Origin of the sequence: Pedobacter sp. UYP30 (genome assembly GCF_040547165.1) — a bacterium.
Taxonomy (GTDB): domain Bacteria; phylum Bacteroidota; class Bacteroidia; order Sphingobacteriales; family Sphingobacteriaceae; genus Pedobacter.
The window spans coordinates 1-57,671 of record NZ_JBEPPD010000012.1; the positions used below are offsets into that span (position 1 = coordinate 1).

The 57,671-nt window shown below is 37.1% G+C and carries 57 protein-coding genes, 2 tRNA genes and 2 pseudogenes (1 of these 61 running past the window's edge); 27 read left to right on the top strand and 34 right to left on the bottom strand.

Annotated elements, in window-relative coordinates; genetic code table 11:
* The 3 genes and pseudogenes from ABIB40_RS13495 to ABIB40_RS13505 form a co-directional block, all read left to right on the top strand.
* Positions 1-135 (top strand): annotated as a pseudogene (locus tag ABIB40_RS13495) (IS1595 family transposase); the annotation flags it as partial.
* Positions 136-341: 206 nt separating this feature from the next.
* On the top strand, positions 342-830 hold the full coding sequence (locus ABIB40_RS13500; protein ID WP_354359909.1) for a hypothetical protein: 489 nt from the start codon (positions 342-344) through the stop codon (positions 828-830).
* A gap of 157 nt (positions 831-987) precedes the next feature.
* Complete coding sequence (locus tag ABIB40_RS13505; RefSeq protein ID WP_354359910.1) at positions 988-1,188, top strand: helix-turn-helix domain-containing protein; 201 nt, start codon at positions 988-990, stop codon at positions 1,186-1,188.
* Between the two features lie 66 nt (positions 1,189-1,254).
* Here ABIB40_RS13505 and ABIB40_RS13510 read toward each other — a convergent pair.
* From ABIB40_RS13510 to ABIB40_RS13525, 4 genes are all read right to left on the bottom strand, one after another.
* A tRNA-Lys gene (locus ABIB40_RS13510) sits at positions 1,255-1,327 on the bottom strand.
* Between the two features lie 64 nt (positions 1,328-1,391).
* Entirely contained in the window at positions 1,392-2,114 is a 723-nt protein-coding gene (gene bshB1, locus ABIB40_RS13515) for a bacillithiol biosynthesis deacetylase BshB1 (RefSeq protein ID WP_354359911.1), read from the bottom strand.
* Entirely contained in the window at positions 2,114-2,632 is a 519-nt protein-coding gene (locus ABIB40_RS13520) for a glutathione peroxidase (RefSeq protein ID WP_354359912.1), read from the bottom strand. Before ABIB40_RS13520 ends, bshB1 begins: the two co-directional genes overlap by 1 nt.
* Before the next feature lie 9 nt (positions 2,633-2,641).
* Positions 2,642-3,256: a DUF4294 domain-containing protein gene (locus ABIB40_RS13525; RefSeq protein WP_354359913.1), complete on the bottom strand. Its 615-nt coding sequence runs from the start codon at positions 3,254-3,256 to the stop codon at positions 2,642-2,644.
* Positions 3,257-3,365: 109 nt separating this feature from the next.
* Here ABIB40_RS13525 and ABIB40_RS13530 point away from each other — a divergent pair, with 109 nt between their 5' ends.
* The 7 genes from ABIB40_RS13530 to nhaA all read left to right on the top strand — a co-directional run bounded on the left by ABIB40_RS13530 (position 3,366) and on the right by nhaA (position 11,493).
* Positions 3,366-5,573 (top strand): RelA/SpoT family protein, encoded by a 2,208-nt coding sequence (locus ABIB40_RS13530; protein WP_354359914.1) that lies wholly within the window; start codon positions 3,366-3,368, stop codon positions 5,571-5,573.
* Between the two features lie 253 nt (positions 5,574-5,826).
* Positions 5,827-6,117, top strand: a complete 291-nt coding sequence (locus ABIB40_RS13535; RefSeq protein ID WP_354360027.1) for a PH domain-containing protein — start codon at positions 5,827-5,829, stop codon at positions 6,115-6,117.
* Between the two features lie 75 nt (positions 6,118-6,192).
* A complete protein-coding gene (locus tag ABIB40_RS13540; RefSeq protein ID WP_354359915.1) occupies positions 6,193-6,678 on the top strand; it encodes a Fur family transcriptional regulator in 486 nt (161 codons plus the stop codon).
* A gap of 35 nt (positions 6,679-6,713) precedes the next feature.
* Positions 6,714-7,991, top strand: a complete 1,278-nt coding sequence (locus tag ABIB40_RS13545) for an adenylosuccinate synthase (protein WP_354359916.1) — start codon at positions 6,714-6,716, stop codon at positions 7,989-7,991.
* A gap of 194 nt (positions 7,992-8,185) precedes the next feature.
* Positions 8,186-9,439 carry an anthranilate synthase component I family protein gene (locus ABIB40_RS13550; RefSeq protein WP_354359917.1) on the top strand — a complete coding sequence of 418 codons (1,254 nt, stop codon included), beginning with the start codon at positions 8,186-8,188 and terminating at the stop codon, positions 9,437-9,439.
* Positions 9,440-9,519: 80 nt separating this feature from the next.
* Positions 9,520-10,140 (top strand): L-threonylcarbamoyladenylate synthase, encoded by a 621-nt coding sequence (locus ABIB40_RS13555; RefSeq protein ID WP_354359918.1) that lies wholly within the window; start codon positions 9,520-9,522, stop codon positions 10,138-10,140.
* Between the two features lie 174 nt (positions 10,141-10,314).
* The gene (gene nhaA, locus ABIB40_RS13560) at positions 10,315-11,493 is read left to right on the top strand and encodes a Na+/H+ antiporter NhaA (RefSeq protein WP_354359919.1); all 1,179 of its coding nucleotides are present in this window, start codon (positions 10,315-10,317) and stop codon (positions 11,491-11,493) included.
* Positions 11,494-11,564: 71 nt separating this feature from the next.
* On the opposite strand, the gene trpA is transcribed toward nhaA, so the two are convergent.
* From trpA to trpD, 4 genes are all read right to left on the bottom strand, one after another.
* Entirely contained in the window at positions 11,565-12,332 is a 768-nt protein-coding gene (gene trpA, locus ABIB40_RS13565) for a tryptophan synthase subunit alpha (protein WP_354359920.1), read from the bottom strand.
* 61 nt (positions 12,333-12,393) lie between these two features.
* Positions 12,394-13,575, bottom strand: a complete 1,182-nt coding sequence (gene trpB / locus ABIB40_RS13570; protein WP_354359921.1) for a tryptophan synthase subunit beta — start codon at positions 13,573-13,575, stop codon at positions 12,394-12,396.
* A gap of 67 nt (positions 13,576-13,642) precedes the next feature.
* Positions 13,643-14,284 (bottom strand): phosphoribosylanthranilate isomerase, encoded by a 642-nt coding sequence (locus tag ABIB40_RS13575; RefSeq protein ID WP_354359922.1) that lies wholly within the window; start codon positions 14,282-14,284, stop codon positions 13,643-13,645.
* The gene (gene trpD / locus ABIB40_RS13580; RefSeq protein WP_354359923.1) at positions 14,284-15,270 is read right to left on the bottom strand and encodes an anthranilate phosphoribosyltransferase; all 987 of its coding nucleotides are present in this window, start codon (positions 15,268-15,270) and stop codon (positions 14,284-14,286) included. The genes ABIB40_RS13575 and trpD overlap by 1 nt, the downstream gene beginning before the upstream one ends.
* Before the next feature lie 280 nt (positions 15,271-15,550).
* On the opposite strand from trpD, the gene ABIB40_RS13585 reads away from it, so the two are divergent.
* The gene (locus ABIB40_RS13585; protein WP_354359924.1) at positions 15,551-16,492 is read left to right on the top strand and encodes an ion channel; all 942 of its coding nucleotides are present in this window, start codon (positions 15,551-15,553) and stop codon (positions 16,490-16,492) included.
* A 274-nt stretch (positions 16,493-16,766) separates the two neighbouring features.
* Here the strand turns inward: ABIB40_RS13585 and ABIB40_RS13590 are convergent, their stop codons facing one another.
* The 15 genes from ABIB40_RS13590 to ABIB40_RS13660 all read right to left on the bottom strand — a co-directional run bounded on the left by ABIB40_RS13590 (position 16,767) and on the right by ABIB40_RS13660 (position 30,495).
* Positions 16,767-17,609 (bottom strand): alpha/beta hydrolase, encoded by an 843-nt coding sequence (locus ABIB40_RS13590; RefSeq protein WP_354359925.1) that lies wholly within the window; start codon positions 17,607-17,609, stop codon positions 16,767-16,769.
* 60 nt (positions 17,610-17,669) lie between these two features.
* Positions 17,670-18,488, bottom strand: coding sequence for an SDR family oxidoreductase (locus ABIB40_RS13595; RefSeq protein WP_354359926.1), 819 nt, complete (start codon positions 18,486-18,488; stop codon positions 17,670-17,672).
* 54 nt (positions 18,489-18,542) lie between these two features.
* Positions 18,543-19,280: a PI-PLC domain-containing protein gene (locus tag ABIB40_RS13600; protein WP_354359927.1), complete on the bottom strand. Its 738-nt coding sequence runs from the start codon at positions 19,278-19,280 to the stop codon at positions 18,543-18,545.
* Entirely contained in the window at positions 19,281-19,898 is a 618-nt protein-coding gene (gene recR, locus ABIB40_RS13605) for a recombination mediator RecR (protein WP_354359928.1), read from the bottom strand. It abuts the gene before it with no gap.
* Positions 19,899-20,037: 139 nt separating this feature from the next.
* Complete coding sequence (locus ABIB40_RS13610) at positions 20,038-20,919, bottom strand: alkaline phosphatase family protein (RefSeq protein WP_354359929.1); 882 nt, start codon at positions 20,917-20,919, stop codon at positions 20,038-20,040.
* Positions 20,920-21,153: 234 nt separating this feature from the next.
* Positions 21,154-22,440 carry a citrate synthase gene (locus ABIB40_RS13615; RefSeq protein ID WP_354359930.1) on the bottom strand — a complete coding sequence of 429 codons (1,287 nt, stop codon included), beginning with the start codon at positions 22,438-22,440 and terminating at the stop codon, positions 21,154-21,156.
* A gap of 122 nt (positions 22,441-22,562) precedes the next feature.
* Positions 22,563-23,096, bottom strand: coding sequence for a DUF3347 domain-containing protein (locus ABIB40_RS13620; RefSeq protein WP_354359931.1), 534 nt, complete (start codon positions 23,094-23,096; stop codon positions 22,563-22,565).
* A gap of 94 nt (positions 23,097-23,190) precedes the next feature.
* Entirely contained in the window at positions 23,191-23,733 is a 543-nt protein-coding gene (locus tag ABIB40_RS13625) for a hypothetical protein (RefSeq protein ID WP_354359932.1), read from the bottom strand.
* Positions 23,734-23,861: 128 nt separating this feature from the next.
* Positions 23,862-24,365, bottom strand: coding sequence for an outer membrane beta-barrel protein (locus tag ABIB40_RS13630; RefSeq protein ID WP_354359933.1), 504 nt, complete (start codon positions 24,363-24,365; stop codon positions 23,862-23,864).
* A 71-nt stretch (positions 24,366-24,436) separates the two neighbouring features.
* Complete coding sequence (miaA, locus tag ABIB40_RS13635) at positions 24,437-25,384, bottom strand: tRNA (adenosine(37)-N6)-dimethylallyltransferase MiaA (RefSeq protein WP_354359934.1); 948 nt, start codon at positions 25,382-25,384, stop codon at positions 24,437-24,439.
* A complete protein-coding gene (locus ABIB40_RS13640; protein ID WP_354359935.1) occupies positions 25,371-26,147 on the bottom strand; it encodes a hypothetical protein in 777 nt (258 codons plus the stop codon). Before ABIB40_RS13640 ends, miaA begins: the two co-directional genes overlap by 14 nt.
* Positions 26,148-26,165: 18 nt before the next feature.
* On the bottom strand, positions 26,166-26,528 hold the full coding sequence (locus ABIB40_RS13645; RefSeq protein ID WP_354359936.1) for a hypothetical protein: 363 nt from the start codon (positions 26,526-26,528) through the stop codon (positions 26,166-26,168).
* 43 nt (positions 26,529-26,571) lie between these two features.
* Positions 26,572-27,621: an MBL fold metallo-hydrolase gene (locus tag ABIB40_RS13650; RefSeq protein WP_354359937.1), complete on the bottom strand. Its 1,050-nt coding sequence runs from the start codon at positions 27,619-27,621 to the stop codon at positions 26,572-26,574.
* 216 nt (positions 27,622-27,837) lie between these two features.
* The gene (locus ABIB40_RS13655; RefSeq protein ID WP_354359938.1) at positions 27,838-28,017 is read right to left on the bottom strand and encodes a BF3379 family histone-like protein; all 180 of its coding nucleotides are present in this window, start codon (positions 28,015-28,017) and stop codon (positions 27,838-27,840) included.
* A gap of 198 nt (positions 28,018-28,215) precedes the next feature.
* Positions 28,216-30,495, bottom strand: a complete 2,280-nt coding sequence (locus tag ABIB40_RS13660) for a glycosyltransferase (protein ID WP_354359939.1) — start codon at positions 30,493-30,495, stop codon at positions 28,216-28,218.
* Positions 30,496-30,625: 130 nt separating this feature from the next.
* Between ABIB40_RS13660 and ku the strand changes: the two genes are divergently transcribed.
* From ku to ABIB40_RS13675, 3 genes are all read left to right on the top strand, one after another.
* Entirely contained in the window at positions 30,626-31,396 is a 771-nt protein-coding gene (gene ku / locus ABIB40_RS13665) for a non-homologous end joining protein Ku (protein ID WP_354359940.1), read from the top strand.
* A gap of 3 nt (positions 31,397-31,399) precedes the next feature.
* Entirely contained in the window at positions 31,400-33,943 is a 2,544-nt protein-coding gene (gene ligD, locus ABIB40_RS13670; RefSeq protein ID WP_354359941.1) for a DNA ligase D, read from the top strand.
* A gap of 75 nt (positions 33,944-34,018) precedes the next feature.
* On the top strand, positions 34,019-34,174 hold the full coding sequence (locus tag ABIB40_RS13675) for a hypothetical protein (protein WP_354359942.1): 156 nt from the start codon (positions 34,019-34,021) through the stop codon (positions 34,172-34,174).
* Positions 34,175-34,227: 53 nt separating this feature from the next.
* Here ABIB40_RS13675 and ABIB40_RS13680 read toward each other — a convergent pair whose 3' ends face one another.
* On the bottom strand, positions 34,228-36,522 hold the full coding sequence (locus ABIB40_RS13680) for a GH92 family glycosyl hydrolase (protein WP_502931063.1): 2,295 nt from the start codon (positions 36,520-36,522) through the stop codon (positions 34,228-34,230).
* A 191-nt stretch (positions 36,523-36,713) separates the two neighbouring features.
* On the opposite strand from ABIB40_RS13680, the gene mnmA reads away from it, so the two are divergent.
* The 4 genes from mnmA to ABIB40_RS13700 all read left to right on the top strand — a co-directional run bounded on the left by mnmA (position 36,714) and on the right by ABIB40_RS13700 (position 39,939).
* Complete coding sequence (gene mnmA / locus ABIB40_RS13685; RefSeq protein ID WP_354359943.1) at positions 36,714-37,805, top strand: tRNA 2-thiouridine(34) synthase MnmA; 1,092 nt, start codon at positions 36,714-36,716, stop codon at positions 37,803-37,805.
* Positions 37,806-37,879: 74 nt separating this feature from the next.
* On the top strand, positions 37,880-38,437 hold the full coding sequence (gene fic, locus ABIB40_RS13690) for a protein adenylyltransferase Fic (RefSeq protein WP_354359944.1): 558 nt from the start codon (positions 37,880-37,882) through the stop codon (positions 38,435-38,437).
* Between the two features lie 167 nt (positions 38,438-38,604).
* Positions 38,605-38,677, top strand: a tRNA-Lys gene (locus ABIB40_RS13695).
* 461 nt (positions 38,678-39,138) lie between these two features.
* Complete coding sequence (locus ABIB40_RS13700) at positions 39,139-39,939, top strand: lysophospholipid acyltransferase family protein (protein WP_354359945.1); 801 nt, start codon at positions 39,139-39,141, stop codon at positions 39,937-39,939.
* Between the two features lie 251 nt (positions 39,940-40,190).
* On the opposite strand, the gene ABIB40_RS13705 is transcribed toward ABIB40_RS13700, so the two are convergent.
* Positions 40,191-40,514, bottom strand: a complete 324-nt coding sequence (locus tag ABIB40_RS13705) for a phosphoribosylpyrophosphate synthetase (protein WP_354359946.1) — start codon at positions 40,512-40,514, stop codon at positions 40,191-40,193.
* A 274-nt stretch (positions 40,515-40,788) separates the two neighbouring features.
* Between ABIB40_RS13705 and ABIB40_RS13710 the strand changes: the two genes are divergently transcribed.
* The 9 genes and pseudogenes from ABIB40_RS13710 to ABIB40_RS13750 all read left to right on the top strand — a co-directional run bounded on the left by ABIB40_RS13710 (position 40,789) and on the right by ABIB40_RS13750 (position 48,925).
* Complete coding sequence (locus ABIB40_RS13710) at positions 40,789-42,468, top strand: MutS-related protein (protein WP_354359947.1); 1,680 nt, start codon at positions 40,789-40,791, stop codon at positions 42,466-42,468.
* A gap of 61 nt (positions 42,469-42,529) precedes the next feature.
* Entirely contained in the window at positions 42,530-43,147 is a 618-nt protein-coding gene (locus ABIB40_RS13715) for a hypothetical protein (RefSeq protein ID WP_354359948.1), read from the top strand.
* A gap of 386 nt (positions 43,148-43,533) precedes the next feature.
* Positions 43,534-44,343 (top strand): hypothetical protein, encoded by an 810-nt coding sequence (locus tag ABIB40_RS13720; protein ID WP_354359949.1) that lies wholly within the window; start codon positions 43,534-43,536, stop codon positions 44,341-44,343.
* Positions 44,344-44,479: 136 nt separating this feature from the next.
* Positions 44,480-45,037 (top strand): hypothetical protein, encoded by a 558-nt coding sequence (locus ABIB40_RS13725; protein WP_354359950.1) that lies wholly within the window; start codon positions 44,480-44,482, stop codon positions 45,035-45,037.
* Positions 45,038-45,272: 235 nt separating this feature from the next.
* A complete protein-coding gene (locus tag ABIB40_RS13730) occupies positions 45,273-45,755 on the top strand; it encodes an SH3 domain-containing protein (RefSeq protein ID WP_354359951.1) in 483 nt (160 codons plus the stop codon).
* A gap of 15 nt (positions 45,756-45,770) precedes the next feature.
* Positions 45,771-46,055: pseudogene (locus tag ABIB40_RS13735) on the top strand (nuclease-related domain-containing protein); the annotation flags it as partial.
* A gap of 622 nt (positions 46,056-46,677) precedes the next feature.
* Positions 46,678-47,025 carry a hypothetical protein gene (locus ABIB40_RS13740; protein WP_354359952.1) on the top strand — a complete coding sequence of 116 codons (348 nt, stop codon included), beginning with the start codon at positions 46,678-46,680 and terminating at the stop codon, positions 47,023-47,025.
* Positions 47,026-47,031: 6 nt separating this feature from the next.
* Positions 47,032-48,036: a type II TA system antitoxin MqsA family protein gene (locus ABIB40_RS13745; RefSeq protein ID WP_354359953.1), complete on the top strand. Its 1,005-nt coding sequence runs from the start codon at positions 47,032-47,034 to the stop codon at positions 48,034-48,036.
* Positions 48,037-48,394: 358 nt separating this feature from the next.
* Positions 48,395-48,925, top strand: coding sequence for a YfiT family bacillithiol transferase (locus ABIB40_RS13750; protein ID WP_354359954.1), 531 nt, complete (start codon positions 48,395-48,397; stop codon positions 48,923-48,925).
* Positions 48,926-49,215: 290 nt separating this feature from the next.
* Here ABIB40_RS13750 and gnd read toward each other — a convergent pair whose 3' ends face one another.
* The 9 genes from gnd to ABIB40_RS13795 all read right to left on the bottom strand — a co-directional run.
* The gene (gene gnd, locus ABIB40_RS13755) at positions 49,216-50,670 is read right to left on the bottom strand and encodes a decarboxylating NADP(+)-dependent phosphogluconate dehydrogenase (RefSeq protein WP_354359955.1); all 1,455 of its coding nucleotides are present in this window, start codon (positions 50,668-50,670) and stop codon (positions 49,216-49,218) included.
* A 758-nt stretch (positions 50,671-51,428) separates the two neighbouring features.
* Positions 51,429-52,130: a sulfite exporter TauE/SafE family protein gene (locus ABIB40_RS13760; RefSeq protein WP_354359956.1), complete on the bottom strand. Its 702-nt coding sequence runs from the start codon at positions 52,128-52,130 to the stop codon at positions 51,429-51,431.
* Positions 52,127-52,555, bottom strand: a complete 429-nt coding sequence (locus ABIB40_RS13765; protein ID WP_354359957.1) for a FixH family protein — start codon at positions 52,553-52,555, stop codon at positions 52,127-52,129. The genes ABIB40_RS13760 and ABIB40_RS13765 overlap by 4 nt, the downstream gene beginning before the upstream one ends.
* A gap of 68 nt (positions 52,556-52,623) precedes the next feature.
* Positions 52,624-53,970, bottom strand: coding sequence for a cytochrome c oxidase accessory protein CcoG (ccoG, locus tag ABIB40_RS13770; protein WP_354359958.1), 1,347 nt, complete (start codon positions 53,968-53,970; stop codon positions 52,624-52,626).
* A 21-nt stretch (positions 53,971-53,991) separates the two neighbouring features.
* Positions 53,992-54,948: a cbb3-type cytochrome c oxidase N-terminal domain-containing protein gene (locus ABIB40_RS13775; RefSeq protein ID WP_354359959.1), complete on the bottom strand. Its 957-nt coding sequence runs from the start codon at positions 54,946-54,948 to the stop codon at positions 53,992-53,994.
* A complete protein-coding gene (locus ABIB40_RS13780; RefSeq protein ID WP_354359960.1) occupies positions 54,935-55,117 on the bottom strand; it encodes a hypothetical protein in 183 nt (60 codons plus the stop codon). Before ABIB40_RS13780 ends, ABIB40_RS13775 begins: the two co-directional genes overlap by 14 nt.
* 1 nt (position 55,118) lies before the next feature.
* Complete coding sequence (gene ccoN / locus ABIB40_RS13785) at positions 55,119-57,257, bottom strand: cytochrome-c oxidase, cbb3-type subunit I (protein ID WP_354360029.1); 2,139 nt, start codon at positions 57,255-57,257, stop codon at positions 55,119-55,121.
* Between the two features lie 69 nt (positions 57,258-57,326).
* Positions 57,327-57,506 (bottom strand): cbb3-type cytochrome oxidase assembly protein CcoS, encoded by a 180-nt coding sequence (ccoS, locus tag ABIB40_RS13790; RefSeq protein WP_354359961.1) that lies wholly within the window; start codon positions 57,504-57,506, stop codon positions 57,327-57,329.
* Positions 57,503-57,671 carry the 3' portion of a heavy metal translocating P-type ATPase gene (locus tag ABIB40_RS13795; RefSeq protein WP_354359962.1) on the bottom strand. 2,216 nt of this gene lie beyond the right edge of the window, so only the last 169 of its 2,385 coding nucleotides appear in the window; the start codon falls outside the window, past its right edge; the stop codon is at positions 57,503-57,505. The genes ccoS and ABIB40_RS13795 overlap by 4 nt, the downstream gene beginning before the upstream one ends.

The window sequence follows — 57,671 nt, forward strand, 5'->3', positions numbered from 1 at the left end:
CTTCAAAAGTATTTAGACGAATATTTTTATCGCCTAAATAGGTCTATTTTTAAAGAGACAATCTTTGATAATCTATTTAAAAGAATGATAAAACACCAACATATTGGTTGGAAATCTATTGTAGTGCCTAAGTAAGTAACTCGATAATTAAATTAGAAACTCGTATTTTATGATAGGCCGAATCGAAAGATACGGCATATTCTTTTGTTTCTATCTAAAATCAACATAGCGAAAAAAATTTTAATATTTATTGTTTTATTATAATAATTTAAAATAAAAAGATAAATATATTTTGATTTTATGAATATTTAGAGGAGATTTGTTGTCTAAACTTTTCTACTATGAAACTATCTGACAACAAAGTAATAGCTGTGCTAAACAACCTTTCTACTGTTTTTCTATTTCTTTTTATAATTGTTTCAATATTTAGACTTTTCGGCTCTGGTGCTCCTAAGAACAGTAAATCTGTAGCAGGGTTTCAAATTAATAACCTAATTGCTGCCCCGAGAAACCCTGAAGTACAAACGTTAAACGATTGGTTTAGCAAAACCATTATTGTCTCACAAACAAACTTAGCTGCAATAGATTTGAGAATAAAAAAACGTACACAGCTGTATTCCTGGCCATCTGCAATCTATCAAATTGCGCAACTATTCTATTGGCTGCTTATTGCGTACCTTGTACTAGCGCTCAAATTAGTTTTTTCTGCATTAAAAAAAGACAAGGTATTTACGCCTAAAAATACATATATTATATTATCTGCTGGAGTTGTCTTAATTTTCTACCGATGTTTAGATGGCTTAGACAGGAGCTTTTTCTCAACTTCATAGACGATTTTAATCTAAACAACTCAAATTATATTCTAAAAAATGGCGCGTCTATGCTTGGCACAGAATTTTGGGTTGGATTGGCGTTAGTCGCATTCGGGCTAGTATTTAAAGCTGGTGTTGACATGAAAAAAGAAAACGAGTCTTTCATTTAGTTCCTATGGCAATTGTAATTAATTTGGATGTAATGTTATCCAAACGGAAAATGTCTTTAACAGAACTATCTGAAAGGGTTGGGCTGACAATTGTTAACCTTTCCATACTTAAAACAGGAAAAGCAAAAGGCGTTAGGTTTAATACGCTAGAAGCGATATGCAAAGTATTGGATTGTAAACCGGGTGATATCCTGGATATAGAATAAGTAGCCAATCGTACAAACAAAAAAGAAGCCCTGTAAATCGCAAGTTACAAGGCTTTTTTAATGGTGTGACCCCTCAGGGGTTCGAACCCTGGACCCACAGATTAAGAGTCTGTTGCTCTACCAGCTGAGCTAAGAAGTCATCGCTGCAAATATAAAAATTTGTAGGCTACAAGATAATTATTACCTGTTTTTTTTTGAATATCCTATTTAAGGTTGAAGAGATTATCTACCCCCAGTAATTTACGTGAGGTAAACCCTTCCCCGTAACCAGCACCTATACTCTTCCCGAATTCTCTAGCTCTACCCAAAATGCTATCAAAGAACTCGGGCGAAGAAATGTAGGTTTCCAGACCATCAACCTTTGCGCCCGGAACGTAGAATTGTGTTTTAAAAGCTTTGATACTTTCAACCTTTTTATCAATATGCTCTGATATATCGACAATGATATCTGGTTTGATGTAGGTATCTTGGATAAATTGCAGAAACAACCTTGGTCTATGAGAAGCCTGTTTCTCCCCATCTACAATAGTCTCTATCTTTTGCAATCCAGAAAGAAAAACTGCATCGTTAACCAAGTCTCCTGCCCTGCCGTGATCTGGGTGCCTATCTGTTAGCGCATTAGCAATTATAATTTCTGGCTTATATTTTCTTACCATCTTTAATACTTCCATTCGATGGTGTTCGTCGTTAGTGAAAAATCCGTCTCTAAAACCAAGGTTTTCACGAATCTGGAGGCCTAAAATTTTCGCAGAAGTCTCTGCTTCTTCGGCCCTGGTTTCTTCCGTGCCTCTTGTTCCAAGCTCGCCTCGGGTAAGATCTACAATCCCAACTTTTTTGCCTAAAGCCACATGCTTCAAAATAGTTCCAGAGCAGGCCAACTCAGCGTCGTCTGGATGCACAGCTATCACTAAAATATCTAATTTCATTAAATTTTATCGGTATTTATTGCCAGCAGTCGTGTTATTTTCTTTTTTAACTTACCGTTTTGTGGTTTAGTAAAAGGATAAAAGAAATCTTCTAATTCTCCTTGCTTATTGATGAGGTATTTATGAAAATTCCACCTTGGCTTTATGTTAAATCTATTGTTTTGTTTTTTGTCTGCCAAAAATTGGTAAAGTGGATGGGCATCGGCACCACGCACAAAAATCTTTTCGAAAACAGGAAAAGAGACACCGTAACTCCGCTCACAAAACTGTAAAATTTCTATGCCGTTTAAAGGTTCTTGCTTTCCAAAATCATTGCTTGGAAATGCCAATATCTCAAAATCATCGTTATTCATTTCTTCCTTTAATTGTTGAAGATCTTTAAACTGATTGGTAAACCCACATTCTGAAGCTGTATTTACAATAAGCAGTACCTTATTTCGATAGGCAGAAAGCAGTTTTTCCTGTCCGTCGATTTGTTTTACTTTAAAGGAATAAATATTTGAGAACGTTCGATTCATTTTTTGCTTTTATTGATAATATCCAGAAGATTGAATGATTGCTTCAATATCTCTATCTTCGTTTACATTGTAAGTTGCCTTTAAATTATGCCCCACTACCCTTGCAATTAGCTGGTACGAAAACGCAGCAAAGCCTCCTTTTGTTTGCTTAACAATATCGAATGTTGTTCTGCCGACCTCTCTATCTATCAATTTGGTTAAAATTTTACCCTGGGTAATGGTCAAATCTTTTATTTCTCGGTTAAACATGTCTTTAATTTCCTGATCGCAGGCTTTTACCAATACCTTCTGTTGGCGCTTTTCGGGCGCATGCTCCAAGTCGCTCTCCAATTTCTCGTAACGCCTTTTGGCATATAAAGCATAAGGCATCACTTTTAAAACATTATAACGCAGCCTATCAAAAGCCAATTTTTCTTCAGGGCTTTTAAAAACTCTATTAGCGTTAATGTCTACATCGTGAAGCAAAATCCACGGAACCATAGTTCCATTGTCATTTGTGGAAGCAACCCGAATGGTATCATTTTTGCCCATTTTTGGATATACGGGATCAGCAGCCTGCTGCGCATGTGCGGCCGAAACGAAAATGATTACAATAAACAGAAAATTTAATTTTTTTAAATTCATAAATTTATCCTATAGCAAAACTAGGGCTTATTTCATACATTCGCTTAACGATGTATCCAATATAAATATTATTAGAATATTTTCTGCATTTTTTACGTAAAAAAAACAAATGAAAACGGAGTTACTGATTGATTTAGAAGCAGAGAAGAAAGAAATTTTAAAACGATATAGAACCTTGTTGAGGGCGTGTAAGCCTACCATGCAGCGTGGAGACAAAAAAGAGCTACGAAAAGCATTTGATATAGCGCTCGAAAGTCATAAAGACATGAGGCGCAAATCGGGAGAACCATACATTTATCATCCTATTGCAGTTGCACAAATTGCGGCAGAAGAAATTGGTTTGGGTACCACCTCTATTGTTTGTGCGTTGTTGCACGATGTGGTAGAAGACACCCAACTAACGCTAGATGACATTGAGAGAGAGTTTGGTAAAAAAACCGCCAAAATTATAGATGGCCTTACTAAAATAGCTGGCGTTTTTGATACCAACAGCTCGTTACAGGCAGAAAACTTTAGAAAAATGCTATTAACCTTGGCAGATGATGTTAGGGTAATTCTAATAAAACTTGCCGATAGGCTGCACAACATGCGTACAATGGATTTTATGCCACAGCATAAGCAGCTAAAAATAGCCTCAGAAACCATTTATTTATATGCTCCATTGGCTCATCGGCTTGGTTTATACGCCATTAAATCAGAATTAGAAGATCTTTCCATGAAATATTTGGAACCTGATACGTATAAATTTGTTGCTAGAAAATTAAATGAGAAAAAAGCTGAGCGTGCGCTGTTTATAAAAAGATTCGTGGAGCCGATTGCCGAAATTATGAATGAACAAGGCTTGACAGCCGATATGTATGGCAGGCCAAAGTCTATTCACTCCATTTGGAACAAAATGAAAAAGAAGAATATACCTTTTGAAGAGGTGTATGATCTTTTTGCCATTAGGATAATTTTAGACAGCCAGCCAGAAAACGAAAAGGCCGATTGTTGGAAAGCCTATTCCATCGTAACAGATTTATATCGTCCTAATCCCGATAGGTTAAGAGACTGGGTTTCCTCGCCGAAAGGCAACGGATACGAAAGTCTTCATACCACGGTTATGGGACCAAGGGGACAATGGGTTGAAGTTCAGATTAGAACCCAACGCATGAACGAAATTGCAGAAAAGGGTTTTGCCGCACACTGGAAATACAAAGAATCTTCTAACGACAATGGACTAGACCAGTGGATACAGAAAGTGAGAGAAATGCTTAGCAATCCGGAAGCTAACGCCTTTGAATTTTTGGATGATTTTAAGATGAATCTCTTTTCTGACGAGATTTTTATTTTTACACCAAAGGGAGCCCTCATACAACTGCCAGCCGGTGCCACTGCATTAGATTTTGCATTTGAAATACACACAGATGTTGGCGCAACCTGTATTGGCGCAAAAGTTAACCACAAGCTGGTGCCACTTTCTCATAAATTGCAAAACGGAGATCAGGTAGAGATTATAACCTCGAGCAAGCAAACACCAAAAGAAGATTGGCTGAACATTGTAGTTACTGCCAAGGCAAAATCTAAAATAAAATCTTCGTTAAAAGAAGAAAAACGAAAAATTGCAGAAAATGGCAAGGAAATTTTGGAGCGAAAGCTTAAATCTTTAAAGATTACTTACAATACCGATAATTTACAAAAGCTGAGCTATTTCTTCAAACTTAACTCTACGCAAGAGCTATTTATCCAAGTTGCAGAAGGAAAGATAGAGCTGAAAGACATAAAAGAATACCTCTCCATTGAAAAAGAAATCGAAAACCGCAGTGTAGAACGACCAGAAAACTTATCGGTTGATGGGATAAAGAAAAAAATGAAATCTGCCGAAACTGATATTTTGCTAATTGGAGAAGAACTGCAGCGGATAGATTATAAACTTGCTCCGTGTTGCAATCCCATACCTGGAGATGATGTTTTCGGTTTTATAACCGTAAGTGAGGGGATAAAAATACATAGAACAAATTGCCCAAATGCCGCACAACTAATGGCTAATTATGGTTACAGAATTATTAAAGCGAAGTGGAACAAACAGCAAGAACTTACTTTTTTAACAGGTTTACAGATTTTCGGTATTGATGAGGTAGGCCTAATAAATAGTTTGACAAGGGTTATTTCGACCGATTTTAATATAAACATGCGGTCTATTACGGTTGATAGCAACGAAGGGATTTTTGAAGGCTCTATAATGATTTATGTGAACGACACCGAACATTTAGAAAAATTGATAGACACCATTATGCAAATTAAGGGTATTACTGCTGTAACACGGTTTGATGCCTAGCATAAAATTTGTTTAACAAACCTATGTTATTAAAATTTGTGCGTTTTAATCCCGAATCAAAATCGTGAAAGCTCGCCTTCCATTGCATTTTTTTTTGGCAGAAAAGCCATAAATGGATGTCATCTCATTTGCTAGTGCTAGTGAGTAGAAAAACGCGGCATATTTAAAATTAACCTTAAAAATAATTTTCAACAACAATGATAAGTTCTAACAAAACTTTCAAAGCCTAGGTGACAAGGTTACTGTTAGCGAAATTTTAGTTGAGCCTATGCTCTCGAAAGTCCATTTTAAGAAAGATAATATTAAAAATTTACAACAAATTGGCAAACAAACCATCGCAAAATCTATCAGAATTTTTGGAAATGGCGGGCTATTTGGTTTTACTGGCTACTTCTCTAATGCCTCTATATGTAAAATGAGATGGTTTGTTATGAGAAAAGACACACGCGTACTTATCGATTTCTACGATGGTGAAAAGATTGTAATCTCTCCAAACGAGCCAAAAGAATTTATGAATATCTTTAAAGCTAAGGAACCTGACTAATTTCTGTATTTGGAGATTATTACTTTAGGTCTAAAATCAAACAATTTACTTACCTTTGAAAAGAGGTAGAAAAGCATGTCTGAACAGAAAACGAATGAACTTGTTAGAAAAATATTCGAGGCTTATTTAGAAAATAAGAACCTTAGAAAAACGCCTGAGCGTTTTGCTATTTTAGAGGAAATTTATTCTAGAAACGATCATTTCGATGTGGAAACGTTATATATCCACATGAAAAACCAAAAATATCGCGTAAGCAGGGCAACCGTTTACAATACTTTAGAGCTGCTGGTTTCTTGCGATCTAGTTACCAAGCACCAGTTTGGGAAAAACATGGCGCAGTTCGAAAAATCTTACGGTTATCGCCAACACGATCACGTTATTTGCATAGAATGCGGCAAGGTGGTCGAGTTTTGCGACCCACGCATTCATCAAATCCAGACCATGGTTGGAGATTTATTAAAATTTGATGTAAAACACCATTCTTTAAATTTATATGGCTTTTGTTCTGATTGCAGTATGGCACAAAAAGTGAAAGAAAGCGCAAACGGAGCCAAATCTTAACACACTAAACCTATTTTAGATAATTTTTTAAGTTAATGAAGAAAGTCGATGTACTTCTGGGCCTACAATGGGGCGATGAAGGAAAAGGAAAAATTGTTGATGTTTTAAGTCCGAAATACGATCTTATTGCACGGTTTCAAGGCGGTCCAAATGCCGGACATACCCTAGAGTTTGAAGGTAAAAAATTTGTGTTGAATACCATTCCATCCGGAATTTTCAATCCAAAAACCATGAACTTGATTGGAAATGGGGTGGTTATTGATCCCATCATCTTAAAAAGGGAACTGGATAACCTTAAAAAAGCAGGTCATGATCCGGTAGCTGATGGAAAATTAGTTATTGCCCGCAAAGCACATTTAATTTTGCCAACACACCAAATGTTAGATGCGGCAAATGAAGCCAAAATGGGCAAAAATAAAATTGGCTCTACCTTAAAGGGAATTGGCCCCACATATATGGATAAAACTGGCAGGAATGGTTTGCGCGTTGGCGACACTACCCTACCCGATTTTAAAGAACGCTATGAAAAATTGGTAGAAAAACACAATGAAATTCTATCGCACTTTGATTTCGATTACGATTTAAAAGAAAAAGAAGCTGCTTTTTTCGAAGCGATTGAGTTCTTGAAAACCATTCCGCATGTAGATAGCGAGCATTTCGTTAATAAATACTTAAGTGAAGGAAAAAATGTGTTGGCAGAAGGCGCACAAGGAACGTTGTTAGACGTAGATTTTGGCTCCTATCCTTTCGTTACCTCCAGCAATACCACAACCGCAGGCGCATGTACTGGTTTGGGCGTTGCACCAAATAATATTGGAGAAGTTTTCGGTATTTTTAAAGCTTATTGTACACGCGTTGGCGGCGGCCCCTTCCCTACAGAATTAAATGATGAAGTAGGTGAAAACTTAAGACAAATTGGTCACGAATTTGGTGCAACAACTGGTAGATCAAGACGTTGCGGTTGGATAGATCTACCAGCACTTAAATATGCCATTATGCTAAATGGTGTTACAGAACTTATCATGATGAAAGCCGACGTGTTAGACGGTTTTGATGATATTTATGTTTGTACACATTACGAGTACGATGGAAAAACGATAGATTATATGCCTTATGATATTATTTCTATCGAACCGAAACCAGTATTAAAGAAAGTGGAAGGCTGGAAAACCAACGTAACAAAAATTACTGCGGTAGACCAAATACCAGAGAAATTAAAAAGCTATATTTCGTATCTAGAAACTGAGTTGAAGGTGCCGATAAAATATCTTTCTGTTGGCCCAGATAGAGCTCAAACGTTAATATTGTCGTAATTAAAACTTCTTAAAACCTGAAATCTCGTTGTAAACCGACGAGATTTTTTTTATTTCATTCTCTTCGGTTCGGATTTGCACAAATCTAAATTAGAAGTGAATTCTTTTTCTATTATTTTTGCATAAACAAACTGTTGGTTTCCTAACCTATCCACCACATTTGAACTACAATTTGCATATTAATCTTTGACGGCTTGAAAAAACTAATCAACATTTCCGAGTTTAAGCATAAAGCTTTGCATTGGGCAAATCAGTTCGAGGTATGTTGTTTTTTAGATTCGAACGGATATAAAGATAAGTATAGTGCTTTTGATTTTTCAGTTGCTTGTGGCGTACAAAACGAATGCTTAGCAACTGAAATGGATTCATTTAAAAAATTAGAGGCATTCCAAATGCTTCATAAAAATTGGTTGTTTGGGATGTTCAGCTATGAGTTAAAAAATGAAGTAGAAAAACTAGCATCTAAAAACATAGACCATTTACAGTTTCCAAACTTGTATTTTTTTCTTCCGAAATTCCTTATCATTTGCAAAAATGGGCAGGTTGAAGTGATTTTGGGCGATGAAAAAATAGTTAACGAGATTAACAATTTCGAGCAACCTAGAAGTGTTAAACCACAAAACCTCACTTTAACAGCTCGGATTGATAAGCGCCAATATCTAAAAACCATTGATAAGCTACAGGAACACATTGCCAAAGGAGACATTTACGAAATAAATTTCTGCCAAGAATTCTTTGCAGAACATGCACATATAAATCCTGTGGAATGTTTCGAGAAATTAAACCAGCTATCGCCCAACCCACTTGCTGGATATTTTAAAATTTACGATAAATTCATTTTGTCGGCCTCGCCAGAAAGATTTCTTTGTAAACTAGAAGACAAGCTTATCGCACAGCCTATTAAAGGCACATCAAAACGCTATGAAAACCCTCTTGAGGACAAGGAAGCTAAATTAAATCTACAAACTAACGAAAAAGAACGGGCCGAAAACGTGATGATTGTAGATTTAACACGCAACGACCTGACAAAAGTTTGCGAAAAGGGCTCGGTTAAAGTTGAGGAACTTTTTGAGGTTTATAGTTTCCCGCAAGTCCATCAAATGATTTCTACCGTAACCGGCAGCTGCAACAAGGAAACCACTCTTGTCGAAATAATAAAGAAAACTTTCCCAATGGGATCTATGACTGGTGCTCCAAAATTAAGTGCAATGCTACTAATAGAAGAATATGAGCGCACAAAACGTGGCATTTTCTCTGGCTCAATTGGATATGTTACTCCAGAAAACGATTTCGATTTCAATGTGGTTATCAGAACTGTACTTTACAATGCAACCGCAAAACATCTCTCGTTTCAGGTTGGTGGCGCCATTACGTTTTTAAGCGACCCAGAAAAAGAGTACGAGGAGTGTCTGCTAAAAGCCTCGGCCATGTTTAGCATATTAAAATAATAAAAACTTGTAAAAAAGAATTATCTTACACTTGACAAAAGAAGGGTAACTCACGATTTTTAAGTCTAAAATTTTCTATTATGCTCATTAAAATTTATCCTGAAAACCCAAATCCGAAAGTAATAGAACAAGTGGTAGAGGTTTTAAAAAAAGGTGGAGTAATCATTTACCCAACAGACACGATTTATGGTTTGGGCTGCGACATTACAAACCAGAAAGCCATTGAAAAAGTGTGTAAAATACGTGGCGTAAAACCAGATAAAGCAAACTTATCCTTCATTTGCTATGATTTAAGCCACATATCAGATTACATTAAGCCGATAGACAACACTACTTTTAGGATTCTTAAAAAAACGTTGCCTGGACCTTTTACTTTTATCTTTAACGCAAACAACAATGTGCCAAAATTGCTAAGCAGCAAAAAAAAGACTGTTGGAATTAGGGTACCTGATAACACCATTGCACGCTGCATTGTAAAGGAATTAGGAAACCCGATTGTTTCTACTTCCATTAGAGATGACGATGAATTGATCGAATATTCCACGGATCCAGAGTTAATTCACGAAAAATTTGAAGATTTGGTAGATTTGGTGATAGATGGCGGTTTTGGAGACAATGAGCCCTCTACCATAGTAGATTTTACTAACGGTTCGGTAGAAATCATCCGTCAAGGAAAAGGAATTATTGAGGATAATGGATAAATTCTCGCCTTGTAATCTGTTTGTTTTCCCAGGTTTTTCTAAATACCCGAACCTATTTACAGTCTTTTCTTGGTGCACATCTTCAGCTACAAATAGAGAGTAAATCATTTCAGACTTACAATATTTACATAACCTGAGGGCTAATTTATACAAATTTTTCTATTTTTACGGGTAATGGAGAGGATAATCAATTTAGAAGTATTCAAACGTTTTTTTAAGTCTGGACAAGTTGGTGGCTTTATTTTATTAATCTGTGTCGCCATTTCTCTAATTATCGCTAACACATCTTCTAGCGAAAGTTATGCTAACTTTTTAGAGGTTAAATTGGGTTTCGGAGAGATAAATTATAGTATTCTTGGTTGGATTAACGACGCCTTTATGGCTGTATTTTTTTTACTGGTCGGTCTGGAAATCAAACGTGAGTTGATTGAGGGCGAGTTATCCTCCTTAAAAAAGGCATCTCTGCCAATCTTTGCGGCAGTTGGCGGAATGATCGTTCCGGCACTCATCTATTTCTTATTTAATGACGGTACCATAACAGCCTCTGGATGGGGAATACCCATGGCGACAGACATTGCGTTTGCTTTGGCCATTATTGCAATGCTTGGAAACAGCGTTCCTTCTAGCTTGAAGATATTTTTGGCAGCTCTAGCCATTGTTGACGATTTGGGCGCAATTTTGGTGATTGCCATTTTTTACACCAATCAGATCCATTTCGAATATTTGTTGATGGCTGGTGGAATTATGGTGTTGCTCAGCTTGATGAATTATTTTGGGGTAAAAAAACTGATTTTTTATTTGATTCCGGGAGTGTTTTTATGGTATTTCATCCACCACTCTGGCATACACGCAACTGTTGCTGGAGTTCTTTTGGCATTTACCATTCCAACAAATACAATTGCGGCTGAGTCTCCGCTCGAAAAACTAGAACATGCGCTCACAATCCCGGTAAACTACCTTATTATGCCCATTTTTGCCTTGGCAAATACAAACATTACTTTCCAAAAAGAAATGATAACTGGTTTATTCTCTCCGCTTGGTTTTGGTATAATTGGCGGATTATTTATTGGAAAAACCATTGGTGTTTCTTTGTTTAGTTGGATTGCGGTAAAATTTAAGTTCGCAAACTTGCCTTCTATGGCCAATTGGAAGCATATTTTAGGGCTTGGCATGTTGGCAGGAATAGGATTTACCATGTCTATTTTTATTTCCCTATTATCTTTTAAAGATATAGCCTACGTACTAGAAGCTAAATTCGCAATCCTTGTTGCTTCTGTAATTTCTGGTATTATTGGATTTGTAGTGTTAAAGTTTGTAAATAACGATCCCGCGCCAGAAGCAATAGATGTTTAGACAATATGTATGCGCCTAGACAGCAAATAAACTTACTCCTTATCCCAAAAAATTTGTTTAAGAATAAGCGTTTAGTCTTTAAATCTCTGCATAAAGCTTTTAATTTCCGTTTCTAGGTTTCCATTTGCAATTGCTTTTACGAAAGCCGTTCCGATAATTGCGCCGTCTGCATAAGCACACGCTTTTTCAAACGTAGCGCGATCACTAATACCGAAACCAATCATAGTTGGATTGCTCAAATCCATGTCTTTAATGCGTGAAAAATAGGTTTCTGTCGTGTTTCCAATGGCTAAATTTTTTCCCGTCGTTGCTGATGAAGAGAGCAGGTAAATAAATCCATTTGATAGGTCGTCAATTTTTCTGATGCGTTCTTCTGCAGTTTGCGGCGTAATTAAAAAGATGTTACTTAGTTCATATCTTTCGAAATCTTTTTGATAAAACTCTTCATATTCCACCATCGGCAAATCTGGTACGATGCAACCATCAACGCCAACTTCTGCACATTTTTTACAAAAATTTTCTACACCAAATTGCAATACAGGATTTACATAACCCATTAACAACACCGGTATACTTACTTTTTCGCGCAGTTTTTTTAACTGTTCAAAAAGCAATTCCAGCGTCATTCCCTGATCTAAAGATTGTTTACTGCTCGCTTGTATCACAGGTCCATCTGCCACCGGATCCGAGTAAGGAAAACCAATCTCTAGCATATCTGCACCAGATTGCTCTAGCAATTCGGCAATTTTTACGGTATCGCCCGTATTTGGATAACCGGCAGTATAATAAATGGATAATATATTTTTCTTCTGTTGGAAGAGTTGTTTGATTCTGTTCATGTGGGAGAGATATGGAATGTGAGATATGAGATGTGAGAACTTTCTAACCTCTCAAATCTAATTACAAATTGAAATATTTAATATAAGTGTCTAAGTCTTTATCGCCGCGACCAGATAGGCAAACCACTACATTTTCGCCGGCTTTAAACTCCATTTTTTCTAAATAAGCCAAAGCGTGTGCGCTTTCTATCGCAGGGATAATACCTTCTAATTGCGCACATAACAAACCGGCTTCTAAGCTTTCATCATCGGTAATAGACACATATTTTCCACGCCCTGTTTTAAAAAGATGCGCATGTTGTGGACCAATGCCCGGGTAATCTAACCCAGCAGAAACAGAGTGAGGTTCTACAACTTGTCCATCGGGCGTTTGCATTAAAATACTTCTGCTACCATGCAGTACGCCTTCTTTACCAAGGTAAGTGGTAGCAGCTGAAAAACCACTACTTACGCCCTTTCCTGCGGCTTCTACAGCAACGAGTTTTACAGTTTCATCATCCATAAAATGATAAAACATGCCCATGGCATTACTTCCTCCGCCAACGCAGGCCAATACATAATCGGGTTTATCGCTTCCTGTCTGTTCCAAAAGTTGCTTTTTTGTTTCCTCAGAAATGATTGATTGAAAAATAGTCACCATATCTGGATATGGGTGCGGACCAACCACAGAGCCGATGATGTAATGGGTATCTACTGGATTGTTAATCCAATCTCGCATTGCTTCATTCGTAGCATCTTTTAAAGTTTTACTTCCAGAAACCGCTGGAATAACCTTTGCGCCAAGCATTTTCATTCTTGCCACGTTGGGTGCTTGCCTTTCTATATCTACCTCGCCCATGTAAATTACGCATTCTAAATTACGCAAGGCGCAAACTGTCGCGGTTGCCACACCATGCTGCCCGGCGCCAGTTTCGGCAATAATTCTCTTCTTGCCAAGCTTTTCTGCCAATAAAATCTGCCCGATGGTGTTGTTTATTTTATGGGCACCAGTATGATTTAAATCTTCTCTTTTTAAAAAAATATTTGCGCCATACCGTTCAGAATATCGCTTTGCCAAAAACAAAGGAGAAGGCCTGCCTACGTAATCCTTCATCAATTGATGAAACTCTTTTTGGAAAGCCTCATCAGCAATAATTTTTAAATAATTTTGCCGCAGTTCCTCTACGTTTGGATAAAGCATCTCGGGGATATATGCGCCTCCAAAATCGCCGTAATATCCTTTCTCGTTTACTTGATATTTCATGTTTCTTAAAATAATTCCAGATTAAATCTAGAAGTCTTACATTCTTTTTCTTTTAGCAAGCCTGCAATTAAATTTCTCGAAGGCCAGCAATAATTTCTTTTGTTTTCTCCACGTTTTTTTTACCTGGCTCTAACTCAAATTTGCTGTTGATATCTATCGCCACTAAACGCTTATCATTAATTTTTTTAATTGCATAAAGATCCTCTAAATCTATTCCTCCACTTAAAAAATAGGGTTTGTCAAGCTTATAATTTTCTAATGTTGTCCAATCAAATTGTTTACCAGAACCACCATGTTTGGTTGTTTTGGTATCGAAAAGAAAGAAATCTACCACCTCTAAATAGAGGCTTAAATCAGAAAAATTAAAATCTTCATCAACACCAAAAGCCTTAATAATTTCTACGTTTGGAAAGTCTAATTTTAAAGCTGCGCAATACTCTGGCAATTCCTTACCGTGCAACTGCACAACTTGTAAACCCAAAGTGGCAATTTTTAGTTTAACCATCTTTGCCTCTTCATCAACAAAAACACCAACCGTTTTAATCTCTTTCGGAACATACAAAATCAGTTCAGAAGAAATGGTAGAAATATATCTTGGCGATTTATCGTAAAAAATAAAGCCCATATAATCTGGTTTTAGGGCGGCAATCTCTGCTATGTTGGCCGCAAATTTCATTCCGCAGACTTTAATTTTTATGGATTGCTGCATTAGTCCAACAATGTTTTAAAACTTTTCAACGCTTTTTTTCCTAATAAAGATGCTTCTGCCTCGCAATAACAATCGGCAAAACTTGCAATTGGTTTTATCGTTCTAATTGCAAGCGCCGCATTACTCAGCACCACATTATTTTGCACCGTAGTCGCAACGCCATTTAAAACATCCATAAATATTTTTGCAGAAGATTCTACCGTGTCGCCACCTTTAATGTCTTGTACCGAAACTTTACCAAAGCCCATTTCTGCCAATGATAAAATACTTTCTCCGGCATTGGTAAACGTTTTTACATCACAAGTCAAAGAGATTTCATCATAACCTTCTAGCGCATGTAAAATGGTATACTGACGTTCCAAACCTTGATAAAGGTAGGCGTATAACCTGGCCAATTCCAAACTAAACACCCCCACCATTTGATATTTCGGCTGACTTGGATTTACCATTGGCCCCAACATATTAAAAAACGTTTTTATGCCAAGTTCTTTTCTAATTGGTGCAACAATTTTCATCGCCGGATTAAACAATGGTGCATGCAGAAAGCAGATGCCTGCATTTTCTAAATTGCGTTGCAATTCCATTTCATCACTTGTAAAACTATAGCCAAGATATTCCATTACGTTAGAAGATCCACAACCAGAAGACACCCCATAATTGCCATGTTTTGCCACCTTATACCCGGCGCCAGCGACCACAAAAGAAGCAAGGGTAGAAATGTTAAACGTGTCTTTTCCGTCACCGCCTGTGCCGCAAAGATCAATAAGCTCAAAATCATCCAAATTTACCCTCACACACAAATCCAACATAGCGTCTCTAAAGCCTTGCAACTCATCAACAGTAATGTTGCGCATGGCGTAAGCCGTAAGAAAAGCGGCTATTTGCGAAGAATTAAAATCGCCCTGCGCCATAGAAACCAAAATGGCCCTAGCCTCTTCCCTACTAAAACTCTTATTTTCGAATAGATGATTTAATATTTTCTTCATTTTCTTTTCTCTAACATTAATGTCCGCTTTTTGGTTGTTTTTTAATCTGCATTTAGATCAGCACGCAATTTATTCTCTACGAAAAAAAGACAATAAAAAATGGATTGCTTTGAGGCAATCCATTACGTTTGTATTTAAAATATTTTAAAAAGCCAACAATAGAATATGCCTAACGAATTTCGTTACGCCACCGCCAATTGCTATTTAAGTTTTTAATTATCATTTTTGTATGCGCAAATATTGATATACTTTTTTATATTTCCAAATCTTTCCACTACTTATGGCTTTCTTTAAAAGAAAACTACTTCTTAATGATGACCTAGGTTTCAGTTCAAACCCGGTAATTAAAAACCAACGAATTTTAAATAAAGACGGGAGCGCAAACCTAGAGCGCATTGGACTGCCATGGTTTAAACTAGACGACACCTATACTAGGTTGGTTACCATGAGCTGGAAAAGGTTTTTCTTTATGATATTGCTTGTCTATTTAATGGTAAATACCCTCTTCGCAATTGTGTATACAGCTGTTGGGATAGAACATCTACATGGTGCAACTGGTACTAGCACGCTAGATCACTTTTTTGATGCGTTCTTTTTCTCCACTCAAACCATTTCTACCGTGGGCTACGGCCACATTTGGCCACAAGGTTTTATAACCAGCATTTTGGCCGCTTTCGAAAGTTTGTTGGGTCTGCTTGCTTTTGCCCTTGCGGCAGGCCTGCTTTACGGCCGATTTAGCAGACCCAACTCTAAGGTGTCTTTCAGCAACGTAATGGTTATTGCACCATACAAAGACAAGTTTGGCTTAATGTGTAGGTTGGTTAATCTGCGGCGAAATCAATTGATTGATGTAGAAGTGCAAATGGTGCTCTCTTATAATGAAATAGTTGAGGGTAAAAATACAAGAAGATTCTATCCCCTGCCTTTAGAGCGGGATGAGGTAAGCGTTCTCTCTTTAAATTGGACATTAGTACATCCAATTACCGAGGACAGTCCGTTTTATCAAAAAACGCTAAAAGACTTGGAGCTGGCAGAAGTAGAGGTGCTGGTGTTGTTAAAAGCCTTCGACGAGACATTTTCGCAAACCGTTCATACCAAAACTAGCTATCAAGATGAAGAAATCGAGTTTAATATGAAATTCGAAAAAATGTATTTTCACAACGAAGAAGGCAAAATGATCTTAGATTACAGCAAATTGAACCAACTTATACCTGCAAGCTAATAATGAGCATTTTAAAGGGGTTTGAAAAGCAATACCAATACTCATAATCTTCTGCAAGCCCGTCTATTCGCTGTAGCCCCGAAAAACGGGGGCTGCCGCTGCTATACGGTTTAGGTGGCTCGGGCAGTACTTCTATCAAAGGTCAATTCCCTCGAAACGTTTACACAAAGGCTGAAAGCAAAATGCCCAAAACTAAATATAAAATAACCATCCAACATTTCAACCACACAACAATCAAACAATTTAGCAATTGAACAATAGAAAATAGTTCTTGCTATGTAGATGAAACGTGCGAAATAAATGTGACAATATCTTTGTACAAAACATTGCAACCAAAAATCATCTGGCTAATCATTGGTATGTGGCTTTTACCTTTAACCTCGGTTATCGATACATCTATCCCATTTGCTTTTAACTTTCTAGCATATTCTGGCGTTTGAAGTTTTATTGCGGGGTAAGTTTTAGAACCGTAAAAAAGTAACTGCGGGTTTTTTATGTTTTCAAGATAATGCATCGGCGAAGCCATAGTCCACACGGAGGGCTTTGTGGTAAACGTTCTAATAAATTCGAAATAGAAATCGTCTTTATTCGCCTCTGTAAGATACTGATGCATGTCTAAGCCAAATGGATCATCTAAAATTAAGCCTTTTATTGGATTTTTAATTCCAACATGTTCAAAATATTTCGGGTCGGCATTTATTAACGCTGCCAAATGGCCACCCGCAGAATGTCCCATCACAAAAATTTTATCCGGGCTTGCTTGGTAATCAGCGATGTTTTCTTTTACCCATTTAACCGCAAGCGCACAATCATCGCCCATTTTCTCGTATTGCACATTTGGCGCAAGTGGGTAATTAATAATTGCTGTAACCACGCCTTTGCGCGCAAAATTTCGTCCAAGCCACCAATAGGTTTCTTTTTTTCCACTACTCCAAGAACCGCCATGAATAAATATTAACACAGGCTTATCTTTTATTCCATCGTTTTTATAATAGATATTTAAGGTGTTAGACTCGCTGGTATTGCCCGCATAATTTAAGTTTTTTACCTTTTTAACCTGTGCAGAGCCAACAAGAGAAAAAAAGATGAGCACAACTACGCCAAAGAATTTTTGCATTTTCACTATTTTTTTTATGAGTATTTTATCAATGTTTTATACCTACGTAAAATAATCGTCTTAGTTTTTAATTAACGGATTTTTTTCTTTGGCAAACAAGTTAAAAACTTTCCTATCTACAAACGAAGGGAACAACTTGTTCATCCAAACTGCCAATTTTCCTTGTCCGGTCATAATTAGGGTACGTTTATTTCGTTCAATTCCATCGGCAATAATGGCAGCAACTTGCTCAGAAGTCATCATTTTACCCTCCTCCATACTTGTTTCGCCATGCACATCTCCATCTTTTGCCAAAGCAGCTGACCTAATGTTAGAGGCGGTAAAACCCGGGCAAGCAACAAGTACGTGTACGCCAGTTTTTAACAACTCGGTACGTAACGATTCCATAAAGCCGTTCATTGCAAATTTAGAAGCAGAGTAACCCGTCCTACCCGGCAACCCCCTAAAACCGGCAATAGAAGAAACGCCAACTATTGTTCCTTTTGTTTTTAAGATTTCTGGCAGGGCGTACTTTGTGCAGTAAACCGTACCCCAAAAATTAACGTCCATTAGGGTTTTAATTACGTTTAAATCTAAATCTACAAACAAAGCACGCATTGAAAGACCTGCATTGTTAACCAATACATCTATTTTTTCAAAGGAAACTAAGGCTTGCTTAATTATCAATTCACAATCTGCTTGATTACTCACATCTGCCTGTACGGCTACAGCTCTTATGTTATATCTAGATTCTAAATCGGCAGTAATTTTGCAAAGCGTTACATATTGCCTCGCTGCTAACACCAAATGTGCGCCGCGCCTGGCAAATTCTTCAGCACAAGCCTTACCAATACCACCAGATGCACCTGTAACAACAATAACTTTATCTTTTAAATTCATTTTAAGGTATCAAATTTGGAAATCAGACATTAACACTGGTTGTTTTAAATTAGTTTAAATTTTAAAAAAATTGGAGGCTTCAAGAACTTTATCGGTATTAATTATATCGGCTCCTAGGCTATGCAATAATTTCCAACAGGCCTTAGTATCAGGCGCGCCCCAAAAACGAAAAGGTTTCCCTATTTTATGTGCATTATTAATCAGTGTTGCTAAGTTAGTTTTATCGATTGCCGAAATCTCACCTTCACCCTTCCATTTTGAATAGTTTGCAAAATTATCACTTATCATCGTAACCCTTTCCAAATCTTTTTTGGCATAAACTACATTGGGCAATCCATCAAAGTTGATAAATACAGGATAATTATGAAAAGTGGATGAAGCGGGACGATTGCCGCTAATGACAATAATAGTCTTTTTATTACCAGTTAAAAATAGGTGTTGATAGGGTTTTAGCTTTTTTAATAAAGTGGGATAGGTTAACTCCCATTTATCTTTAACATCTATCATCAGTTGGAAGCTGTAAAACTCATCAGTTTTTGATAATGCCTCAATAGGCTTCAGATACATTTTTTCCAAAGTGTTGCCAGCTTTAATTCCGCTTCTGCTATGGGCAACAAATAGAGCGTCGCCGACTACAAAAACATCTGCTTCGATAGAAAAGGCCTTGTTTTTTACAGCATCATAAAAGGGTTTTTGATGCGTGTAATCGTTATGCGAATGGATTTTAACCTGTCCCCCAACTAGAAAACCAGTAAATAATAGAAAAAAGAAGAGAAAAAGTTGCTTTGCCATCTACTTCATCAATGTACTTTCATAAGGCACTCGGGTTACAATAGATCTTCCGAGGGTAATCTCATCGGTATATTCTAGTTCGCCGCCAAAGGCAATGCCTCTAGCTATGGTAGAAATTATCAAGTCGAAACCTTTTAGCTTCTTAAATAGATAGAAAAGTGTCGTATCGCCTTCCATATTCGGGCTTAAGGCCAAAATAATTTCTTTAATTTCTTTGTCTCCTACCCTATGCACTAAATTCTCTATAAACAGATCTGCAGGCCCTACGCCATCCATTGGCGAGATTAAGCCACCCAATACATGATAAAGCCCCAAATATTGGCCCGTATTTTCTATGGCCATCACATCTCTGGTATCTTCCACAACACAAACCAAGCTTCGATCACGTTTTCTCGATGCACAAATTTCGCAAATTTCAAAATCAGAAATGTTGTTGCAAACCGCACACTGTTTAATGTTTTGCTTGAGCTGGATCATCGCGTTGCCAAATTGATCTACTTCTGTTTGGTCTTTGTTCAACAGATGAAGCACAAGTCGTAAAGCTGTTTTCTGCCCAATTCCTGGTAGTTTAGAAAACTCTGCAACTGCATCTTCCAGCAATTTAGAAGAAAAATTCATACTACAAAAATATATAAAAACAAAGGAATATGTAGTGTGCCATAAAATTTCTTTAATAAGAAACTAAGTTCTTATTTACAGGCGAATTATCAGTTTGTAGATTCATCACTAGTAATAAGGTTAGGACAAATCGATCATTTTATTTTGTCCAAATATCGGTGATAACCGCTGCTTTGGTGGTATCTTGTGTAGGCAACTTATAAAATGATTCTATAGTGTGTAAAATATTGTAGTGGTTTATTTTCTGGTCGTATTTACCTGGAGTTACACCTGCGCCAACTATAATGGTTGGAATGTGGTTAACCATTTTAAAATCATCTTCATCAAAAGTTACGATAAGCAAACTATTATGGTCTCTCGCCCATTTTACGTATTCAGAAAGATTTTCCTTCAACCAATTATCTCCCCTAGAAATTGCCGCGGCATCTCCCGGAGCACCAATATTGTGCATATCGTAATCCATATCCGGTATTACAAACGATACCGTCGGGAGTTTATCAAAATCTGTAGGAAAAGAAGTCATGGGTACACTAACCGAATCTGGAATATTGTTAACACCAGTTCCTTGCCAATTTACCCACGGACAATGTTTTCTGGCGTACAGTGTGGCTTTTGTTAGCGCTCCTTTTAAATAGGCGCAATCTTTATATCCAACCTCGGGCATGGTTTGCGCAAAACCTTTAAAAGTATATCCATTTTTAAGTAGCGATGCACCCAAATTTGGGGTATGAAAGGTAGTTTGCGATGAACAATCATCATTAAAAACGCCCTGTGTACTACCAGAAAATAACGCAATATAATTTGGCTGACTTGGATGCGTTACCCCATGAGAATTAGTAAATAAAGCACCTTCGTTAGCCAATTGGTTGGTATAAGGTGCATTTTGAGAGCCAATTACTTGATTGTAACCGTGGTTCTCTTCCATTACGATGATGATGTGATCTGGCGCTTTAGGCGTTTTCGGCTCGGGATTGTAAATACTTAAAAGTGCTGCAGCAGCAAATAATATGGCGGCTTTCATTTTCGTATAATTATGATTGATGAATTTTTGTTGTTCAATTGATAAAATATTCTTTTAACGTTATTCAAAGAATAAGATAAAAAACTATTGATTGATTAAAATTACCCTTTCCTTTTTTAATAAAAGAAAGGCCAAATGAATATTACAGAAAAACCCTCGCGTAGATTTCTGAGAATAAAGCGATAAAAAAAGCCTTTTAAAATTTCAAAAGGCTTTTTTTTTATATTTTTTATGTCATCTATCTTTCAATTCAACAAAGCTTCTAGAAGTCTCGCCAACATAAACCTGGCGCGGACGGCCAATAGGTTCTTTATTTTCTTTCATTTCTTTCCATTGCCCAATCCATCCCGGTAAACGGCCTAGCGCAAACAATACGGTAAACATTTCTGATGGGAAACCAAGTGCCCGATAAATAATGCCTGAATAAAAATCTACGTTTGGATACAATTTGCGGTCGATAAAATATTGATCTGTTAACGCAGCTGCTTCTAACTTCTTGGCAATTTCTAAAATAGGATCATTTATGCCAAGGTTTTCCAAAATATCATCGCAGGCTTTTTTAATAATTTTTGCACGAGGATCGAAATTTTTATACACCCGATGGCCAAATCCCATCATTTTAAAGGAATCTTTTTTATCTTTTGCTTTATTGATCCATTTTTCTGTATCGCCGCCATCCGCTTTTATCAACTCCAACATCTCTATAACTGCTTGGTTTGCACCACCATGTAATGGCCCCCACAATGCTGCAATACCAGCTGCAATAGACGCATATAAATTGCACTCAGAAGAGCCCACAATACGCACCGTAGATGCCGAACAGTTCTGCTCGTGGTCTGCATGCAAAATGAGCAATTTATTCATGGCGTTTACCACCACAGGGTTTACCTCATAATCTTCAGTACGCTGACCAAAGGTCATCCACAGGAAGTTGGTTACATAATCATATTTATTCTTTGGATAAATAAGGGGGTGACCTAGAGACTTTTTATAAATAAAGGAAACAATTGTTGGCAGTTTAGCTAACAATTTTATAATGGTTTCATTTTGTTGTTCCTCGGTTTGATCGGGTTCTAAACACTCAGGATAAAACGTTGATAAAGAAAATATTAAAGACCCCAATTGACCCATCGGGTGAGATTTGGAAGGGTAGCCATCAAAAAATTTCTTCATATCCTCGTGGATCAAGGTATGTTGGCTAATGTTTTTTTGAAAACCTTCTAACTGGCTTTGAGTAGGAAGGTTTCCATAAATAATAAGGTAAGAAACCTCTAAAAAACTGGCTTTTGCCGCAAGTTCTTCAATAGAATAACCTCGGTATTTTAAAATCCCTTTTTCGCCATCTAAAAAGGTAATTTTACTTTGTGTCGAACCAGTATTTTTAAATCCCGGATCAATTGTAATTACGCCTGTTAGGCCTCTTAACTTAGAAATATCTATCGCCTTCTCATTCTCTGTTCCGGTAATTACCGGAAGTTCTATTTGTTTACCATCAACCTTTATTTCTGCAATGTCTGACATATATTTGTATTGTGATTTAATCTTTGTAAAATAGAAAAAAAATTAGTTATTATATTAGTGAAACAGAAGTTTTACCTAATTTATGTCTCAAGCTAGACCAAGACTTTTATAAAAGTAAAAAGTTATTTAGATTTAATTTCATCTACAACACTTCCACATTTTAACATCTTATCTCCGTAATATGGATTTTTAACTTCTTTATTGGCCGATAACCAATCTCCCCCATCGCCTTTGTTAGCCATTGGGCAATGTTGTACGTAAATTGTTCCTGCTGAAAGTTCTGCATTTTTAAATAGTGCAATTAAATCAGTACTTAAATGGGTAAATTCTACACGCTGAGCTTCTACATTATCACTTTTTGCGATATTGTCGGCCATTGTTGCATCTTTTTCACATCCTTCATAATCGGCTAATAACGGTTGTAACGTTTTTGCTGCTGCAGCTGTTTCTGTAGCGTTAGTTTGAACTAGAGCATCTTTCAGCGCCAGATATTGAGTAAAAATTGCTGCCTTTTTTTTGTCTTTTAGCCTAACATCGTTTACGGATACCACACTAGTTTTTATGGTAGAATCCTGTGCATCAGCTTGTTTTTTTTCTGATTGGTTACATGCAAAAAAAAGAGTAACCAAGCCAAGCGCAAATATTTTATTTTTCATATCTCATTTTTTGCTCAAAATACAGATTAAATTTTTAATAGAATAAAAAAAGCCCCGCTAATTGCGGGGCTCGACTAACTTTATTTCTTTAAAATTATAATTTGAAATTATAACCTAAACGCAAAGCATATTGCTCCATTTTAGAAAAGTAAGTGCTAGAAGCGCTATCGTTGGTATAACCTTCATATCTTGCACCTAGTTCAAGTCCGTTTTTCCACTCGTAACCAACGCCGCCGCCATAAATAAAATTGGTTTTAGCACCAGTTTGGATAGCAAAACCTGCACCTGCATTTCCTTGAAGATAAAATCTTTGGATAGCAAATACTTTAACTCCACCAATTACAGGAATAAAATCTACGTCTGCAGAATTGTCTCTACCCAATAACTTGGTATAACCTCCGCTAGCCGTAATGGCAACACTTTTTGTCAAATCGTATTGAAGTCTTAAATCTGCACCGTAAGCATTCTTAAACTGAGATTGTTTTGAGAAAATGCCACCAGAAACGCCAACACCTACTTTAAAAGCCATCCCGTTGTCCATTGGCATGCTCATAGATTCTTGAGCCTTAACGTTTGATGCTGTAAAAATTGTTGCAGCTACTGCGGCTGCTGTAAAAAGTTTAGTAAATGTTTTCATAATAATTTTTTAATTAATTAATTGTAAGGGTTTTTGGAAGCTATGTACGTATTCTAACTCCCTTTGGTTTTGAAAAAATTGAAATTATGGGCTTTTCTGAAAAAAGCTAGAAAAGCCCATTTTGTAAATTATAACCTAAAGCCATAAGCTAAGCGAAGACCAACATATCCGCCAGTTCTACCATCACGCGCTAATCCTTCATACTTAGCTGCCAAGTCTAATCCATTATCCCATGAGTAACCAATTGCAGGAGAATAAACGAAAGAAGTTTTACTTGGAGAGTCGGTTCCGAAAGCAGCACCTAATTCTGCTAAACCATATACGCCTGAACCAGATTTGTCGAAGAAATATTTCGCACCAACTTTAACAGGGATATAACCAGAGTTAACTTTTACATTTCCATACTTATAAGATAGGTTTGTATATCCTACCGTAATCGGAATAGACAATTGCTCATCTATGTTAAACTGATATCTAAGGTCTCCACCAATGGCAAACTGACCGCCAGTTTCTGTAGGAATACCTGCATTTAAACCAATTCCGAAATTCCTAGACTGAGCGTTTGCATTTGAGGTAAAGAATACGGCCACTGCAAATGCTGCTGTACTCATAATTTTTGTAATTGTTTTCATGATTGTTTACTTTATGTGTGTAATATTTATTACCAGCACATTTGCAAACCTTATGCCAAAAATCAATTTTATTAATCAATCGATTGATTTATTATATTTGCATGATAAACCATTTTTAGCACAAGATCTTGTAACCTATTGATAGGCAGCATGGCATCTAACCAATGTACATGTACTCCATCCTTTTCCATCTTTCTAAAAAAGGTGTTTTGTCTTTTGGCGTATTGGCATATTGCAGTATACAGTTTTGTCTTTAATTCTTGGATATTTAACTCGCCAAGTAAAAATTTAGAAACAAATTTATATTCCAGTCCGTAAAAAAGTAGCACTTCGTGAGAGATACCCTTAGATAAAAGCTGTTCTACCTCGGCAATTAAACCGTTGTTAAGTCTACTTTCTAAACGATTTTTTATGGAAGCCCGTGTTTGATTAACTTCGGTTTTTAAACCAAAAATCACCGGTTCTACATTCGGGAATTCAATTTTTGGCAGTTGGTGATTTTGTAGAAAATCGGCAATTTCTATTGCTCTAATCAATCTTTTTTTCGAAGAGAGGTCGGTATGTATTAATTGATCTTCTTTAAAATTTAGAAACCTTAACCTTAGTAACTCAATATCTAAGGAGAATAATTCTTGCCTTAAAGTTTCATTAACAGGAACAGCGGTAAATGGCTGGTGCATTAAAATACTGTGGAGGTACATCCCTGTCCCGCCACAAATGATAGGCAATTTTCCCCTCGCAATAATATCTGAAAATGCCCGATAAAAATCTGTTTTGAATAAATCTACATGATATCTGTCGCCTGCAGATAATAAATCAATCAAGTGATATGGAATGGGTTTGCCGTTGTTTTTATATTCGTTCAAGTCCTTTCCCGTTCCAATATCCATCCCCTTAAAAACCTGCCTACTGTCTACACTTATAATTTCGCCATTTAGCTTAGTAGCAAGCTGGACTGCCAGCTTAGTTTTGCCTGTGGCCGTTGCCCCTAGAATAACAATCGAATTATACGCCGCCATCTTCAAAACTTAAAATCATTTTAATGCTTCCCGAATTAAAAATAGCGCCAATTTCGGTTATTCTACGCCGCTGAAAATCGCCGTCTAATTCAAAAAACTGAGGTGCTGCAATATCCACTTGTTTAAAACCTACCTTCTCAAAAGCCAGTCCTTTACCCCAGTCTCGGTCTATGTAGGTCATTATGTCATTTGTAGGATATTGGCGATAATGTCCTTTTAATAATTTAGATAGGCCTCCAGAAACAGAAAAACCACGTTTCACAGCGAAGCGAATGATCTCTATCGAACGGTATTCTTCATCATAGTCCATTTTTCGGGCTGAGGAAAAAGTAATAACAGCTACCAGCTGCCCCTCCAGAACCAACCCATATTTAAACCTAGAAGAAGCATATCCCTGTAAATGATTTTCGGTTAAGAATGCTTCTGCCAATAGTTTCGAAATCCGCTCGAACGTTGTCTTTCTACCATGTATTCGCTTACTCAGTCCACAAAAAGAACGCAGCCTGTCAATTACAACGGCTGGTTTTCGCAGCCAAACATCTTCCCAAAGTTGAACGAATTTTTCTGATTTTAAATCTTCTCGATAAGCCAAATCTATTAGTTGTTGGGGCGAAAAGTGATTTCGAGTACTTATAAGATTGACAATGACTTTTGCATCTTGTATCGCCAAAAGGCAAAATGAGCAATCTTCTAGTTCTGTAACATGTAACCCTTCTGCTGCCAGCGATTTCTTAAACTGAACCTTCCAAGCGCTAACCTCCATCGATAAAAACCTTAAGCCCTAAACCCATTCGTTCTTTTTAAAATGGGCATGCACAATTTCTACGAAGGCAATTATTTCTTGTTGCTTTTGTTCATCTAAATCTACCAATGCAAACCCTTTTGTTTGGTCATCAAATACAATAAGGTCGTTATCTGATGGCTTAAAATCAGTTGCATTGAATTTTAGCATCACCTTTCCGTCTTCTACATATAAACCAGTAAAGAAAAATTCTGTAATTTTCTGACCGTTAGCATCTCTATTCTTCTCACTATAAAGTTCGTAAGCCGTATCAGAATCTTTGTGCACGGTATATCCGCGGGTTTGGTAAGAGTATAATGAAGCTCTAAGCGTTTGGAAAATTTCTACTAAATCAGTTTTCATAACTCAAATTTACTACTTAAACGTTTTGGTTTAGCAATAGTTTTTAATTATCTATCCACCACTCTTCGGTTGGCAGCGGTTTATCCAGCACAATCGTTTCTCCTATTTTTGGAGTTGTTAGCGCTAGGTTTTGCTTCTTAGCTTCAATGAACAGTTTCTTTATAGGTTCATCCCAAGCATGCATGGCCAAGCTGAACTTTCCCCAATGCACAGGCATTAGCGTTTTCGTGCCCAAGTCTTTGGCTGCTTGCACGGTTTGCTCTGGAAACATGTGAATGTACGGCCAATATTCATTGTATTGTCCACATTCTAATAACGCAATATCAAACGGGCCAAATTGATCTCCAATCTCTTTAAAATGCTTTTCGTAACCAGAGTCTCCGCCTAAAAAAAGATGATGTGTGTCTGTTTTTAACATAAATGCCGACCAGACCGTCTGATTTCGTTTAAATTTTCTGCCACTAAAATGCCTAGCCGAAACCGCCGTGAAATTCAATCCGTCAATTAAAACGTGTTCATTCCATGCAAGTTCGGTTATCTTTTCAGCAGCGATGCCCCAATCTGTTAAATGCGCACCGACGCCTAAAGACGTTACCACTTTATCGATATGTGGCCAGATCTTAGTTATCGTTTCGTAGTCCAAATGATCAAAATGGTCGTGGGTAATTAGCAGAATATCTATATTTTTAAATTCCTCAGCCTGCACAATATCGCTCCCTAAAAATGCCTTTGGCCCCATGAAACTAACAGGTGACGCGCGATTGCTAAAAACAGGGTCGACCAAAATGCGCTTGCCGTTAATCTTTATCAAATATGAGCTATGCCCAAACCATATAATTTCTGGCGATACAGGGTCGGCAAGCCCGTTGAGGTTTGGCACAACATGGGGCAACGCCTTCTTCGGACTAGCATTTGGCCGTTTGGCAAATAGAAATCTAAGGAGAAGTTTAGTAAAACCAACGCCCTCTAGTTGCATGGGCGTTTGCACCAAATTTTCGAGGGCTCCATTTTTATAGTTGGGAAGTGCTTTTATCCTACTTCTTCTATCGCCTTGCGGTAATTCACCAAAAGAACGCACCTTAATGACTAGCATAAAAACAAACACTAGGGCAAAGAAAATATAAACGAAGATCATTTGGCGAATCTATACAAGTGTTTAGCAAAGTTGCCTGGTTCGAAAAATCAACCAATAAAAACCTAGCGCTTTTCTTTGCCTTTAAGAGGTAAGAACTTTACTAATCTTAGGAATAAATTAGATAAAAAAAAGGCTCCAGTTGCCTGAAACCTTCTCGTTGTCAAGTTGGTAAAATTAGTTACTAGTGTTTTTCTTATCGGTAACTTCCGAACGAATTTCTTGGGCCAAAACTTTTAAGTCTTGCATTGCTTTACGTACACGTGTACCGGCAGCTGCATTGCCTGCGTTGTAAAATTTTTCTACATCTGCTTCCACAGATGCTACAACTTCTTTAATTTTTGAAAATTTTTCCATCTCTAGTTGATGATTTAAAGGTTTATAAGATTTATTTTTTCCAATAATACGTATTTACGTCGAATTAACAAGGGAATTGAATCAAAAATTAAAAATAAGTTTTAAACATTCTAAGAATTATTAACGTGCCTGAGCGCCGTTTAAAACTTATTTTTATCTAAAAAACTTTAAACGACGACTAAAAACTATTGTAATCGACTACCTGGTTCTAACTGCTTTTTCTGTTACCGGTATTGGTGAATTGAGTGTCTCATATTCTTTTTCAGCTGCATTGAGTACAGACATATAAGATATAAAGTACGCCAGCGTGCTCTCTGCGCCCTGGTTTCTATTTAAACTATTGGTTTGTAATCCATCTGCACAACCGTTTGTCTCGCGATCATAAAGTGGCACATGGAGGCTATTGTTTCCTAGAAACCATTGATAACTGGTATGTAGATAGTTTAAGTATTTATCTTTTTTGGTAATTTCATAAGCCTTACTGTACATCAAAAGCATTGCCATCGTATCAATAGCCTGTTGGTCATACACGGGGTTTTTTCCATGTTTTTTCATCCAACCTGCATTCCCAACTAAACTAAGGTATCCTTGTCCGAAAGAAAAAGAATCTAGAAAATCTATACTTTCAAAAGCAATGTCATAAGACTCTTTATTTCCTGTTGCCTGATAATGGCAGAGCAGAGAAAGTGGCAATATTGCATTGTCGTACGTTAAAATATCTTCGAACCAGTTCCAATCCTTTTCTGAATTTTTGCGGTAGGCATTTTTAATGGTATCTGCTAAACGGTTTATCTGCGGCACCAGCAACTCATCATCGCTTTGCGTTTTAAGATAATAGGCAATCCCTATTATGGTGTCGGCCATCCCCCTAATGTGGTTCAGCTTATCAAACTGAGGGTAGGAACGCCAAAATAATTCTCTCCCAAACTCTTTATAAGAATTGTTGGGGCCATTGCTTATTAAATAACCCAGTGACCAAATAGCACGTCCAAATGAATCTTCAGAACCAACTTCGTCTAAATATTTCCTATCATACGACAAAAAATTTCTGAAACCACCGTCGGGAGTCTGCATGTATTCTATAAAGCTGAGGTATCTTGGCATCAACTTAAGGGCCGTTTTGTTTTTTAGTTGATTATTTGCCATAATACAAAAAATCAGCGCCCGCGCATTGTCATCTATACAGTATCCCTCTTTCCAATTGGGTATGCCAAATTTAGCATGCTGTACAATTCCCGTATCATCGGTCAATAACTCTATGTGGCTTAGGTTTAAAGTCGGCATGGCATCAACATCAATAATAGGCGGTGTTTCTCTTTTGTTTATCTCGCCAAGCGCAACCGCTTCCTCTAATACTTTAATAAACGTATTTCCGGTAGATGGCCATCTCAACTTCAAACCATAATTGTAAGCTTTGTCTTTAAGCGCTTTGTGCTCCTCTTTGTGAGCCAAAAGGCCGTTAACGATTTCAGAGAGTTGGTGGTAATCTTTAAAGTCGAAAAGCTTACCTCTTCCATCTGCCAACAATTCTTGTGCATGCCAATAGGGCGTAGATACAACGGCTGCGCCAGCGCCTACTGCGTAAGAAAGTGTTCCACTTGTAATCTGCGCTTCATTTAAATAAGGCGTTATATATAAATCGGCCGCTGTTAAGTATTCATACAGTTCTGATTCTGAAACGAAGTTATTTACAAATGCCAAGTTTTTTTCTACACCAAGATCTATTGCCAATTGTTTTAAGCTATCGCGATATTTCTCGCCGCTCTGTTTTACCACACCAGGATGCGTATTGCCCAAAATGATGTACAAAACATCTGGATGTTTGGCAACAATTTCTGGTAAGGCCTTAATAACGGTTTCTAACCCCTTATTTTTACTAATCAAACCAAAAGTAAACAGCACTTTGCGCCCCTTAAACAAAGGGCTTTGTAAAAGTGGATTGTTTGCTGAGGGCTCCAAATCTGGCACACCATGCTCTATAATCTTAATGCGTTCTGCAGGAATTTTGTAAATGCTCTTTAAAAACAATACAGCCTTGTTGCTCATCACCACCACCTTAGATGCCTTGCCAGCAATTTCTTTAAGAATGGTCTCTTGCATAAAGTCTGGCTCTTTTAAAACCGTATGCAAAATGGTAATGAAAGGTTTTGTAAGTTTATTGATCAACGAAAGCAAGAAAACGCCACTCGTGCCTCCATAAATTCCAAATTCATGCTGTATAATACAGGTGTCTACCTCAGAATTGTTTATAAATTCTGCGGCAGCAATGTAATCTTGTTGATTTTGTTGCCTAATTACAAACTTTACTTCCTCGGGGTACTGATGTTCGTCTAAATCATCAGATTCGTTCATGGCTACGATAAAACTTTTACTTGCATCGTAACTTTTGTTCAAGCCAATTGCATTAACCAAATTTTGATTAAAGGTTGCAAGTCCGCATTCGCGTGGCGGAAAAGTTGAAATATAGGCAATTTTCATAGTAATAAGGTAATTATGTGCCTTTAGAACACAGACTTGAACCAAAAGTTTGTGATGCTAAGCAATTTTTCAATCAAAATAAAAAAACATAAGTAAATTGCCTAGTGTTAGCTATAAAAAACTCCTAATTATGAAATCTATTTGGAATGGCTCTATTGGTTTTGGACTTGTTAATATTCCTGTAAAATTATTTTCTGCGGTGCAACAAAGTAACCTAGATTTAGACATGCTAGACGAAAAAGACCATGCTAAAATTAAATATCTTCGTGTAAACGAACACACCCATAAAGAAGTTCCCTTTGATAAAATTGTTAAAGGTTACTACCTAAAAGACAGGTACGTTGTGTTAGATAAGCACGATTTTGAGGAGGCCTCACCAGAAAAAAATAAGACCATAGAGATTGAAAACTTTGTAGACATCAAAGAAATTAATCCAATCTACTATGAAACTTCTTACTATAGCCAACCTGAAAAACAAGGAAAAAAGGCTTATGCTTTGCTACATAAGGCACTTGTTAAATCTGGCAAGGCGGGTTTAGCCAGGTTTGTGCTTCGCAGTTCAGAAAATCTTTGTGTTATTCATCCTAAAGATAATGTGATTGTAATTACAAAAATTAGGTTTGCACAGGAAGTAAGGAAAACTACCGAACTTGCTATACCCGACGACCTAAGCGTTACCAAAAAAGAAATGGATGTTGGTTTAGCCTTGATTAAACACTACAGCGGTCCGTTTGACCTAAGCAGTTACAAAGACGATTATAGTGCAGAATTGCTAAAAATTATCAAAGCAAAAGCAAAGGGCAAGCGTGCTACGGTTAAAAAACTTATACCCAAAAAAGCAAATAGCGACGATCTATACGAGCAGTTGATGCAAAGTTTAGATGAAAAGAAAGGAGCCTAAACAATGAGCTTGAAAAAATACTTAGAAAAGCGCGATTTTTCTAAAACCACAGAGCCTAAATCTGGAGCAGGAAAAGGCAAAAAACTGGAATTTGTGGTTCAAAGACACCACGCCTCTCGTTTACATTATGATTTTAGGCTAGAACTAGATGGCGTATTAAAAAGCTGGGCAATACCGAAAGGACCTTCATTAAATCCAAAAGATAAAAGATTGGCCATGATGGTCGAAGATCATCCGTATAACTACAGAACGTTCGAAGGCAGTATTCCAACAGGTAATTACGGTGCTGGAACAGTGACAATTTTTGATGCTGGGAATTATACTCCAATAGACGATGGAAGCATTAAAGAGCTAAAAAATGGACTTAAAGATGGTAACTTAAAATTTAGGTTACAAGGGAAAATTTTGAAGGGTGAGTTTGCTTTGGTTAAGCTAAAAAATGGAAAAGAAGACAACGCTTGGCTGCTGATAAAACACAACGACGAGTTTGCCGTACATAAAGATTTCGACGTGGAAGATTTGGTTGATGCCCAAGTAAAGAAGCAAGGGTTAGACTTTAAAAAAGATAAAAAAAAGACATCCAATCCTACATCGCGCAAAGCGGACGAAAAAAAAAAGCCCTTAGCGAAAACTCAGGGAATTGAAGAATCTTACTTTAAGCCAATGCTAGCAAAACTAGCTGCTGGACCGGTAATTGAAGATGATGACTGGCTGTTTGAAAAAAAATACGATGGTTACAGGGCCGTTGTCTCCAAGCAAAACGAACATACCTTGATTAAATCTCGGAACGGAATGGACTACACAGAGAAATTTGCACCTGTTGCCAGAGCTTTAGAAAAGTTGGATGAGGATGCCGTGCTAGATGGAGAAGTAGTTATAGAAGATGAAAAAGGAAATAGCATTTTTCAAGAACTGCAAAATTACGACCCGAAGACGAGTAAAAGTAGCTTGAAGTATTATGTGTTCGATCTGTTAAACTTAAATGCAAACGACCTGCGGAATTTTACTTTGTTACAACGAAAAGAACTGCTAAAAAAAGTGCTTGGCAAACTTAACGGCGATGTGATTTGCTACAGCGAGCATGTTTTAAAAAATGGAGAAAAGCTGTTAGCAACAGCCAAAAAAAATGGGTGGGAAGGCATTATGGCTAAGAGAATCGCCTCTACGTACATTAATGGTTCTAGAACAGATTTATGGAGAAAATATAAAATTATACAATCTCAAGAAGCGATTATTATTGGGTTTACCAAGCCAACTGGTAGCAGAAATTATTTTGGGGCATTGGTACTTGCGGTTAATAAAGACAATGAGCTGATTTACGCAGGCAATTGCGGTACGGGTTTTAATGAGGAGACGCTAAAAGCGTTGCATGGAAAGTTATCGCCATTGACTACTAAAATTAAACCTATTGCAGAAAAAGTAAATAAAGAAAGTAGCGTAACCTGGGTAACCCCAACCTTGGTATGCGAGGTTAACTTTACAGAATGGACTATGGATGAACACCTCAGGCATCCGGTTTTTAAAGGTCTTCGAATGGATAAATCACCTCAGGAAGTTGTTATTGAGGAAGAAAAACCTACATCCGCTGTAAAAGTTGAAAACATGAAAAAGCAACAAGAAATACAAAAAAGACCGGAAGAGGAAACATTAACGTTCGGAAAAAAGAAGGTGGTGTTAAGCAATCAAAATAAAGTATTTTGGCCAAAGGAGCATATTACAAAAGGCGATTTGCTGGAATATTACAAAGCCATTTCGCCTTATATTCTGCCACATTTAAAAGACAAACCCCTATCGTTAAATAGACATCCTAACGGGATAAATGGTGCGAGCTTTTTTCAAAAAGATATGGAGGTAGATAAAATTCCTTCTTGGATTAAAACCGCTCCTCTACATTCAGAAAGTAATGATAAACAGATAGATTACCTCATTTGCAATGACGAAGCAACGCTGCTTTGGATGGTAAATTTAGGTTGTATAGAAATTAACCCGTGGCTTAGCACTTATAAGCTGCTCGAGCAACCGCAATACGCTGTGTTAGATTTAGATCCCCACGATATTGATTTTGAAGAAACCATCGCGGTTGCAAAAACCACCAAGAACATTTTGGATAAAATGGGAATCGAGGCATTTATAAAAACCTCTGGCTCTAAGGGACTGCATATTTTCATCCCGATAGGAAAAAATTACGATTACGAGCTTTCTAAAAACTTCATCTTTTATTTGGGAAATTTGGTACATACAGAACATCCAGATACAACCAGTTTGGAACGAAGCCCAGCAAAGCGAAAAAACAAAATTTATTTAGACTACCTGCAAAACCGACACGGGCAAACCATCGCGGCAGCCTATTCTGCAAGGCCAAAACCAGGTGCAACAGTTTCTATGCCGTTAAACTGGGAGGAAGTAAAAAGTGGACTTAAAATTGCCGACTTTACCATTTTAAATGCTTTAGAACGGCTGAATGCAATCGGCGATCCGTGGAAAGACATCCATAAGGTTAGAAACAATTTAAAAACTGCCTTAGAAAAATTGAAAAAAGACGATTAAGAATTGGCTTTTTAAAAACAGTATGAGCGGCAGCGTTGTTCTTTAAAAGAACTGATAACTTAAAAGACCAAAGCCATGATAAATAAAGTAAAAAAGAAAGAAGAAAGTGTTAGGGCAGAAAAAAAGGCAGAAACGAACGCAAAGGAGTCTGTAGAAAAAATTACCTCTGCAAAAGATGCTAAGAAAGTTGAAGCTGAAAAGAATTCAGATCAAAAACACAAAAGACCTTAAACAAAAAAAACTCCTTGGCGCTTAACAAGGAGTTTTTTTGTTATAATTAGGTTTTATTTCTTCGGCTTAGAAGACATGTAAAAAACCAGTTTACCACCGTTTACAATGTCGGCGTGTTTTAAAATATGGTCTTTAATTTCCTTTCCATTAATGGTTACTTTCTTTACGTACACATTTTTATCGCTTTGATTTATGGCTTCGACAGAAAAAGTTTTGCCATTTTCTAAATGTAAAGACGCACTGTTAACAGAAGGGCTGCCAAGCGAGTATTCATCAGAACCTGGCGCAACTGGATAAAAGCCAAGTGAAGAGAACATATACCAGGCACTCATTTGTCCACAGTCGTCGTTTCCGCCCAAACCATCGGCCGTAGGCTTATACTGCATATTTAAAATATGCCTTACTTCTGCTTGGGTTTTATATGGTTGGTCCGTCCAGTTGTAAAAATATGCCACATGGTGTGCAGGCTCATTGCCATGTACATAACCGCCTATAATTCCTTCTCTGGTAATGTCTTCTGTCTCCGCGAAGAAGGAATCGGGCAAATGCATGGTAAACAACGTATCTAAGCGGCTTGCAAACTTCTTCTTCCCTCCCATCATTTGCACCAATCCTGCAGGATCTTGAGGAGCGAAGAAACTATAATTCCAACTGTTGCCCTCAATAAATCCTTGCCCGCTGGTTGCCAAAGGATCAAAACCTTTTTTAAAGCTACCGTCAGCCAATTTAGGGCGCATAAAGCCAGATACTTTATCGAAATTATTTTTCCAATTGTTAGAGCGTTTGATAAATGTTGCATACACATCCATCCTATTTAGTTTTTTGGCCAATTGCGCAATCGCCCAATCATCATACGCGTACTCCAAGGTGTTCGAAACCGATACGCCACTTTTTTCTGCAGGTATATAACCCATATCCATATAATAGCCAATGCCGTCGTAATTTCTATGCGTTGCAGTTGCCACGCAAGCATCTAAAGCTTTATTTGCATCGCCTGTAAAAGTTCCTTTTACAATGGCATCTGCAATAACCGAAACGCTGTGATAACCACTCATACACCAATTATCATTTGCATAATGGCTCCAAATGGGCAACATGTGTAAACTACTTTGATCGTAATGGGCCAACATAGATTTTACCATATCGTTGTTTCTTGTTGGCTGTATGATGTTAAAAAACGGATGCAGTGCACGATAGGTATCCCAAAGAGAGAACGAGGTATAATTTGTAAAGCCGTCTGCCGTATGCACATCTTGATCTAAACCTTTATATTGCCCGTTTAAATCCATGTACGTTGTTGGATTTATAAAAGCGTGATACATGGCGGTATAAAAATTAATCTTGTTGTCTTCTGATGTATTGACTTGAATTCTCTTTAATTCCTTGTTCCAACTTGCCTGAGCTTGCTCTTTTACTTTCTCGAAATCCCAACCATTAATTTCGGTTCTTAAATTAGTTAGCGCATTCGCCTGACTTACCGGCGACAACGCAAACTTAATTTTAATCTTTTCTTGCTCTGCTGTGGTAAAATCGAAATACATTTTTAGATCTCTACCAGCAATTTCTGGGAAGTTTTTGGTCTGGTCGAATTTTCCCCAAAAGCCGTGGTAAGCCTGTTTAGCATCGTAATTTTTTTGACCATAGCTTTTAAAAGGCTTCGAAAAACTCATCGCAAAATAAACGGTACGTGTACGCGCCCAACCAGTTTGCTGTCTATAACCAGTAACAAGCGTGTCATTCACCACCCGAACGTAAGTCCATACGTCTTTACCTTTATAGTTATAAATACCCGCCATCAAATCTAAAATAATATGCGATTGATCTGATTTCGGAAACGTATATTGATGCATTCCTACCCTGGTGGTTGTGGTCAGCTCGGCGGTAATATTGTCGTCGTCTAACTTCACTTTATAATATCCGGCTTCCGCTACCTCATTTTTATGAGAGAAAGCAGAGCGATAACCGCTTTTGGGGTCATCGGCAGTGCCAGGGTTTAATTGTAGCTTGCCTTGCGTTGGCATAATTAAGAAATCGCCAAGATCAGAGTGGCCAGTACCGCTAAAATGGGTATGGCTAAAACCCGTAATGGTCTTATCTTCATACCGATAACCGGCACAATAATCATAAACCTTGCCATTGTATTTTCCATTGATTTCATAGCTAATGGTTTCTGTCTCAGGACTTAACTGCACGGCGCCAAATGGAACAGCGGCTCCAGGATAGGTATGCCCCATTTTTTCTGTGCCGATAATTGGCTTTACATACTGAACCAGATTTTGTTGCGCAGAAACACAAATAGCTGAGAGCATGAATAGCATAAAAGCCGGCAAAATTAGTTTTTTCGTCATATTGGTTTTATTTGGGATGAGCTTTTTTGTTTTAAACATCCTAAGGTATAAAAATAATCCTAATTGCGTTACAGCCGAATACTAAAACGATTAACTTAATCTATTTGGCTATCTTGTTTTTACAAGTAGTTGACCAGCACCTTCAAAAATTAAACTAAATAAAGCCTATTTTTGTGGCAGATTAAATAGAAATGAGTAAAAAAGGTAGAATTTTAGTGGCCATGAGTGGCGGAGTAGATAGTTCTGTGGCAGCTGTTATGCTGCATGAAGAAGGCTATGAAGTGATCGGGCTGACCATGAAAACCTGGGATTATGAGACCTCTGGTGGCAGCAGCAAAGAAACGGGGTGTTGTTCTTTAGACAGCATTAATGATGCCCGCACTTTGGCCGTAAACTACGGGTTCCCTCATTACATTTTAGACATTCGTAGTGAATTTGGCGATTTTGTAATCGACAATTTTGTTGATGAATACCTAGCGGGAAGAACCCCAAATCCATGTGTATTGTGCAACACCCACATTAAATGGGAGGCATTATTAAAACGTGCCAATAAGCTCGATTGTGAGTTTATTGCTACCGGACATTACGCAAATACCAGAAAGCAAGAAAACAATCGTTATGTCATCTCAAAAGGTAAAGATGAAAATAAAGACCAATCTTATGTGCTTTGGGGCGTAAGCCAAGAAAACCTAGCGCGCACCAAATTTCCGTTGGGTAGTTTCTCGAAACCAGAAATACGTCAAATGGCTTTAGACATGGGGCAAGAAGAATTGGCAAAAAAATCTGAAAGCTATGAAATTTGCTTTGTGCCAGAGAACGATTACAGGTCTTTTTTAAAACACAAAGTAGGGGATTTAGAAGAGCGTGTTGCAGGCGGTAATTTTGTGCTAAACAATGGAATGATTGTGGGACAACACAAAGGATACCCCTTTTACACCATTGGCCAAAGAAAAGGTTTGGGCGTAGCATTTGGTGAGCCGATGTACGTAACCAAAATTATGCCCGAAAGCAATACTGTTATGCTAGGGAAAGCAGATGAATTGGAACGTAAAGAAGCTATGGTGCGCAACGTAAATTTAATTAAATACGCAAGCATTACCGAGCCAATGGACGATGTGATTACCAAAATACGCTATAAAGATGCCGGGATGTTGAGCACCATTGTGCAAGAAAAAGAAAACATGCGGGTAGTTTTCGACCATAACGTATCTGCGATTGCTCCAGGCCAATCTGCCGTTTTTTATGAAGGGAATGATTTATTGGGTGGCGGATTCTTAGTTTAAATTTTATTTGGGCGGGTGTTCATTTTCAAAACAAAACTTAGTAGGATTTATACCCGCTTATAATTCTCATTAACATGAAGAATACTGATAAAAAAAGTTTGGAAAATGCGTATCGATTATTCGAGACTTGCGACATTGAGAAATTTGAAATTGGAACGACCAAAGGTTTGCAACAAATTCATCGTTATCTGTTTGATAACTTATATACCTTCACAGGTCAAGTACGCACAAAAAATATAGCAAAAGGGGGTTTTAGATTTGCGACCACTCTGTACCTAAACGAGATTTTGGTAAAAATCGAACAGATGCCCCAAAATAATGTGGAAGAAATAATTGCTAAATATGTAGAGATGAACATTGCTCATCCCTTTATGGAGGGAAATGGCAGAACTATGCGTATTTGGTTGGATGTAATTCTAAAAACAAAAATCAAGAAATTGGTTAACTGGCAATTTGTTGATAAAGCGCTATATCTACAAGCAATGGAAAGAAGCCCTATTAACGACTTAGAACTAAAAACACTTCTTACACATAACCTCACAAACGAAATACACGATAGAGAAGTTATTTTTAAGGGTATAGAACAGAGTTACTATTACGAAGGTTACGAAAAAGGCGACGGTGATCTGTAAGAACCTGGATAACAAAAACAGATTAGAATAAATACTTTTTCTAACTGTGTTTCAATAGGTTAAAATACCAAGATCTTCTTTTTTTTAGTCTATTATATTTTTTGTGAAATATGTTGGTATAAAAAAATAAAAATTTCTATATTTGCACCTCCTTAAACAAAAGGAATGATTCCGTAGCTCAGCTGGTAGAGCATTACACTTTTAATGTAGTGGTCCTGGGTTCGAATCCCAGCGGGATCACAAAAAGCCTCAAACGAAAGTTCGGGGCTTTTGTGTTTTATCCCGTGGGGTTCGAACCCGGGTTCGTACTTTTCTCTTGAGCGGGAATGAGCACGGGTAGAGCGAGCGAAAAAATCCCAGCGGGATCACGAAAAGCCTCAAACGAAAGTTTGGGGCTTTTATTTTTTTACTGCGCTGAGAACTAACATAGTGTCTTTTGCGGGTTCTCTGAATAAGATAGTTTTTACTTGTCGGATTCATAAAGTCAAATATTGGAGCAATTGCTGCGTCTCTGCAACATTTAAAAATCCACCACCTAACTTTAAACGTACATTAGTTTTTGGTTCTTTATTGGCACGCACGCATTTTTTATGCGCTGCCGGAAAAAGCAAAGACTTAGCTGCACAACCATTAAAATAATGTACAGTTAAAATTATTATATAATTATGACAGAGTTTACTTGTTAATTCTATCTTTACCAAATGGATATTATCTCGCGTGAGGATTTTATAAAGGCAACCGGAACCGCGAGGTTTCCCGATCTGGTAACTTTTTTAATGAAATCTATAAAAATAGATGCACTTAACCAGATGATATGCAAAGCAGGCGAATTGAAAGGGATTGCTTTTGCGAGGTTTGTATTTGTATTTTTAAAGATAAAGATAAACTTAGATCCAGAAGAACTAGAAAACATTCCAAAAACCGGCGCTTTTATTATAGTGGCGAACCACCCTTATGGCGCGGTAGAATCTCTCGCGCTAATGGAACTCCTCTTAACCTACCGACCCGATACCATGTTTATGGGCAATTTTCTTTTAAAAAGAGTACCGCACCTTGCCGATCATATTATTGCTGTTAACCCCTTTGAAAAGGTTAGGGACAGTTCTAGCATCAGCGGCTTAAAAATGACGCTGTGCAAGCTACGATCTGGTATTCCTGTTGCAATATTCCCGGCCGGCGAAGTATCGGCCTTCGACCTCAGAACATTAAAAGTAACCGACCGTAAATGGCATCCGGTAGTTGGTAAACTGATTGCCAAGGCGGGCGTACCTGTTTTGCCCATCTATTTTCACGGGCATAACGGTGTCGGCTTTAGCTTGCTGCGCTATATTCATCCTTCGTTGCAAACTGCGATGCTGCCCGCAGAACTCTTTAACAAGAAAAACCAAACAATAAAAATCAGCATAGGTAAACTTCAGGGTACGGCCTCCATTCCGATGGCATACAAAGATCCAAAATTGCTCGAGGTGCTGCGCGAACAGACTTACCGATTGGCGAATTGAACCGCTGCTAAATGCCAGAAGAATTTTAGGTCTGTCCAACGATTACTGGAACATACAGTCGTCTTAGTTCTGATGTCCGACTTTTGATTTCCCTTTGAGCGTTTTTTCCTTCAAAAAGTTGCTAGGCCAATCCCACCGAGTTGGCTATAGCTAAATTTAGCTTTCCAATTTTAAACGCGCGATTGGCGAGAAGATATTTTTATTTCGGTATTTCGATAAATTTAGCTCAAACTAAGTCTCCGCTTTCTAAGTTACGTTCGGCTCTTTAACTTTCCTATAAGTTCTTCGCTATATGGATCTGATGAAATGCCGTAACCATTTACCAAAACACCCTTTACCTCCCCTGTTTTCGATGAAATGGCATACACAATCGCTTGGTCTTCCGGGTCAGATTCTCCCTCGAAACGGTAATGTCCATCAATTAAAAATAGCTCTGGAAATTGATGGATATCATGTTCTTCTGGAATGGATTGATTATTTTTTAAATTAAAATCTAACGTGTAGCCACGACCAACCAACACATTTATTACCTCAGAAAGTGTTTTCATCTCTCCAATATGTTCAAGTCCTTTCATATCTATAACCTTCTAATTTTTGTGTTAATTTTTGCTTTCGTAAGTTAATCAAATTTGCACCAAACCGCGGCTCGTAAGTTTACAGATTCTTAGGATTTATGAGCAAGCGAGCTAATTCGCCTAATCGTAATTTTTCTAAGGCAATTTGCATCAGCCGTGTAAAAATTTAACTTTGCCAAAGACGATACATCTAATCGCCCGTTTTGCAGATTAGTTTTGTGCCTCATTAATTCGCTTACACCTCGAAAAGCGCTTTCTCTAATTCTATAAAAAAATGCATGTGCAACTAGTATCCATTGTGATAACCTTTGCTATTCTTTCGCTAATTGTTGTCTATTTCTTTTCGAACGCTAAAAATAAAAGAGCCAAAATCCTCGAAAAAATTAGAGAAGAATGGCAAGATGCAAAAACCGACGGCATCAATCTAATTAAATTAGACTGGTACATGCCAAATGCCTTAAAAGGCTTTCACGAAATTAACCTGCAAACCATTTCTGATATAGATTTCCATCAACTTTTTGCCTTTGTAGATCGTACAACAAGTAAAATCGGCCAACAATTTCTATTTCATAGATTAAAATCGCCTGCAAAAAACATAGCGCAATTGACCGATTTGGATGAGCAGGCTACGTTTTTTAATGACAATACAGCTATAAGAGAAAATGTGCAATTGGAGTTATCCAAACTAGATCACGAAGATGCTTATACTGTTGCCTTGTTAATCAACCAAGAATTTCCGAGTAAGCCATCTTGGTATAATTTGCTTATTGTAGATGTAGTTGTATTGGTTTTGTCGGTTGTAATGGGATTTATAAATCCAAATTTCTTTTTGCTAGCGCTCTTCGTTATGGTCTGCAACGCTACCTACCTAACCTATTGGAATAAGAAAAATATTTTGATTTTTACACAATCGCTTGGCCAATTAAATGCGCTAATCAATGTCTCTAAAAAACTAGCAAAAAAGCCCATTCCTTTTAATAACGATTTAATTACAGAGAAGATACCGGTATTTAAAAAAGTACAGCGAAAAATTGCCATTCTTTTCATCAACAACAATAAGAACGGCGGCGACATCAGTCAAATTCCTGTCTATCTGTTCGAGATGATAAAAGGTATATTCTTGGTAGATATTTTTACCATTTTTAACCTGCTAAAATCCTTAGAAAGCAACCGGAAAACCATTTCATATTTGTTTGAATATGTTGGTTCGATAGATATGGCTATTTCTTTAACTGCGCTGCGTAGCAATTCTACAGGAATATGTAAACCAACATTTACTGTCGACGGCAAGAAACTTTCGGTTAAAAACATCATCCATCCATTGGTAGAAAATTGTGAACCCAACAGTATTGACGTAGAAAATAAAAGCGTTTTAATTACAGGTTCTAACATGTCGGGGAAGACAACTTTTCTGCGAACAATTGCCATTAACTCTTTATTGGCACAAACCATTTATACCGTTTTTGCAGACTATTACGAAGCTCCGTTTTTAACTTTATATTCTTCCATTAGAATAGACGATGATTTGTTTACAAGTAAAAGTTATTATTTAGAGGAAGTAACCGCCATGGGGAATTTGGTTGAAGCAGCCAAAGGCGAAGATCAGCACCTGTTTATTATGGATGAAGTATTTAAGGGCACAAATACCATTGAAAGGATTGCTGCTGCAAAATCTATTTTATCGTACCTAAATCAAAAAAACAACATTGTATTTGTTTCTACGCACGACATTGAGCTTGCTGATATGCTTGCCAAGGAATTCGATTTGTACCATTTTACAGAAACCATAGCCGAGGATGAACTTATTTTCGACCATAAACTAAAGCAAGGCCCACTTAAAACAAAAAATGCCATTAGAATTCTACAAATGCACCATTATCCCACCCAAATTATAGAAGAAGCTTTTGCGATAAGTAAAAAGTTATCATCGGGGAAAACGGGTGATTGGGATTAGAGATTTTGAAAGGGTTCAGTCAACTTAAATCTTAAGCGTTTTTTTGAATAGTTGAAATGGAATGATAGATTTGGGAAAGTTAGATAAAAAATATACGCTACAGGATAGCGGGTATTTATTAGTTAGCGGTAAGTTTAACCTAACAACTCCAATGAAAAGACCGTTTGACACAGTAAAGGATTTTGTTTTCGATAATCTTGACAAGACTAGAGAAAATAACAGATTTATTTTTGAACATACCGACAAGTTTATGGTTTGGATAGTTGGTTTTTCAATTGGCGGTTTATCACTTATCATAATTAACCTCAATAAATTTGACAAAACATTTAGTCATAGTTTTTTGAAGTCCATTTTGGTACTTTTGGTAATTTCAATAATTTCTGGAATTGTATATCGAATTGCTTTTTACACTTATCAAGTTTATTATCAACAAATAGAATTTTATTTAGAAGGTGCGTTTTCAAATAAGGAATTTATGGAAATTGAACCGGACGACTTAACTGAAGAAACAGATATAAAAGAAGTAATAAGAAGGTTAAAAGAAGACTTTGGAGAAGATGTTTCTAATATGTTTAGTATTTACGAAAAATCTGATGAGGAAAGAAAGTTATTTCTTTTGAATGACTTGAAATCGCATTACAAAAAACTGGAGAATGGGCTAAAAAAGATTTTGAAATAGCTATTGAATATACTAAAGATACATTTCAAAAAGCCTTTGGTTTTTCAAAAGATAGAATTGATAAAATGTTTAACGACAACACGAGTACTAAATTGAAAATTGCAGGTTGGATAACAAGCGTTTCATTCTTTTTAAGTTGTTTATCATTTGTCGCCGTCATAATCATTATGTGCATAGCGTACTAAATAAACCAACTGCTAACAGCAAATTTGCTTAAAAATGGCTAACGGTAGTTTACTTTAATTCATCTTTATTTACTTAATTTAGTACGGTGCGACAACGGTTCTATAAACAATCCTATTTCTGCAAGAATTTTCAAACCGTTAGCTAAAAGTTTTATTGACCCTACAAACTCCAAATAAACTGCAAAAAATAAAACGACAACTATGACATTGACCTGTGTAACAGCACAAATAGATTGGCTTTCTCTTGGGACACTTGTAGCAACTTTAGTTACAGCACTTGCGACGTTCTGGACGGTTTTAGAAGTAAAGAAACAACGAGAGACATCCTATCGTCCTGAAATTTATCTTGGTAATCAACAAATAAATTTTTATGGACTAAAGTGGAAAGATACTTTCTTGCCGTTTTCCTATTCCACGGAAGAAATTAAAGAGTTTAATGATATGTCATGTGAAAACTATATAAATATTGATTTACATAATGTTGGTTTTGGTGTAGCAAAAGCTATAGAATATGAATGGTCTTTTGACATTCAAAGAGTCATTGAAAGTATTGATCAAGTTAATCATATAGGTTTTTTCCATGTTCATTATGACAAGATTTTAGAAATATCTGCTCCTCAAATTGAATTTAAATTCTCTCATATGGTTACTAATCAACTCAGGAAAAACACAGTGAATTATATTCTTTCCTCGTCAATTGAAAAAATAGCGACAAAAATCAATGTGCCTTCCTGCTATATTGACCTTTATCTGATTTTTTTATCATCAGCTTTAAACTATTATTCAAAAAAATCAGAAACAAAAAAAGAAGTAAAAACTCATAATATTGAATTGGAAAATTTTCCTCAGTTGAAATTGAAATTAGCTTACAAAGACCTTCACGGAAAAAGCCATAGTAAGTCTTTTGGACTTCGTTTCTCTTTCAATCACCTTAGTTCTCCTGAAAATGCAACCGAAACAAGACGAGAATATGGGCAACAACTTTTGGTGGCAACGGAGATAACCGAATAAATAACAAAATTATTGCTGATCCATTTAACATATTTTGTTCCAGACACAAGTTTAAATTGTGGAGATTCCAAAGTTTTAGATACTTTTGAATTGTCTGTTATGGCAAATGAATTAATAAAAATTATCAGCGCTGATAATGAAAACTAAAAAAATATTCGCACGAGAATTCCTATTTCTACTTGGAACAGTAATTCTGTATTTTATAATAACATTTTTATTAATGTTTATTATTAAATCAAAACGAGAAAAATTACTTAAAATTCAAGATGAAATTTCTTCTATATCCAAAAACGAAAAACTACCATTTCGCCTCAAGGTTTATGATTACTTAAATTCAGAATTAGATACTAATTCAAAAAATAAATTTTATGAATCTGCAAATTTCATTTCAAATTTAAAATCTGATGAAGTAATGGCTGATGAAATGTATGTTTATTTATTTAACAATAAAAAAACAACACTAACTCTTTCAGAATTTAAAGCAGCAATTAAAAAAGACGTTGATTCTGAAAGATATCTAAAAGAGATAACTGTTTTAGAAAAAAAAGTTGAAAATAATAAAGACTCATTTTTTTATACTAGTATTAGTAAGGATAAAATAATAAGCATCGGGATTGCTCTTTTTTCAATTTTTTTTCTTCTGCGTTATTTGATTTACGGAACAAAATGGAGTTTAAAACAACTGAAAGTATGAATACTAATGCCAACACCGTGTATAATTAGTTGCTTAGTTTTAGTCTAACCCGCTATTCGTCATCTTCCACAGGGCGATGTCGAACTTAAGATAAACAGGGATTTGTAACCCCTATTTGCTATATAATTGCGTCCCTAATGGTTATGCACAATCGGCGAAGAGCATAATTACATTATGAAATGTTGGGTTATCTATAAATACGAGCATTAAGCAAATTATATTAGCGATTTTCTTGATGGCTTTACCAATAATCTCTTTTGCAACAGATTATTATATAGCAAGGACAGGTTTAAATGTAAGAGCTAGCATAGGAACAAGATATTCTGTTTCATTTACTTTACAGAAAGGTGATGAGGTTGAATTAGTATCGAAGGAGAAGAGCTGGTATAAAATAAAGTATTTAGGAAAGACCGGTTATGCGAATTCAAAATATTTGAAATTTAGCAGAAATATATCTCACACAAAATCAAACACAAATTCGTCTCGCTCAAAAAAGGATAAACTTCTCATCCTTGCCTGCGCGATCTCAGTCGCCTACATTGGTTTTACCATCTATGGGAGACTACGTGATAAAAAATTATTAGAAAGCGTCACGAACAAAAATAGAGGTACAGAATCAGAAAGAGATTTGGTATTAAAGCTGTTAAAATTCGGCATACCGAAAGAAAACATTTTTCATAATCTTTATGTGGAAAAACGCAAAACTCAGTTTTCTTAATCTGATTTAGTTGTTGTAACCGAAGTTGGCATTTTAGTAGTTGAAGTAAAAGATTATAGCGGATGGATTTTTGGAAGTGGGAACCAAACACAATGGATACAGATTTTGGCTTATGGTAATCGGAAATATCGATTCTACAACCCAATAATGCAAAACAATACGCATGTAGCGGAACTACGTAAAAAACTCTTCCTATTTGAGGATATACCATTTTACTCGATTGTTGTTTTTCACGGTAACAATGAATTAAAACGCATCAATTTGGTGCACGATGGAACAATTGTTGTAAAAGCTAAATGAGTTATCCAGCTTGTGAGAGATCTTTTAAGAGACAGAGAATCATTTAATTATACTAATGAAAATGAAGTAATTCGGATTTTAAGAGAAGCATTAACAAATGGAGAAAATATAGAAAATTAAATTCGGCACAACGAAAACATTATAGATATACTGGGGACGCATAGAGAATTTGATTAAAAGTTATTCTTATATCGATGTGCAATAAGAGGAAGAGTCGGCTTCGGATATAATACTAACTGGAAGCTAACAGCTACAACAAATGTTTAAGTAATTGAAGTTTATAAGGTTTATCTTCGGGATAAGCGACCCTAATATCGCAAAGAATTGGGGTAGCTGGTTACAATCCCGAAGGGATTAAATGCTTATAGAAATTCTAATTCGATATGATACGACCCCGATAGGGTCGAATGTTGCAACGAATCGTTTCCTATAAGCAGTTGACCCCGATGGGGTCGTGTATTGTACGAAACACCATTGTTCGACATCTTCCGCAGCCCGATGTTGAACTTCCGATAAATAAAAATACTTTAAAGGTAATTAAACAACAATAATTATACTCAATCACAACTTTAAAATTTATTATCCTAAAAAAACTATATTTTTACCACCCCAATTGTTAACTATGAGCACAGAAACAGAGGCAAGCTCTTTTTTAAAAGAATTTAAAGAAAAAATGAACTTTTGGGATGTACTCTTTCGTGATGAACGAGGCAAAAATGTCCAGGCTCTTGTAGATTTAGAACTTCGCCCGATAGAACGAAAAGCCATTTTGGAAGCACTCGAAACTAAAGACTACAGCGAAGGCCCATTCGAGGAAAAGCTATATGGCGGGAATGATATGTGGGTGTTCGGGAAAACCATAAAGAAAAGGGAAGTGTACATCGAAATTACAATCGGCGCTTTGAACTGTAGCGTTATTTGTATTTCCTTTCACTTGGCTCAACACAAAATGAACTATCCTTTAAAATAAAGCAATATGAAAAGTCCAATTTCGGGTAAAGAAATGAAATTGACCAAAGAACGAAGGTCGATGGATTTTAGAAAGGAAAAAATTGAAATTGTTTTTCATTTTTACAAATGCGAGGATAGCGAAGAGCAATTTACCACCACAGCAATAGACGAAGTGAATATGAATCAGGTATATAACCAATACCGAGATAGATTCAACATTACATTTCCTGATGAAATTAGTAGAATTCGTGAAAAGTTTGGCTTGTCGGCAGCCAAGATGTCAGAAATATTAGGTTTTGGGGTAAACAGTTACCGTAAGTATGAAGCAGGCGAAATGCCAAGCATTGCCAATGGCAAATTAATTCAAATGGTTAATGAGCCCAAGTTTTTTATTGATATGGTGGAGTTGTGTGCAACCATCGACGACAAAGCTAAAACAAAATATATTCAGAAAGCCCAATTATTGGTTGAGGAAACAAAGCGAAATGTTTTCAATTTGAATTTGAAAGAGTATTTATTGGGCAATCATTTGGCTGACATTTATTCGGGATACAGAAATCCAAACTTCGAAAAGCTGACCGAAATGGTGGTTTATTTTTCAGAACAATTAACGCCATTTAAAACCAAAATGAATAAATTGTTATTCTATGCGGATTTTTTAATGTTCAAACAGAGTTGTTTTTCCATAAGTGGCGTACGTTACAAAGCCATAGATATGGGACCTGTTCCAAACAACTTTCAAAGTATTTTTGAATATTTAGCCAATAAAGACGAAATAGATATTCGTACCACAGAATTTCCAAATGGTTATTCGGGCGAACAATTTAAGGCAAGAAAAGATAGACCTTTTAAAGTTGATTTGTTTTCGGGAAATGAGCTGGAAGTTTTAAAGAAGGTGGCAACCGTATTCAAATCAACTAGTACCAATGATATTATTGAGTTAAGTCATTTGGAAGAATCCTGCAAAAAAAACGAAAAAGATAAAAGTGTAATCAGTTATGAGTATGCATTTGAGTTAAATCAAATATAACCCGCTGTTCGCCGTCTTCCACAGGATGATTTCGAACCTCAGATAAATAGGGATTTGGAATCCCTGTAAGCCGTTTTAAAAATTTCCAAATTTGTGAATTCGGAAACCTGCCCTAGAATGCTCTAACATCCCGAAGGGCAGAAAACAGATGGAGTTGGTCTGGAGTTGTGAATTCTATACCTTTTCAGTACGCTAAAAATCTTAAAACATATTCGAATATTTAAAATCTAATGATAGATTTGGTTAACTTAAACAAAAAATATTCGCTACAGTATAGCGCATATTTACTAGTTATAACTCATTTTAAAAACTACGACGACTAAGATATGTCAATACTACCGATAAACCCGAAATAACAATGAATAAACTAAAGTTTCCGATAGGACAATTTATAAAACTTCAGGAAATTACTGATGAAATTTTATACGGTTACATAGAAAGCATTTCTAGTTTCCCTTCTCGTTTAAAGAAGGAAGTTGAACATTTATCTGATTTTCATCTAAACACACCATACCGGGTTGACGGATGGACAATCAGGCAAGTTATAAACCATTGTGCTGACAGCCACATGAACAGCTTGATAAGATTTAAGCTCACATTAACTGAGGACAATCCTATTATTAAACCTTATTATGAAGCCCGTTGGGCCGAACTTGTTGATAGTAAGGAAATAAGAATTGAACCTGCAATTAAAATGTTAGAAGGTATACACGAACGTTGGACTGTCTTATTAAACAGTTTAACCAAAGCGCAACTTGAACGAACCTTTATTCACCCAGAACATGGCAAGAAATTTCGTCTTGACGAAAACATAGGTCTTTACGCGTGGCACTGCAATCATCATTTGGCTCACATAACATCGCTGAAGGAACTGAAGGGCTGGAAATAAAAAGCCAAGTATTATCGCTGTTCGTCATCTTCCGCAGGCAATTTCAAACTTCAGATAAATAGGGCTTTACACCCCGCTGTTGTTTTAAAAGATTTCTACGTTTGAGGTTTTAGAAATCCGCCTTACCGAGAATGTAGACGGATAAGCTTAACACTTGGAAAAGGTATTAAGCTCATCTTTAAAAGAGATTGCTTCGTGCCTCGCGATGAGGATCGGGTTTTCGTCATTGCGAGGAACGATGCAATCTTAAAGGTGATTTTTCTTACAAAATAAAGCCGTACTAAAGTTAGCTACACATCATACGTGGTAGAAGACGTTTCTCCACCGCGACCAGTCCAATTGGTATGGAAGAACTCGCCACGGGGCTTGTCTATTCTTTCGTAAGTATGGGCGCCAAAATAATCGCGTTGCGCTTGCAGCAAATTAGCAGGTAAACGCGCAGTTCTATATCCATCAAAATAAGTTAAACCTGCGCTTAAACAAGGTACCGGGATACCATTAAGCACCGCAGCAGAAATCACTTTTCTCCATCCTATTTGTGTATCGGCCATTTTTTTGGCAAAGAAAGGATCCAACAATAAATTCGCTAAATCTGGGTTTTTATCAAAAGCTTCTTTAATGTTGCCTAAAAATTTCGATCGGATAATACAGCCACCACGCCACATTACCGCAATGCTGCCATAGTTTAAATCCCAACCATATTCTTCTGCAGCCGCCCGCATCATTTGGTAACCTTGTGCGTAAGAAATTACTTTTGCAGCATATAAAGCATATCCCAGTTGATTGATGAATGCCTTTTTATCGCCTTCGAAAACAGGCTTGGGACCAGTTAATATTTTAGATGCTTCTACCCTTTCGTTTTTCAATGCAGACAAACATCTAGAAAACACAGATTCAGTAATCAAGGTTAATGGAATACCTAACTCTAACGCCACGGTACCAGTCCATTTTCCAGTACCTTTTTGGCCTGCAGTATCTAAAATTTTATCAACCATCGCCACACCGTCTTCGTCTTTAAAAGCTAAAATATCGCGCGTAATTTCTATCAAATAACTATCTAACTCTCCTTCATTCCAATCTTTAAAAACTTCGTGCATTTCCTCGGCAGTCATGCCAAGTAAATCTTTCATAATCTGATATACTTCGTTTATAAGCTGCATGTCGCCATATTCTATGCCATTATGCACCATTTTTACAAAATGACCGGCGCCGTTTTCTCCTACCCAATCGCAACAAGGTACTCCGTCATCTACTTTTGCCGCAATTGCCTGAAAAATAGGCTTTACCTCTGGCCAAGCTTTTGGAGAACCACCTGGCATAATAGATGGGCCTAACAATGCGCCTTCTTCGCCACCAGAAACGCCTGTACCTATGTAAAGCAGTCCTTTGCTTTCTACATATTTGGTTCTGCGGTCGGTATCTGGAAAATGAGAGTTTCCACCATCTATAATAATGTCGCCTTTTTCTAGGTGGGAAATTAGCGTTTCAATAAAATCGTCAACAGGCTTTCCGGCTTTTACCATCAGCATTACCTTACGTGGCGTTTTTAAAGAACCTATAAAATCTTCCATCGACAGTGCGCCATAAATATTCTTGCCTTTAGCCCTACCCTCCACAAAATGGGTTACTTTATCTACTGTGCGGTTAAAAGCGGTAACCCTAAATCCTTTGCTCTCCATGTTAAGGATTAAGTTTTCGCCCATTACGGCAATACCTATCACCCCAATATCTGATGCTTGTTTCATATTTTAAAGAATTGATTTTTTTATTGAATTAGATGTATAATCGGTATTATCTCCCAAATATATTGTTTTAGATTAAATGTGGCGATAGTAAGTGCAAAACTATGTTTTATTTTGGGCGCGCCCCTCGTAAAAACTTCGGGTCGGGCTTTATCGTTCCCGATTTTTTTTATTTGGTTAAAAAAGCCAAATAAAAAAAAGCGGGAACGATAAAGCCCTCGCGCAAAAACGCATAACGTAAATAACAGGTGCAAACCCCCGCTACCAAAAAGCGATTTGCCATACATCTTATCATTTTAGAACCTGTTTAATTTTTACAATTTTCTTTCTTTGTAAAAAAGCCCCCTGCTTTACCCAACGCTGCCCTATCCGGACGGGAGTCTTTTTTTTTCATAAAAAGAAACAAAACCGAGCATTTCCTGCGAGCTCATGAATGCCAAAATACAACAGACAATAATGAATAAATCAAGGCTGGCACTTCTTTGGGTAAAAATTCGCCAAGCTGTTTTACATCGATGCTTCGAGGCCTTTCCCTTGATTTCTCACCCGCACGGCTGCGAATCTCTTCGTACCGATAACCCGGTAGTTCTCTGCAAGCAGCTTTAGGCGTTTTTTCCTCCAAACAGCTGCTAGGCCAACCCCCACCGAATTGGCTACAGCGATTTTATTTTATCCGAATTTAAACAGGCTTCTTACATTATAAAAAAGCAAAGAATTAATGCTGTCCGGTGTAATAAAGCGATTTGATTTCAACAGGATAACTACTCGCAGTCTATTGTTTGTCCATAACTGCTTGTGGTTACCGGAGATAAAAAGGGAATTCCTAAATCTGCGGCACGTAAAATGAAGATTACACCCATTATAAGCATAAACCAAGGAATGAGTTTATTGGTATTAAAATGGATGTACTTTTTTAAATAAATTCCTCCCAAAGAAATCATCATCATTAAGGGTGCAGTACCAAGACCAAAAAGAAACATAAAAGTAGCACCAGAAATTGTGCTGCCGGTATTTAAGGCAGTTGCCAAAGCAAGATAAACCATCCCACAAGGTATTAAACCGTTTAACATCCCAGCAAACAAACCCCACATTTTTAAAGCGAATACTTTGCCCATTAACTTACTGATTGGATTTAAGGCTTTGAGCTGAATTTTTGAAAATCTATTTTTATAACTTTTGCTAAACTGAAGTGCTGTAAATGCAATTAGAACAATGCCGATGCTTATGCTTAATGTTTTTTGGTCGCTAAACACCTTCAAGCTATTTCCCAATGCGCCCACAACTATCCCTAAAAGAGTATAAATTAATATCCTTCCAACTTGATACAGCAATAGTTGAAAGCCTGCGTCAAAATAACTTTGCTTTTTAAAAGGCATACTAAGCATAATAGGACCACACATTACCGCGCAGTGCAGGCTTCCGAACAAACCCATTAAAAATGCCAATGGTAATAATTCCGTCACAGCGTAATGGTGTTTTTATACAAGTAATCTTTATTCGCAGAGCGCCATTGTAGGTTTAAAAACCATAAGCCTTTAGCCATTTTAGTTTTATCCACAACAATAAAATTAGAACTGCCAGCTGTACTTCCTTTTAATTTAACATCATCGGCACTGCTAGATGGCCGCATTAACACCAGGTTGTACGTTGCGCTATCCTTTATCTCAATAACAATTTGGCCCGCTGAAACGGTAATTTTCGGCTTTGCATCATCATTCAGCACATTTTGTTGCGCTTTGTACTCCGTATCGTAATTAATTCCTTTTTCATAATAATTCTCTTCAATCAATGGGTCTCTTCCGTGCACATAAAACATGTACACCACTAAGCTTGTTATAAAAAGCATAAATGTAACCAGTCCAATTACAATCTTCGTTCCCCAATTCATACGCTTTTTTTTTAAAGAATTAATTGTTTTAATTTTTAGCTGCACACACCATACGGTGCAAATATTTATTAGTCAACTCCTTGTGGCTGTGCAAAAAAACTGGTAGTTGCAGTGCTCAAAACCTTCCCATTAGAAACCACCTCAAAAACTGCGGGCGTTTTATATTCCTTAATTGAATTGGTTTTTCTAATGAGAAAAAAAGTAAGTTGAACAGAACCTCCTTTTGGCAACACAGCAGCTTTCTGAATAAATTCTACTTGATCCTGGTCGCTTTGCGGCTTAAATACAAAGGTTATGTTCTTATTTGTTTTGTTTGTGAGTTCTGCGCTGTACAAATTGGTCGTTTTATCAGTCCCTCTATTTTGATACAACGTACCGCTTGCCCTTAACACGGTAGTTTGCACATCTTCTCGTTTATAAATGAGCGAAGAAAAAACCATCAACACCACAAAAAGAACGGCCGCATATCCATACGCCCTTAACCCTATTTTAAAAACTTTTCTGTCTTTGATGTATTCCTGATTAAAAAAACCTATCAGTTTTTTGGGTTTGCCTATTTTAACCATCACTTCATCGCATGCATCTATACAGGCGGTGCAGTTTACACACTCCATTTGCGTTCCCTCTCTAATGTCAATACCTGTTGGGCATACTTGAACGCAGAGTTTGCAATCGATACAGTCGCCTTTTAAATTATCGATGGAATCTCTTTGTAGTTTTGCACGGGGTTCGCCACGGGTTACATCATAAGCTACCACAAGACTTTGATTGTCTAATAAAACCCCCTGTAACCTACCATAAGGACAAATTACCGTGCAAACCACTTCTCTTACGTAGGCAAAAACGCCATAAAAAACAAATGTAAACAGCCAAATGGAAATAAAGCCGGAAACGTGTTGTGCCACAGGCTCGGTCATAATTTTAATCAATACGTCTGAGCCGATCATGTAGGCTAGAAAAACGTTAGAGATGGCAAAGGAAATTACCAGAAAAATAAAATGCTTGCTTAGCTTTTTCAGTATTTTTTCTGTGTTCCATTTTTGTGCGTCTAATTTGCGTTGCTTATTTGCGTCGCCCTCAATCCAGTATTCTATCCTACGAAAAACCATTTCCATAAAAATTGTCTGCGGGCATGCCCAACCACACCATAATCTTCCCAAAACCACTGTAAAACACACAATGAACATAATAAAGATGAGCATTGCCAACGCAAAAAGATAGAAATCTTGTGGTGTAAATATTAAACCAAAGAAAACGAACTTACGCTCTATAAAGTTAAGAAGAACCAATTGTTCCCCTCTAAATTGCAAAAACGGACAAGCAAACATAATCACCAGCAACACATAACTTACCCATTTCCGATAAGTATATAATTGACCAGATGGTTTTTTTGGATATAAAAAATTGTTGCCCATTAACTTTGTTTGCGCTTTATTTTAAGGTTTCTTTACAATTACGCTATCAGAAGCCGCTTTCATTTGATTGTCGGCGGGATTTTTTGCTTCGTATTTTTCTCCTTCGGCCGCTTTTGCTCCTGCCGGATTTGTGCCGTGCAACGAAAGAATAAAATTTGCCACAGCGCTGATTTTTTTGGGGTCTAAATTTTTCTCCCAACTGATCATCCCTTTTGCTGGCACGCCGTATTTGATAGTCTTAAAGACATTGTTTATTCCACCACCATGTAACCAAAAATCATCGGTCAGATTTGGGCCGATAATGCCTTGTCCCTTATCGCCATGGCAGACTGCGCAATTTGTTGCAAAAATACTTTTCCCTTCTTGTACTATAGCTGGCGCATTATCTAACTTAACTGTGTTTTCATCTATTGTATTGGCAGATTTGGCTAAAAAAGCTGTGTTTTGTATTTTAGCTTGAGCCATCTCATTGGCATATTCTTTATCCTGCGTATCTCCATATCCGCTAACTTCGTAATAAAAGAGATAACTTATAGCGAAAATAACGGTTGCCAAAAACAGGATGTTAAACCATGCCGGCACCGGATTATCTAATTCTTTTATGCCATCATAAGAATGATCTATTATCAGATTTTTTTCTTCTTCCATGGGCCTTAAACTCAAAAGTTTAGTCCAAATAGAAGGTTTAGCTTGCTCTTTTTTTAACCAAGTATGATAGTCTACAAGCTGTGCTTTTACTGGTGGCGTATATGGAGTAGGATTTAATTGTTCCTGATACAGTACCTTAAATGCATTTAGCAACGCTACCGAAACAACCAGCAGTACAACCGTAAAAACCAACAAGATAACGATGAGCATTTCTGTACTATTTAAACCTACGCTAGGTTCAGCAGAAGCTGCTGCAACGGGAGCCACATCGGCAGCAAAAGCTCCTATCGATGGTAATACCAGCAACATGGAAAGTTTAATCTTCTTCATATAAGTTGGGTTGGTTTTCTTTTAAGGGTAACTGGCTCATTGTGTCTATGTGCTTTTTGCTTAACTTAAGTAGATAAACGCCTACCAATACAAAAAAAACGATGAACATAAATAGCGAGGTTATCAGGTAAACTTCACCTCCGGCTAAATCTTTGATTTGATTAAACATATTATTGATTTGATGGAATGGTTTCCTTATTTGCTTTTATATCTGTCCCCAAACGCTGTAGATAGGCAATTATAGCTACAATCTCTCTATCGCTCTTAACCTTTATATTGTTGGTTTTAAGATCTAGCGCTATTTTTTCTGCCTGCGCGGTTAAATCTTCATTTGCCTGCTTATCATAATCAACAGGATAAGGTACGCCCAAGGTTTGCATAGCCCTTATTTTTGTAGCAGTAGTTGAAATGTCCAGCTTCTGCGTGATCAACCATGGATATGGTGGCATAATACTTCCCGGCGACATAGAGGTTGGATCGTGCAAGTGATTGTAATGCCATGCATTAGAATATTTGCCGCCTATGCGGTGCAAATCTGGGCCGGTACGTTTACTTCCCCATAAAAAAGGATGATCATACACAAATTCCCCCGCTTTACTGTATTCGCCATATCTTTCTGTTTCAGAGCGAAATGGCCTTACCGTTTGCGTGTGGCAGTTTACACAGCCTTCTCTAATGTATAAGTCTCTTCCCTGAAGTTCTAAAGCAGAATAGGGTTTAACACTAGAAATGGTCGGCACGTTAGATTGGATAACGAAAGTAGGCATCATTTCTACCATTCCACCTATTAAGATTACGATTAGGGAGAGCACCATGAATTTCATTGGTTTGCGTTCTAATCTTCTATGCCAAGCTTTGTCACCTGGAGCAAGTTCAATTACTTTTGGTAAGGGCATTGCTTCTGCTGCTTCGTTAGCTACCAACTTTCCGCTTAACATGGTTTTTGCCAAGTTGTATGCCATAACTATTACGCCTGCAAGGTAAAGCGCTCCGCCAATAGATCTTAGCACATGCATTGGAATAATCTGCAAGGTTGTGGCCAAAAAATTTGGATATTTCAACATACCTTCTGGCGTAAATTCTTTCCACATTAAGCCCTGTGTAAAGCCTGCCCAATACATCGGTACGGCATAAAAAAGAATACCCAAAGTGCCGATCCAAAAGTGAAAACCTGCCAATTTTTTAGAATATAACTCGGTTTTGTAAATGCGCGGAATCAACCAATACAACACACCAAAAGTTAAAAATCCATTCCAGCCTAGTGCACCAACGTGTACGTGGGCAATAATCCAATCTGTAAAGTGGGCAACCCCATTAATCTGTTTTAAAGATAGCATTGGCCCTTCGAAAGTGGCCATACCGTAAGCGGTAAGGGCAACTACCATAAACTTAAGGGTAACATCTTCCCTAACTTTATCCCATGCGCCACGTAGCGTCAACAACCCGTTTATCATACCACCCCAACTCGGTGCAATAAGCATTATAGAGAAAGCAACGCCTAAAGACTGTGCCCAACCCGGCAAAGAACTGTAAAGTAAATGATGAGGGCCTGCCCAGATGTAGATGAAAATAAGCGACCAAAAGTGTAAAATACTTAATTTGTAAGAATAGATTGGCCTATTTGCCATTTTAGGCAAAAAGTAATACATCAAACCCAAGTAAGGAGTGGTTAGAAAAAAGGCAACTGCATTATGCCCATACCACCATTGTACCAGTGCATCTTGCACGCCTGCATACACATAATAGCTTTTCAAGAATGAAACTGGAAGCTCGAATGAATTTATAATGTGCAATACTGCAATGGTAACGAAGGTTGCAATGTAAAACCAAATGGCTACGTATAAATGACGCTCGCGCCTTTTAAAGATTGTACCAAACATGTTTACGCCAAAAACAACCCAGATAATGGTAATTGCAATGTCTATAGGCCATTCCAACTCTGCATACTCGTGAGAGGTGGTAAAACCCATAGGAAGCGTTATTACCGCAGAAACAATAATTAGTTGCCATCCCCAAAAATGAATTTTACTCAGCACATCGCTAAACATCCTTGCTTTAAGCAAGCGCTGAAGGGAATAGTATACGCCCATAAAAATGGCGTTCCCAACAAAGGCAAAGATTACCGCATTGGTGTGCAGTGGCCTAATTCTACCGAATGTAGTGTATTGGCTGCCCAAGTTAAGTGCGGGGTTGTACAATTGCGTTGCTATAAGCAAGCCGACCGTCATCCCAATAATTCCCCAAACCAGTGTGGCAAGTGCAAAGTCTCGGACAATCTTGTTATCGTACGTAAATTTTTCTAATTGCATCATAGAAAAGAAGTTTGTTTTTTATAATACAAAAGTATGTGGGATTACGTGGCAAATTGATGACAATGCTTAATCAGAAAGATGATCTTGGTCATTTTTTTTCTCAACGGTATCATCGTCAAATAAAACGCGAATTCCTGGCGTGTGTAGGTCATCATTCTGACCAGTCTTATAAGCCCAAATAAATGCAGCGAGAAAAATGAGCGCCATGAATAGACTACAGCCGATTAAAAAATAGAGAATGTTCATGTCAAATTATTTTTACGGGCAAACCATCTGGTTGCCAACGTGGTAAAAGAAATGATGGTAATGGTGCTAATTGGCATCAATACTGCAGCAACTAAAGGATATAAAGTTCCCTGTAAAGCGAAATAAACCCCAATACAATTGTAGGCTATTGCGATACTAAAACTC

Excerpts from the sequence above, each read along its gene's own strand:
- ABIB40_RS13655 (WP_354359938.1), bottom strand. The coding sequence starts at position 28,017 with ATGGAAAAATTTTCAAAAATTAAAGAAGTTGTAGCATCTGTGGAAGCA.
- ABIB40_RS13640 (WP_354359935.1), bottom strand. The coding sequence starts at position 26,147 with ATGGAGGTTAGCGCTTGGAAGGTTCAGTTTAAGAAATCGCTGGCAGCA.
- ABIB40_RS13540 (WP_354359915.1), top strand. The coding sequence starts at position 6,193 with ATGTCTGAACAGAAAACGAATGAACTTGTTAGAAAAATATTCGAGGCT.
- ABIB40_RS13780 (WP_354359960.1), bottom strand. The coding sequence starts at position 55,117 with ATGTTTAATCAAATCAAAGATTTAGCCGGAGGTGAAGTTTACCTGATA.
- ABIB40_RS13725 (WP_354359950.1), top strand. The coding sequence starts at position 44,480 with ATGAAAACTAAAAAAATATTCGCACGAGAATTCCTATTTCTACTTGGA.
- ABIB40_RS13625 (WP_354359932.1), bottom strand. The coding sequence starts at position 23,733 with ATGAAAACATTTACTAAACTTTTTACAGCAGCCGCAGTAGCTGCAACA.
- ABIB40_RS13620 (WP_354359931.1), bottom strand. The coding sequence starts at position 23,096 with ATGAAAAATAAAATATTTGCGCTTGGCTTGGTTACTCTTTTTTTTGCA.
- ku (WP_354359940.1), top strand. The coding sequence starts at position 30,626 with ATGAAATCTATTTGGAATGGCTCTATTGGTTTTGGACTTGTTAATATT.
- bshB1 (WP_354359911.1), bottom strand. The coding sequence starts at position 2,114 with ATGAAATTAGATATTTTAGTGATAGCTGTGCATCCAGACGACGCTGAG.
- ligD (WP_354359941.1), top strand. The coding sequence starts at position 31,400 with ATGAGCTTGAAAAAATACTTAGAAAAGCGCGATTTTTCTAAAACCACA.
- ABIB40_RS13715 (WP_354359948.1), top strand. The coding sequence starts at position 42,530 with ATGATAGATTTGGGAAAGTTAGATAAAAAATATACGCTACAGGATAGC.
- ABIB40_RS13585 (WP_354359924.1), top strand. The coding sequence starts at position 15,551 with ATGGCTTTCTTTAAAAGAAAACTACTTCTTAATGATGACCTAGGTTTC.
- mnmA (WP_354359943.1), top strand. The coding sequence starts at position 36,714 with ATGAGTAAAAAAGGTAGAATTTTAGTGGCCATGAGTGGCGGAGTAGAT.
- ABIB40_RS13600 (WP_354359927.1), bottom strand. The coding sequence starts at position 19,280 with ATGGCAAAGCAACTTTTTCTCTTCTTTTTTCTATTATTTACTGGTTTT.
- ABIB40_RS13645 (WP_354359936.1), bottom strand. The coding sequence starts at position 26,528 with ATGAAAACTGATTTAGTAGAAATTTTCCAAACGCTTAGAGCTTCATTA.
- ABIB40_RS13650 (WP_354359937.1), bottom strand. The coding sequence starts at position 27,621 with ATGCTAGTCATTAAGGTGCGTTCTTTTGGTGAATTACCGCAAGGCGAT.
- ccoG (WP_354359958.1), bottom strand. The coding sequence starts at position 53,970 with ATGGGCAACAATTTTTTATATCCAAAAAAACCATCTGGTCAATTATAT.
- ABIB40_RS13680 (WP_502931063.1), bottom strand. The coding sequence starts at position 36,522 with ATGACGAAAAAACTAATTTTGCCGGCTTTTATGCTATTCATGCTCTCA.
- gnd (WP_354359955.1), bottom strand. The coding sequence starts at position 50,670 with ATGAAACAAGCATCAGATATTGGGGTGATAGGTATTGCCGTAATGGGC.
- trpA (WP_354359920.1), bottom strand. The coding sequence starts at position 12,332 with ATGAACAGAATCAAACAACTCTTCCAACAGAAGAAAAATATATTATCC.
- ABIB40_RS13710 (WP_354359947.1), top strand. The coding sequence starts at position 40,789 with ATGCATGTGCAACTAGTATCCATTGTGATAACCTTTGCTATTCTTTCG.
- fic (WP_354359944.1), top strand. The coding sequence starts at position 37,880 with ATGAAGAATACTGATAAAAAAAGTTTGGAAAATGCGTATCGATTATTC.
- ccoN (WP_354360029.1), bottom strand. The coding sequence starts at position 57,257 with ATGCAATTAGAAAAATTTACGTACGATAACAAGATTGTCCGAGACTTT.
- ABIB40_RS13630 (WP_354359933.1), bottom strand. The coding sequence starts at position 24,365 with ATGAAAACAATTACAAAAATTATGAGTACAGCAGCATTTGCAGTGGCC.
- ABIB40_RS13775 (WP_354359959.1), bottom strand. The coding sequence starts at position 54,948 with ATGAAGAAGATTAAACTTTCCATGTTGCTGGTATTACCATCGATAGGA.
- ABIB40_RS13720 (WP_354359949.1), top strand. The coding sequence starts at position 43,534 with ATGACATTGACCTGTGTAACAGCACAAATAGATTGGCTTTCTCTTGGG.
- ABIB40_RS13700 (WP_354359945.1), top strand. The coding sequence starts at position 39,139 with ATGGATATTATCTCGCGTGAGGATTTTATAAAGGCAACCGGAACCGCG.
- ABIB40_RS13705 (WP_354359946.1), bottom strand. The coding sequence starts at position 40,514 with ATGAAAGGACTTGAACATATTGGAGAGATGAAAACACTTTCTGAGGTA.
- ABIB40_RS13575 (WP_354359922.1), bottom strand. The coding sequence starts at position 14,284 with ATGCAGCAATCCATAAAAATTAAAGTCTGCGGAATGAAATTTGCGGCC.
- ABIB40_RS13750 (WP_354359954.1), top strand. The coding sequence starts at position 48,395 with ATGAATAAACTAAAGTTTCCGATAGGACAATTTATAAAACTTCAGGAA.
- trpD (WP_354359923.1), bottom strand. The coding sequence starts at position 15,270 with ATGAAGAAAATATTAAATCATCTATTCGAAAATAAGAGTTTTAGTAGG.
- ABIB40_RS13595 (WP_354359926.1), bottom strand. The coding sequence starts at position 18,488 with ATGAATTTAAAAGATAAAGTTATTGTTGTTACAGGTGCATCTGGTGGT.
- ABIB40_RS13765 (WP_354359957.1), bottom strand. The coding sequence starts at position 52,555 with ATGAATTGGGGAACGAAGATTGTAATTGGACTGGTTACATTTATGCTT.
- ABIB40_RS13740 (WP_354359952.1), top strand. The coding sequence starts at position 46,678 with ATGAGCACAGAAACAGAGGCAAGCTCTTTTTTAAAAGAATTTAAAGAA.
- ABIB40_RS13530 (WP_354359914.1), top strand. The coding sequence starts at position 3,366 with ATGAAAACGGAGTTACTGATTGATTTAGAAGCAGAGAAGAAAGAAATT.
- ABIB40_RS13675 (WP_354359942.1), top strand. The coding sequence starts at position 34,019 with ATGATAAATAAAGTAAAAAAGAAAGAAGAAAGTGTTAGGGCAGAAAAA.
- ABIB40_RS13745 (WP_354359953.1), top strand. The coding sequence starts at position 47,032 with ATGAAAAGTCCAATTTCGGGTAAAGAAATGAAATTGACCAAAGAACGA.
- ABIB40_RS13555 (WP_354359918.1), top strand. The coding sequence starts at position 9,520 with ATGCTCATTAAAATTTATCCTGAAAACCCAAATCCGAAAGTAATAGAA.
- miaA (WP_354359934.1), bottom strand. The coding sequence starts at position 25,384 with ATGGCGGCGTATAATTCGATTGTTATTCTAGGGGCAACGGCCACAGGC.
- recR (WP_354359928.1), bottom strand. The coding sequence starts at position 19,898 with ATGAATTTTTCTTCTAAATTGCTGGAAGATGCAGTTGCAGAGTTTTCT.
- nhaA (WP_354359919.1), top strand. The coding sequence starts at position 10,315 with ATGGAGAGGATAATCAATTTAGAAGTATTCAAACGTTTTTTTAAGTCT.
- ABIB40_RS13505 (WP_354359910.1), top strand. The coding sequence starts at position 988 with ATGGCAATTGTAATTAATTTGGATGTAATGTTATCCAAACGGAAAATG.
- ABIB40_RS13545 (WP_354359916.1), top strand. The coding sequence starts at position 6,714 with ATGAAGAAAGTCGATGTACTTCTGGGCCTACAATGGGGCGATGAAGGA.
- ccoS (WP_354359961.1), bottom strand. The coding sequence starts at position 57,506 with ATGAACATTCTCTATTTTTTAATCGGCTGTAGTCTATTCATGGCGCTC.
- ABIB40_RS13590 (WP_354359925.1), bottom strand. The coding sequence starts at position 17,609 with ATGCAAAAATTCTTTGGCGTAGTTGTGCTCATCTTTTTTTCTCTTGTT.
- ABIB40_RS13525 (WP_354359913.1), bottom strand. The coding sequence starts at position 3,256 with ATGAATTTAAAAAAATTAAATTTTCTGTTTATTGTAATCATTTTCGTT.
- ABIB40_RS13615 (WP_354359930.1), bottom strand. The coding sequence starts at position 22,440 with ATGTCAGACATTGCAGAAATAAAGGTTGATGGTAAACAAATAGAACTT.
- ABIB40_RS13660 (WP_354359939.1), bottom strand. The coding sequence starts at position 30,495 with ATGAAAATTGCCTATATTTCAACTTTTCCGCCACGCGAATGCGGACTT.
- ABIB40_RS13520 (WP_354359912.1), bottom strand. The coding sequence starts at position 2,632 with ATGAATCGAACGTTCTCAAATATTTATTCCTTTAAAGTAAAACAAATC.
- ABIB40_RS13730 (WP_354359951.1), top strand. The coding sequence starts at position 45,273 with ATGGCTTTACCAATAATCTCTTTTGCAACAGATTATTATATAGCAAGG.
- ABIB40_RS13610 (WP_354359929.1), bottom strand. The coding sequence starts at position 20,919 with ATGAAAGCCGCCATATTATTTGCTGCTGCAGCACTTTTAAGTATTTAC.
- trpB (WP_354359921.1), bottom strand. The coding sequence starts at position 13,575 with ATGAAATATCAAGTAAACGAGAAAGGATATTACGGCGATTTTGGAGGC.
- ABIB40_RS13500 (WP_354359909.1), top strand. The coding sequence starts at position 342 with ATGAAACTATCTGACAACAAAGTAATAGCTGTGCTAAACAACCTTTCT.